The 57,671-nt window shown below is 58.0% G+C and carries 46 protein-coding genes (2 of these 46 running past the window's edge); 32 read left to right on the forward strand and 14 right to left on the reverse strand.

What is annotated here, in order from left to right:
* The 3 genes in view from apbC to ACU0FH_RS22215 are tightly spaced (each overlapping or abutting the next) and all read left to right on the forward strand, a layout consistent with a single transcriptional unit that may run on beyond the window.
* Positions 1 to 71, forward strand: partial view of an iron-sulfur cluster carrier protein ApbC gene (apbC, locus tag ACU0FH_RS22205; protein ID WP_446196853.1) — the final stretch only. 991 nt of this gene lie to the left of the window's left edge; only the last 71 of its 1,062 coding nucleotides appear in the window; its start codon lies off the left edge, out of view; its stop codon occupies positions 69 to 71.
* Positions 68 to 775, forward strand: a complete 708-nt coding sequence (locus tag ACU0FH_RS22210; protein WP_446196854.1) for a DUF4444 domain-containing protein — start codon at positions 68 to 70, stop codon at positions 773 to 775. The genes apbC and ACU0FH_RS22210 overlap by 4 nt, the downstream gene beginning before the upstream one ends.
* Positions 772 to 1,251 (forward strand): DUF6505 family protein, encoded by a 480-nt coding sequence (locus ACU0FH_RS22215; RefSeq protein WP_446196855.1) that lies wholly within the window; start codon positions 772 to 774, stop codon positions 1,249 to 1,251. The genes ACU0FH_RS22210 and ACU0FH_RS22215 overlap by 4 nt, the downstream gene beginning before the upstream one ends.
* Here the strand turns inward: ACU0FH_RS22215 and ACU0FH_RS22220 are convergent.
* Positions 1,248 to 1,748 (reverse strand): flavin reductase family protein, encoded by a 501-nt coding sequence (locus tag ACU0FH_RS22220; RefSeq protein ID WP_446196856.1) that lies wholly within the window; start codon positions 1,746 to 1,748, stop codon positions 1,248 to 1,250. The genes ACU0FH_RS22215 and ACU0FH_RS22220 overlap by 4 nt on opposite strands.
* Before the next feature lie 185 nt (positions 1,749 to 1,933).
* Between ACU0FH_RS22220 and ACU0FH_RS22225 the strand changes: the two genes are divergently transcribed.
* Together ACU0FH_RS22225 and ACU0FH_RS22230 are read left to right on the forward strand one after the other, a co-directional pair.
* A complete protein-coding gene (locus tag ACU0FH_RS22225) occupies positions 1,934 to 2,425 on the forward strand; it encodes a DUF992 domain-containing protein (RefSeq protein ID WP_446196857.1) in 492 nt (163 codons plus the stop codon).
* Positions 2,426 to 2,650: 225 nt separating this feature from the next.
* The gene (locus tag ACU0FH_RS22230) at positions 2,651 to 3,316 is read left to right on the forward strand and encodes a dimethylsulfonioproprionate lyase family protein (protein WP_446196858.1); all 666 of its coding nucleotides are present in this window, start codon (positions 2,651 to 2,653) and stop codon (positions 3,314 to 3,316) included.
* Positions 3,317 to 3,362: 46 nt separating this feature from the next.
* Here ACU0FH_RS22230 and ACU0FH_RS22235 read toward each other — a convergent pair whose 3' ends face one another.
* Together ACU0FH_RS22235 and acs are read right to left on the reverse strand one after the other, a co-directional pair.
* The gene (locus ACU0FH_RS22235; RefSeq protein WP_446196859.1) at positions 3,363 to 4,046 is read right to left on the reverse strand and encodes an adenylate kinase; all 684 of its coding nucleotides are present in this window, start codon (positions 4,044 to 4,046) and stop codon (positions 3,363 to 3,365) included.
* A gap of 5 nt (positions 4,047 to 4,051) precedes the next feature.
* Entirely contained in the window at positions 4,052 to 6,028 is a 1,977-nt protein-coding gene (gene acs / locus ACU0FH_RS22240) for an acetate--CoA ligase (RefSeq protein ID WP_446196860.1), read from the reverse strand.
* Positions 6,029 to 6,540: 512 nt separating this feature from the next.
* Between acs and ACU0FH_RS22245 the strand changes: the two genes are divergently transcribed.
* The 3 genes from ACU0FH_RS22245 (at position 6,541) to ACU0FH_RS22255 (ending at position 9,716) form a co-directional block, all read left to right on the forward strand.
* Positions 6,541 to 7,557, forward strand: coding sequence for a C4-dicarboxylate TRAP transporter substrate-binding protein (locus ACU0FH_RS22245; protein WP_238370320.1), 1,017 nt, complete (start codon positions 6,541 to 6,543; stop codon positions 7,555 to 7,557).
* 129 nt (positions 7,558 to 7,686) lie between these two features.
* On the forward strand, positions 7,687 to 8,316 hold the full coding sequence (locus tag ACU0FH_RS22250) for a TRAP transporter small permease subunit (RefSeq protein WP_446196861.1): 630 nt from the start codon (positions 7,687 to 7,689) through the stop codon (positions 8,314 to 8,316).
* Positions 8,316 to 9,716 carry a TRAP transporter large permease gene (locus ACU0FH_RS22255; RefSeq protein ID WP_446196862.1) on the forward strand — a complete coding sequence of 467 codons (1,401 nt, stop codon included), beginning with the start codon at positions 8,316 to 8,318 and terminating at the stop codon, positions 9,714 to 9,716. The genes ACU0FH_RS22250 and ACU0FH_RS22255 overlap by 1 nt, the downstream gene beginning before the upstream one ends.
* 131 nt (positions 9,717 to 9,847) lie before the next feature.
* Here ACU0FH_RS22255 and ACU0FH_RS22260 read toward each other — a convergent pair whose 3' ends face one another.
* Positions 9,848 to 10,378 carry a hypothetical protein gene (locus ACU0FH_RS22260; RefSeq protein WP_446196863.1) on the reverse strand — a complete coding sequence of 177 codons (531 nt, stop codon included), beginning with the start codon at positions 10,376 to 10,378 and terminating at the stop codon, positions 9,848 to 9,850.
* Positions 10,375 to 10,542, reverse strand: a complete 168-nt coding sequence (hemP, locus tag ACU0FH_RS22265; RefSeq protein ID WP_088632735.1) for a hemin uptake protein HemP — start codon at positions 10,540 to 10,542, stop codon at positions 10,375 to 10,377. Before hemP ends, ACU0FH_RS22260 begins: the two co-directional genes overlap by 4 nt.
* Before the next feature lie 343 nt (positions 10,543 to 10,885).
* On the opposite strand from hemP, the gene ACU0FH_RS22270 reads away from it, so the two are divergent.
* From ACU0FH_RS22270 to ACU0FH_RS22290, 5 genes are all read left to right on the forward strand, one after another.
* Positions 10,886 to 11,773, forward strand: a complete 888-nt coding sequence (locus ACU0FH_RS22270; protein WP_446197010.1) for a class II glutamine amidotransferase — start codon at positions 10,886 to 10,888, stop codon at positions 11,771 to 11,773.
* On the forward strand, positions 11,774 to 12,451 hold the full coding sequence (locus tag ACU0FH_RS22275; protein ID WP_446196864.1) for a GltB/FmdC/FwdC-like GXGXG domain-containing protein: 678 nt from the start codon (positions 11,774 to 11,776) through the stop codon (positions 12,449 to 12,451).
* Positions 12,451 to 13,782 carry an FMN-binding glutamate synthase family protein gene (locus tag ACU0FH_RS22280; RefSeq protein WP_446196865.1) on the forward strand — a complete coding sequence of 444 codons (1,332 nt, stop codon included), beginning with the start codon at positions 12,451 to 12,453 and terminating at the stop codon, positions 13,780 to 13,782. Before ACU0FH_RS22275 ends, ACU0FH_RS22280 begins: the two co-directional genes overlap by 1 nt.
* Before the next feature lie 60 nt (positions 13,783 to 13,842).
* Positions 13,843 to 15,162, forward strand: coding sequence for a type III glutamate--ammonia ligase (gene glnT, locus ACU0FH_RS22285; protein ID WP_446196866.1), 1,320 nt, complete (start codon positions 13,843 to 13,845; stop codon positions 15,160 to 15,162).
* 114 nt (positions 15,163 to 15,276) lie between these two features.
* Positions 15,277 to 15,921: a helix-turn-helix domain-containing protein gene (locus ACU0FH_RS22290; RefSeq protein WP_446196867.1), complete on the forward strand. Its 645-nt coding sequence runs from the start codon at positions 15,277 to 15,279 to the stop codon at positions 15,919 to 15,921.
* 93 nt (positions 15,922 to 16,014) lie between these two features.
* On the opposite strand, the gene ACU0FH_RS22295 is transcribed toward ACU0FH_RS22290, so the two are convergent.
* Positions 16,015 to 16,203 (reverse strand): hypothetical protein, encoded by a 189-nt coding sequence (locus ACU0FH_RS22295; protein WP_446196868.1) that lies wholly within the window; start codon positions 16,201 to 16,203, stop codon positions 16,015 to 16,017.
* A gap of 11 nt (positions 16,204 to 16,214) precedes the next feature.
* Here ACU0FH_RS22295 and purU point away from each other — a divergent pair, with 11 nt between their 5' ends.
* The 5 genes from purU to ACU0FH_RS22320 all read left to right on the forward strand — a co-directional run bounded on the left by purU (position 16,215) and on the right by ACU0FH_RS22320 (position 25,343).
* On the forward strand, positions 16,215 to 17,099 hold the full coding sequence (gene purU / locus ACU0FH_RS22300; RefSeq protein WP_446196869.1) for a formyltetrahydrofolate deformylase: 885 nt from the start codon (positions 16,215 to 16,217) through the stop codon (positions 17,097 to 17,099).
* Positions 17,100 to 17,769: 670 nt separating this feature from the next.
* A complete protein-coding gene (locus ACU0FH_RS22305; RefSeq protein WP_446196870.1) occupies positions 17,770 to 18,615 on the forward strand; it encodes a sulfotransferase family 2 domain-containing protein in 846 nt (281 codons plus the stop codon).
* Between the two features lie 18 nt (positions 18,616 to 18,633).
* Positions 18,634 to 19,626: a glycosyltransferase family 2 protein gene (locus tag ACU0FH_RS22310; RefSeq protein ID WP_446196871.1), complete on the forward strand. Its 993-nt coding sequence runs from the start codon at positions 18,634 to 18,636 to the stop codon at positions 19,624 to 19,626.
* A gap of 55 nt (positions 19,627 to 19,681) precedes the next feature.
* Positions 19,682 to 20,896, forward strand: a complete 1,215-nt coding sequence (locus ACU0FH_RS22315) for a glycosyltransferase (RefSeq protein WP_446196872.1) — start codon at positions 19,682 to 19,684, stop codon at positions 20,894 to 20,896.
* 610 nt (positions 20,897 to 21,506) lie between these two features.
* Positions 21,507 to 25,343 carry a LamG-like jellyroll fold domain-containing protein gene (locus ACU0FH_RS22320; RefSeq protein ID WP_446196873.1) on the forward strand — a complete coding sequence of 1,279 codons (3,837 nt, stop codon included), beginning with the start codon at positions 21,507 to 21,509 and terminating at the stop codon, positions 25,341 to 25,343.
* 110 nt (positions 25,344 to 25,453) lie between these two features.
* Here ACU0FH_RS22320 and ACU0FH_RS22325 read toward each other — a convergent pair whose 3' ends face one another.
* The 3 genes from ACU0FH_RS22325 to ACU0FH_RS22335 all read right to left on the reverse strand — a co-directional run bounded on the left by ACU0FH_RS22325 (position 25,454) and on the right by ACU0FH_RS22335 (position 30,082).
* Positions 25,454 to 26,719 (reverse strand): O-antigen ligase family protein, encoded by a 1,266-nt coding sequence (locus tag ACU0FH_RS22325; RefSeq protein ID WP_446196874.1) that lies wholly within the window; start codon positions 26,717 to 26,719, stop codon positions 25,454 to 25,456.
* 2 nt (positions 26,720 to 26,721) lie between these two features.
* On the reverse strand, positions 26,722 to 28,338 hold the full coding sequence (locus tag ACU0FH_RS22330; RefSeq protein ID WP_446197011.1) for a GMC oxidoreductase: 1,617 nt from the start codon (positions 28,336 to 28,338) through the stop codon (positions 26,722 to 26,724).
* Between the two features lie 148 nt (positions 28,339 to 28,486).
* The gene (locus tag ACU0FH_RS22335) at positions 28,487 to 30,082 is read right to left on the reverse strand and encodes a hypothetical protein (RefSeq protein WP_446196875.1); all 1,596 of its coding nucleotides are present in this window, start codon (positions 30,080 to 30,082) and stop codon (positions 28,487 to 28,489) included.
* 435 nt (positions 30,083 to 30,517) lie between these two features.
* On the opposite strand from ACU0FH_RS22335, the gene ACU0FH_RS22340 reads away from it, so the two are divergent.
* From ACU0FH_RS22340 to ACU0FH_RS22380, 9 genes are all read left to right on the forward strand, one after another.
* Complete coding sequence (locus tag ACU0FH_RS22340; RefSeq protein WP_446196876.1) at positions 30,518 to 35,989, forward strand: PKD domain-containing protein; 5,472 nt, start codon at positions 30,518 to 30,520, stop codon at positions 35,987 to 35,989.
* Positions 35,990 to 36,003: 14 nt separating this feature from the next.
* A complete protein-coding gene (locus ACU0FH_RS22345) occupies positions 36,004 to 37,614 on the forward strand; it encodes a hypothetical protein (RefSeq protein WP_446196877.1) in 1,611 nt (536 codons plus the stop codon).
* A 96-nt stretch (positions 37,615 to 37,710) separates the two neighbouring features.
* Positions 37,711 to 39,759 (forward strand): acyltransferase family protein, encoded by a 2,049-nt coding sequence (locus ACU0FH_RS22350; RefSeq protein ID WP_446196878.1) that lies wholly within the window; start codon positions 37,711 to 37,713, stop codon positions 39,757 to 39,759.
* Positions 39,756 to 40,925: a glycosyltransferase family protein gene (locus tag ACU0FH_RS22355; RefSeq protein ID WP_446196879.1), complete on the forward strand. Its 1,170-nt coding sequence runs from the start codon at positions 39,756 to 39,758 to the stop codon at positions 40,923 to 40,925. The genes ACU0FH_RS22350 and ACU0FH_RS22355 overlap by 4 nt, the downstream gene beginning before the upstream one ends.
* 73 nt (positions 40,926 to 40,998) lie before the next feature.
* Entirely contained in the window at positions 40,999 to 41,925 is a 927-nt protein-coding gene (locus tag ACU0FH_RS22360) for a hypothetical protein (RefSeq protein WP_446196880.1), read from the forward strand.
* A 227-nt stretch (positions 41,926 to 42,152) separates the two neighbouring features.
* Positions 42,153 to 42,851, forward strand: coding sequence for a sugar transferase (locus tag ACU0FH_RS22365; protein WP_446196881.1), 699 nt, complete (start codon positions 42,153 to 42,155; stop codon positions 42,849 to 42,851).
* Positions 42,852 to 43,192: 341 nt separating this feature from the next.
* Positions 43,193 to 44,692 (forward strand): oligosaccharide flippase family protein, encoded by a 1,500-nt coding sequence (locus ACU0FH_RS22370; RefSeq protein ID WP_446196882.1) that lies wholly within the window; start codon positions 43,193 to 43,195, stop codon positions 44,690 to 44,692.
* Between the two features lie 76 nt (positions 44,693 to 44,768).
* Positions 44,769 to 45,386, forward strand: coding sequence for a hypothetical protein (locus ACU0FH_RS22375; protein ID WP_446196883.1), 618 nt, complete (start codon positions 44,769 to 44,771; stop codon positions 45,384 to 45,386).
* Between the two features lie 3 nt (positions 45,387 to 45,389).
* Positions 45,390 to 46,256 carry a family 16 glycosylhydrolase gene (locus ACU0FH_RS22380; protein ID WP_446196884.1) on the forward strand — a complete coding sequence of 289 codons (867 nt, stop codon included), beginning with the start codon at positions 45,390 to 45,392 and terminating at the stop codon, positions 46,254 to 46,256.
* A gap of 8 nt (positions 46,257 to 46,264) precedes the next feature.
* On the opposite strand, the gene ACU0FH_RS22385 is transcribed toward ACU0FH_RS22380, so the two are convergent.
* The 3 genes from ACU0FH_RS22385 to ACU0FH_RS22395 all read right to left on the reverse strand — a co-directional run bounded on the left by ACU0FH_RS22385 (position 46,265) and on the right by ACU0FH_RS22395 (position 50,813).
* Positions 46,265 to 47,482, reverse strand: a complete 1,218-nt coding sequence (locus tag ACU0FH_RS22385; protein ID WP_446196885.1) for a polysaccharide biosynthesis/export family protein — start codon at positions 47,480 to 47,482, stop codon at positions 46,265 to 46,267.
* Positions 47,479 to 49,749, reverse strand: a complete 2,271-nt coding sequence (locus ACU0FH_RS22390) for an exopolysaccharide transport family protein (protein WP_446196886.1) — start codon at positions 49,747 to 49,749, stop codon at positions 47,479 to 47,481. The genes ACU0FH_RS22385 and ACU0FH_RS22390 overlap by 4 nt, the downstream gene beginning before the upstream one ends.
* A 131-nt stretch (positions 49,750 to 49,880) precedes the next feature.
* Entirely contained in the window at positions 49,881 to 50,813 is a 933-nt protein-coding gene (locus tag ACU0FH_RS22395) for a sulfotransferase family protein (RefSeq protein ID WP_446196887.1), read from the reverse strand.
* Between the two features lie 357 nt (positions 50,814 to 51,170).
* Here ACU0FH_RS22395 and ACU0FH_RS22400 point away from each other — a divergent pair, with 357 nt between their 5' ends.
* The 3 genes from ACU0FH_RS22400 to ACU0FH_RS22410 are packed head-to-tail and all read left to right on the forward strand — an operon-like array spanning position 51,171 to position 54,498.
* Positions 51,171 to 52,373: a glycosyltransferase gene (locus ACU0FH_RS22400; protein WP_446196888.1), complete on the forward strand. Its 1,203-nt coding sequence runs from the start codon at positions 51,171 to 51,173 to the stop codon at positions 52,371 to 52,373.
* Positions 52,367 to 53,371 carry a glycosyltransferase family 2 protein gene (locus ACU0FH_RS22405; protein ID WP_446196889.1) on the forward strand — a complete coding sequence of 335 codons (1,005 nt, stop codon included), beginning with the start codon at positions 52,367 to 52,369 and terminating at the stop codon, positions 53,369 to 53,371. Before ACU0FH_RS22400 ends, ACU0FH_RS22405 begins: the two co-directional genes overlap by 7 nt.
* On the forward strand, positions 53,368 to 54,498 hold the full coding sequence (locus ACU0FH_RS22410) for a hypothetical protein (protein WP_446196890.1): 1,131 nt from the start codon (positions 53,368 to 53,370) through the stop codon (positions 54,496 to 54,498). Before ACU0FH_RS22405 ends, ACU0FH_RS22410 begins: the two co-directional genes overlap by 4 nt.
* Here the strand turns inward: ACU0FH_RS22410 and ACU0FH_RS22415 are convergent.
* The gene (locus ACU0FH_RS22415) at positions 54,495 to 55,454 is read right to left on the reverse strand and encodes a glycosyltransferase family 2 protein (protein WP_446196891.1); all 960 of its coding nucleotides are present in this window, start codon (positions 55,452 to 55,454) and stop codon (positions 54,495 to 54,497) included. The two genes, ACU0FH_RS22410 and ACU0FH_RS22415, sit on opposite strands and share 4 nt — an antisense overlap.
* A 328-nt stretch (positions 55,455 to 55,782) precedes the next feature.
* Here ACU0FH_RS22415 and dusA point away from each other — a divergent pair, with 328 nt between their 5' ends.
* Entirely contained in the window at positions 55,783 to 56,790 is a 1,008-nt protein-coding gene (dusA, locus tag ACU0FH_RS22420; protein ID WP_446196892.1) for a tRNA dihydrouridine(20/20a) synthase DusA, read from the forward strand.
* 49 nt (positions 56,791 to 56,839) lie between these two features.
* Positions 56,840 to 57,631, forward strand: a complete 792-nt coding sequence (locus tag ACU0FH_RS22425; RefSeq protein WP_446196893.1) for a hypothetical protein — start codon at positions 56,840 to 56,842, stop codon at positions 57,629 to 57,631.
* On the opposite strand, the gene ACU0FH_RS22430 is transcribed toward ACU0FH_RS22425, so the two are convergent.
* A protein-coding gene (locus ACU0FH_RS22430) for a DUF1289 domain-containing protein (RefSeq protein WP_420485426.1) crosses the window boundary here: on the reverse strand, positions 57,628 to 57,671 show its 3' portion. Its footprint extends 190 nt past the window's final position; the window shows 44 of its 234 coding nt (coding positions 191-234); its start codon lies beyond the right edge, outside the window — the gene reads right to left on this strand; its stop codon occupies positions 57,628 to 57,630. The genes ACU0FH_RS22425 and ACU0FH_RS22430 overlap by 4 nt on opposite strands.

Below are 57,671 nucleotides of genomic sequence, written 5' to 3' on the forward strand. Positions count from 1 at the left end.
GCCCCGACAGTGCGCAGGCCGCAGCATTCCGCGTCGTGGCACGGGATTTGGTGGCGCGGGGCCTCGCGTGAACCAAGGGCTCAGCCTGCCGCCGCTGCTGGTGGGCGAGCCCGCTTCGGGCGCCGACCCGATGGTGCGCGCCCGCGCTTTGGCGGCACAAGGCTGCGATGGCGGCACGCTGGTCCATGACATCCAGCCCGACCGGCTGCGCGCGGCGCTGATCGTCGCGCCAGAGGTGCCGCTTGCCGATGCCATGGCGATGCTGCCGATCTGCGCGGTCGGGTTCCAGAACGCGCTTGGCGCATTGGCCCCGCCCGAAGTGGCGGTGCATCTGACATGGGCGGGTGACATTCTGGTCAATGGCGCGTGTTGCGGCGCGTTCCGGGTCGCGGGGGCGACGCAGGACCCCAATGCCGTGCCCGACTGGCTGATCGTCGGGCTCGATCTGACCATTCAACTGGGTGCCGATGATCCCGGCCTCTCCCCCGACAAGACTTCGCTCTACGAAGAAGGCTGCGCCGATATCGATCCGGTCCTCCTCTGCGAGGCATGGGCCCGTCATACGCTGGTCTGGATCAATCGCTGGACGGAGGAAGGCAACGCGCCGGTTCATGCCGACTGGGTGCCGCTGCTGGAAGGCGTCGGCAAGCCGGTCACGCAGGGCGGCTATCAGGGGGAATTTCTTGGCGTGGACGAAAAATTCGGCATGTTGATCCGCGACGATGAAACCACGCAACTGCTGCCGCTGACGACACTGCTGGAGACAGATACATGAAACTGGCCCGCGCCATTCATTTCGACGAAAGCGACATGAACGTCTTTCACGCCCCGGCCCGGACCGGGGAATGGTGCATCTCGGGCGGGTTCGAGTTTTCCAACTGGGGCGAGGCCGATCTGACCGGCAAGGCGCGTCAGGCCTTTGCAAATGGCTGGCTCGGGCTCGAGACCTTTGGCCGGGTAACCTTTGTCGCCGTCACCCAGATCCAGCCCGAGGAAATGGCGAGGCTCGAAGAGGCGCTAGCCCGGCATTTCGTCGAACTCTATGGCGCGCCGTCAAGGGAAGCTGCCCTGATGGTTGCGCGCGATGAACTGGCACATATGGCCGATCTGTGCTCTGAGCACGATCCGAATACGTTGCTTACTGTCGCGCGTGAGCTGGACGATGACGGCGTGCGCGAAGCCTATCGCACGATCACCGCAAGAGGGGCCGAGATCGACCTGCTCGCGGTGCATGGCTCGCTCGACGATTAATCCTCGCGCAGGAATCCGCCGTATTTGCCGCGCTTGTAAAGCAGACCCAGCCCCGGGCGGTGCCACGCCCGTTCGACCTGACCGACGACAATGGAATGATCGCCCCCGTCATGAACATCGCGCCGAAGACAGTCGAACCGCGCAAGGCAACCTGACAGGATCGGCAGGTCGTTTTCGCCCTGATGCCAGTTGACGCCGGAAAAATCGTCGCCGGTGCGGGCGAAATGCGTCGCGATCTCTTTCTGGTCCTCGGCGATGATATGGATCACGTAATGCTTTGCCGCCGTAAAGACCGCATGGCGCTTGGACGATTTAGCCGGGCACCAGAGTACCAGCGGCGGATCGAGCGATACCGAGGCAAAGGAATTGGCCGTCATCGCGACAGGCCCGGTTTCCGTCATGGTGGTGACAACGGTCACACCCGTGCCAAAGGCGCTTAGCGCCTCGCGATAGGCAGCCTCGGTCTCGGGGCCGGGAACAAAGTCGGGTTGGGCCATGACGGCGGGCTGCCTGCATTACAAAAGTACCGCCCGGAGGTGCCATGCCTACGCGCCATTGTCCACCTCCCCCGTCGCTTTTCATCAACGGTGGAACCTCGCCGCAGGTTCCGAGTTGATTGGGACAGGAAGCAAGCGGGGTGTGTGATCCCGCAGTTTCATCTGAAGAAGTGAAAGGTAAGAATATGTTCAATAAGGTACTTATCCCCGCTATCGGTCTTTCGGCTGCACTGCTCGCAGGCACGTCTGCGCTGGCACAAGACAACGACCACACCGAAATAGGCTCGCTGAGCTGTGATGTGGGCGACGGCACCGGCTATGTGTTCGGGTCCTCGAAGGAGCTCGACTGCACCTTTAACCCGGTTGATGAAGGTGCCGAAGACGAACATTACATCGGCAGGATCAACCGGTATGGCATCGACATCGGTAAGACCCAGAATGGCGTCATGAGCTGGCTGGTGCTCGCCCCGACCGAAGATTACGGCAAAGGTGCCCTGACCGGTTCCTACGGTGGTGTCTCGGCCGAAGCGACGGTCGGTATCGGCGCTGGCGCAAACGTCCTGATTGGCGGTTCGGACGAAACCATCGCTCTGCAGCCGATCAGCGTGAATGCGCAGAACGGTCTGAACCTCGCAGTGGGTATCGCCGATCTGACATTGGAACATCACGAGATGTAAGCCAGGTTCGAATACCTGCACTGACGGATTTTTTCCAACGACCGGTCGCTTGCGGCCGGTCGTTTTCATTGGCGCCCCTAATTTTCATTGGCGCCCCTAATTCTAAATTTTCCCGCGCAAATAGCGCTGATTTTAACACTTTTTGACCTTCAATCTGTCGCGGACGGGCATTGCGTGACGCAACCGGAAAAGAGCCGCTGAACATGTCTTCGAATAGTGCCGGGCATGACAGATCAATTGCACAACGCCCCGAACTGGACCTATCTGCTACGCGAATTCGACGCGCTATACCGTTATGGCTCGGCGGGCGGTAGCCGTCCTGTGCGCAGCCATCGCAAACGGGTGCGGGAGAAGATCGCCGGCCTCCTTGAAAGGGATCCGCCGTTTTGTCATCGCGAACCGGAATCCAAGCCGGTGGTGGAACACCTTGGCCGTGCTTTCGACCTTGGCGAAAACACTGTCATGCGGGGGCTGAGCAGGGCGCTGTCCCGGGTTTCGCACCAGCTGACATGGGAATACGGCTATGAACGTCTGCCCAAAACGCTGGAAAAGAAATACGCCTATTGCGAAGTGGTTGGACCCAAGGGGCCGATCGTCAGCGATACGCTGATCCTCGGCTTTGTTCTCTTTGCGCCGAAAACGACCTATCCACAGCACAGCCACCAGGAGATCGAGGAAAGCTATATTTCGATCGCCGGCGCGTGGTCGGAAAACGACACGGCTGTCTATGCACCGGGGTCGCTGATCCTGAATCGCACGGACGAAAAGCACCGGATCACCACCGGCGAATACGATCCCTGCCTGCTGGCCTATGCCTGGGTCGGTCCGGCAGAACGTCTGTCAGCGCCGGGCATGAAGTTCTCGCCGACGCGCAAGACCGCCGGAAAATAGCTGGCATTAGGGAAAAGGCCGCGCCAGGCAAGGCGCGGCCATCCATTCAGGAAATCACGTCGGCCGTCAGCGACTGCACCGTACCCGCCACGTCCTTGATCGGTTTCATCGCATCGACTTCCTGCAGCACGCCACGGTCGCGGTAATATCCGATCAGCGGTGCGGTCTGGGCGTGGTAGGCCTCAAGCCTGCTTGCCACGGTTTCCGCCTTGTCATCCGCGCGGCGCTTCATCTCGGTGCCGCCGCATTCGTCGCAGACTCCATCGACCTCGGGCGTCTTGAAGCTGTCGTGATAGCCTTCACCGCAGTTCGCGCAGGTGTAACGGCCCGAAATCCGCTCGACCATCGCCGCATCGTCCACCTCAAGGCTGATCGCCGCGTCGATCTTCTGTCCGGTCTCCGCCAGCAGATGATCAAGCGCTTCGGCCTGCATCGTGGTGCGCGGAAACCCGTCAAGGATCACCCCGCGCGACACGTCCGGCGCTTTAAGCCGGTCGCGCAGGATATTGATGACGATCTCATCCGACACAAGCTCCCCGGCTTCCATCACGGCTTTGGCGGCCTTGCCCGCCTCGGTCCCTTGGGCCACGGCTTCGCGCAGCAGGTCGCCGGTCGATAGCTGCACAAGGCCGAAACGGTCTTCCAGCATGCGGGCCTGCGTGCCCTTGCCGGCGCCCGGAGGCCCCAGCAGAATCAGAACGGCGGGGCGGGTCAGGGTTGCTGTATCCATCCGGCCTATCCCTTGTTCGGTCGGTTTTCGATCAGGTCATCGACCACCGCCGGATCGGCCAGTGTCGAGGTATCCCCAAGCGAGCCGAAATCGTTTTCCGCGATCTTGCGAAGGATGCGCCGCATGATCTTGCCCGAGCGCGTCTTGGGCAGGCCCGGCGCCCATTGCAGCACGTCCGGACTCGCAATCGGGCCGATCTCCTGACGGACCCAGTTGCGCAGTTCCACGCGCAGCTCGTCCGAAGGTTCGACCCCGTTCATCAGCGTCACGTAGCAATAGATGCCCTGACCCTTGATGTCATGCGGGTATCCGACCACCGCCGCCTCGGCGACTTTGGAATGGGCGACAAGCGCGGATTCGACCTCGGCCGTGCCCATCCGGTGCCCCGAGACGTTGATCACGTCATCGACCCGGCCGGTGATCCAGTAATCGCCGTCCTCGTCGCGTTTGCAGCCGTCGCCCGAGAAGTAATAGCCTTTGTAATCCGCGAAATAGGTCTTTTCGAACCGCTCATGATCGCCCCAGACCGTGCGCATCTGTCCGGGCCAGCTGTCGCGGATCGCAAGAACGCCCTCGACCCCGTTGCCCTCGACGATTTCGCCACTGGTCGGGTCCAGCACCACGGGCTGCACGCCAAAGAACGGTCGCTGCGCCGCGCCGGGTTTCAGCGCATGGGCGCCGGGCAGGGGGGTCATCATGTGGCCACCGGTTTCGGTCTGCCACCACGTATCGACAATCGGGCAGCGCCCGTCACCGACCACATTGTAATACCAGTTCCATGCCTCGGGGTTGATCGGCTCGCCCACGGTGCCAAGAATGCGCAGCGAGGACCGGTCGCATTTCGTCACATAGTCATTGCCCTGACCCATCAGCGCCCGTAGTGCGGTGGGGGCGGTGTAAAACTGGTTGATCTTGTGCTTTTCGATCACCTGCCAGAACCGTGAGGCATCCGGATAGGTCGGCACGCCTTCGAACATCACCGTGGTCGCTCCATTGGCGAGCGGGCCGTAGACGATATAGGTATGGCCGGTGACCCAGCCCACATCGGCACCGCACCAGTAGATATCACCGTCATGGTAATCGAACGTCGTCTCATGGGTCAGCGCGGCATAAACGAGGTAACCGCCAGTCGTGTGCACCACGCCCTTGGGTTGCCCGGTCGAGCCGGAGGTATAGAGGATGAACAGCGGATCTTCGGCGTTCATCTCTTCTGGCGGGCAGTCGGCCGAGACCTTCTCGACCTCTTCATGGTACCAGAAATCCAGGTCCGAGCGGAAAGCGATCTGCTGCCCGGTGCGGCGGACGACCAGGCATTTCACATCGTCGAAGTCGTTGCGCAGCGCCTGGTTCACGTTGTCCTTGAGGTTGGTCACCCGGCCGCCACGCGGCGCGCCATCAGATGTGATAACCAGCTTGGCGTCGCAGCCATTCACCCGCGCGCCAAGCGCATCCGGCGAAAAACCTGCGAAAACAATGGAATGGATCGCGCCAATCCGTGCGCAGGCCAGCATCGCATAGGCGGCCTCGGGGATCATCGGCAGGTAAAGCACAACCCGGTCGCCCTTGCCGACACCCAGCGATTTCAGCACGTTGGCCATCTTGCCGACATGCTCGTGCAGCTCCCGGTAAGAGATATGCAGCGCCTCGTCCTTGGGATCGTCGGGCTCCCAGATGATCGCGGTCTGATCGCCGCGCGTCTCAAGATGCCGGTCGACGCAGTTGGCCGATACGTTCAGCGCGCCATCGGCGAACCAGTTGATCTTGACCTGACCCAGCGTGAAATCGATGTCTTTGACCGTGCTGAATGGCTTGATCCAGTCGATCCGCTGTGCCTGCTCGCGCCAGAAGACATCCGGATCCTCGACCGAGGCCTTGTACATGGCGTCATATTTGTCCGCATCCACATGAGCTTTGGCGACGATCTCGTCGGACGGTGGATAGGTCGTGGACTTCGTTTGTTCGGCTTGGATTGTATCGCTCATTCAAAGCTCCTCCCTTTGGCTGTCGCGTTTTCCGGCCAGCAATCTTCGTGTGATCCTGCCTTCGTGTGATCCTGCGCGCCCGCGCGGGCTGCGCCGTCTCCCCTCGCGGGGATCATAAGCCTGCTTGGAAAAGAATGGAATAAGCGGCGGTTCTGAAACGATTTGTCAGTAAAGGATTTTTTTCTGCAGTGCAGTATTTGTAAACTTTTTGCTAAAATTTCGTTCAATTCCCAATTTTAACAGGGCAAAGGCTGTAAATGAATTCTCCGTTTGCTACGTAAATCCCTGATGCGACAGGGGGCAGGGTCGATCCGCAGGGGTGCGGCATTTCGTGCCCCAAGGTCGGTTGGCCGGGATTCCGCACGCCGCCACGTCAACTCAGCGTCTTAACGCAAGACATTCATCCAACAAAACCCGGTGCTTCGGGCTTGGCAACCGGAGATGTGCAAGCTAGTTTCGCTCGCAAGCGGCATGTGAGATATCTTAGGACCGCGAAAAAGGGAGAAAAATCAATGAACAAGTTCATGACAAGCGCCGTAATGGCGGCGCTGGGTATGGGAATTGCAACCGAAGCGGCCGCGACCGAATGGAATGTGTCGGTCTGGGGCAAGCGTCGCGCCTTTACCGAGCATATCGAAAAGCTCGCGGAACTGGTCAGCGAAAAGACCGATGGCGAGTTCACCATGAACATCAGCTACGGCGGTCTCTCCAAGAACCGCGAAAACCTCGACGGCATCTCGATCGGTGCCTTCGAGATGGCACAGTTCTGTGCCGGTTATCACCCGGACAAGAACCGCCTGATCACCGTGCTCGAACTGCCCTTCCTCGGGGTCGAGAACCTTGAGCAGGAAGTCGCGGTTTCCAACGCGGTCTACGCCAATCAGGCGGTGCAGGACGAAATGGCCCAGTGGAATGCCAAGCTGCTGATGACCTCGCCCATGCCTCAGTACAACATTGTCGGCACCGGCGAGCCTCGCACCACGCTGTCCGAATTCGAAGGCATGCGTATCCGTGCGACCGGCGGTCTTGGCGAAGCCTTTGAAAAAGTCGGCGCGGTGCCGACCTCGGTGACCTCTTCCGAAGCCTATCAGGCGATGGAATCCGGTGTTGTCGACACGGTCGCTTTCGCTCAGCACGCGCACCTGTCCTTTGGCACGATCAACCAGGCTGACTGGTGGACCGCGAACCTTAACCCCGGCACGGTGAACTGCCCGGTGGTGGTCAACATCGACGCCTATGAAATGCTCTCGGACGAAGAGCGCACCGCGCTGGACGAAAGCGTTCCCGAGGCGATTGATTACTATCTCGAAAACTACGGTGAGCTGCTCAAGCGCTGGGATACCGTGCTCGAGGAAAAAGGCGTTGAAAAGGTCATGATCAGCGAAGACGAGCTTGCCGCCTTCCGCGAACAGGCCGCCGATCCGATTGCAGCCGCTTGGGTCGAGGATATCGAAGCGCAGGGCCTGCCGGGTCAAGAGCTTCTCGATCTGGTCAAGGCCGAACTGGCGAAAGCCAAAGGCACCAACTAAACCTCGTCTCCCCGCTCTTGCGAACGGGGGGCTGTGCCTTTAACAGGGCGTCTCCAAATCCAGTACCCGAGTGGTGATGACCTCTCGGGTACATGGCTTTCAACACAGATAATATAAGGGGGCAGAGATATGGCCGGTGGCGCCGCCGTACTTGAAGACTCCAGCCTTTTGAGCCGTCTGGACAGGGCGTTGCTGCCTGTCGAACGGTTCTGCGCCTTGCTGAGCGGTCTCGCAATCTTTTCGCTGATGTTCCTTGCCGCTTATTCGGTGATCAGCCGCAAATTCTTCGGCGCGCCGATGATGGGCTATATCGACTACATCGAAGCGGCGATGCCGATCATCGCGATCATGGGCATTTCCTACGTTCAGCGCGACGGCACCCATATCCGCATGGACATGCTGGTGGGCAACCTCAGCGGCCGGGTGCTCTGGCTGTTCGAGCTGATCTCGGTGATCCTGATCCTCGTGCTGATCGTCGCGCTGACATGGGGGGCATGGGACCATTTCGCGCGTTCCTTCGATTGCTCGCGCCCGTTCTGCAGCCGGGACAGTTCTATCGACATCGGCCTGCCCACGTGGCCCTCGAAACTGGTCGTGCCAATCGCTTTCGCGGTGCTGGTGCTGCGGCTTTTGTTGCAGATCGTCGGCTATGGCCGGGCGTTTATCTATAACATCGACCGCCCCGTCGCGGTGCCCCTCAACCTCAGCGTGGCGGAACAGGCCATGCACGAAGCGGAACTTATGGAAGGGCACGACTGATGGAGCCTATCGATATCGGTCTCTGGACCACCGGCGGGCTGCTGGTCATGGTCCTTCTGGGTATGCGCGTGGCCTTTGCCGCCGGTATGGCCGGATTCGTCGGCCTTGTCTGGCTGCGCTGGAACGGGATGGATTACGACCCCGCACGGTTCGGCAAGGCGCTTGAAATCTCTGTCCGCATCGCCGGTCTGACGCCGCATTCCAAGGTCTCGGCACAGGTGCTCAGCCTGATCCCGGTCTTTATCCTTATCGGCTACCTCGCCTATTACGCGCGTCTTACGACCGCGCTGTTCGAGGCTGCCAAGCGCTGGATCGCATGGGTGCCGGGCGGGCTGGCGGTGTCGACCGTCTTTGCCACGGCCGGTTTTGCCGCCGTTTCGGGCGCCTCCGTCGCCACGGCAGCGGTCTTTGCCCGTATCGCCATCCCGGAAATGCTCAAGGTCGGGTATGACAAGAAATTCGCCGCCGGCGTCGTCGCGGCAGGGGGCACGCTTGCCTCGCTGATCCCACCTTCGGCGATCCTCGTGATCTACGCGATCATCGTGGAACAGGACGTGGGCAAGCTGCTGCTTGCAGGCTTTCTGCCCGGCGTCTTCTCGGCTATCGTCTATGCCGTCCTGATCATCGGCATCGCCGTCACTTTCAAGTCCGTCGGCCCGCCGGTGCGCGGCTTTACTTGGGGGCAGAGGTTCGCCTCACTGCCACCGGCTCTGCCGATCCTTGCCGTGGTCGTGATCATTATCTTCTTTGTCTACAACCCGTTCGGCGATGCCTGGGGCACACCGACCGAGGGCGGGGCCATCGGCGCGTTCATCGTCTTCCTGATGGCGCTCTATCGCGGCATGCGCTGGGGTGAATTGAAGGCGGCGCTGCTGGAAACGGCCAAGCTCACGGTGATGATCTTTACGATCATCTGGGGCGTGCTGATTTATGTGCGCTTCCTTGGCTTTGCCGAATTGCCTGCCGCCTTTGCCGACTGGATCACCTCTCTGCAAATGTCACCGATGCTGATCCTGATCTGCATCCTGCTGGCCTATGCGGTGCTGGGCATGTTCATGGACGCCATCGGAATGCTGCTGCTGACCCTGCCGGTGGTCTATCCGGCGGTCATGGCCCTGAACGGTGGCGAGATGGTTTCGGCGTCTGACAGTGCCTTTGGCATGAACGGCACCATGTGCGCGATCTGGTTCGGGATCCTCGTGGTGAAAATGGCCGAATTCTGCCTGATCACACCGCCCATTGGTCTCAACTGCTTTGTTGTGGCCGGGGTACGCGACGACTTGAGCGTTCAGGATGTTTTCAAGGGTGTGATGCCCTTCTTCCTCGCGGATGCGGTGACAATCGGCTTGCTCGTGGCTTTCCCGGCCATCGTTCTCTATCTGCCAAGTCTCGCCGGTTAATCCGGCGGGGCCGCACCGGAAAAGGGGCAGGGGCCGCGGAACCTTGGTGTTTCGGTAGTGAGCGCCAGACATGAAAAAGGCGTGGAGTGCGATTCAGCCCACGCCTTTTTCAATTCAAAAGTCTGTTCAATTCAATGGATGCGCGCGCCCGCAGCCATCTCCATCGAATGGAACGGGTCGTCCGGTTCCGCCGTCAGCCCTTCAAAGGCGGCGATCCGCATCAGCGCAAGGCCCAGCGATTCCGCCAGCCCGGTCAGCGACGGTGCCATGTCGGCCCGCACGATCAGAGTTGCGATCAGCATCGCATCTTCGCGATCGCCGCGCCCGGCCGCCGCGATGAAATTGGCAAAACAGGCTTCATCCGCGCCAAGGCAGGCGCATTTCAGATCGTGCCGGACAATCGGGCGTCGCGCATGGTGGGCGCAAAGCCGCATGATGTTCTCAAGCGCCTTGAGGGCCTGCCGCCCCTGAACAGCACCCAGCGTCCGGGCGAATTCATTCCAGACCCGGGCCTGCGCATCGGGGCCGCTGTTCCACAGCCGCAGGTAAAGCACCGCCCCGGCTTCGACCGGATCGAGGTCGCCGACATGTCCTACCGCCACGCCGCCCCGGTTACGGGCGCGAGTTTCGGCGGCGCTGCCGCTCAGGTTTTCAGATGTCATTTCGTGAGGATCAGCTTGCCCGCGCGGGTGATCCGCAGCGTGTAAAGCTGGTCGTCCAGCCGGATATGGGCCAGCGATCCGCCATCGGTCAGCTCTGCCGCATCATGAACGGGAAGAGGGGCAACACCGTATTGCGTGTCGCGCGTCTGGGTTTGCGTATGCATCGTTTCATGCTCCTGCTTTTGCGGTATCGGGCTGACCCAGGAGCAAGCCCGGGATGGCTGGACATGTTTAAAATCTGACTTTTTTAGTCGGGTTAGTCAAGCCACTCTTTTCGCAGAGAATCGAGAAATCCCGTGAAATGCGAAACCTTGCCGAAACCGGGCTTACTGCCGCGGCAATTGGCCTCGCCAAACCCAACCGGTAGAGCGCTTTGCACAAAGCTCGGGCGAATTACGCAATTGGCCGCCTCTGCGCTGGCACCCGACGGGGATATTCTTGCAGGTAAAATTATTTTCCCATATGTCCGGATTGACCGCGCTGCTGCGCGACAGAATGGAGAACACCATGTGTGGTATTGTCGGGCTCTTCCTGAAACAGGAAAATCTGCGCCCCCGGCTTGGCGACATGCTGACGGATATGCTGATAACGATGACCGATCGCGGCCCCGACTCTGCCGGAATCGCGATCTATGGCGATGAAACCGACGGTCTCAAGGTGACCGTGCAATCGGATGACGCGGCCTCCGCCTTTGACGGGTTGCAGGACGACCTGACCAACCGGCTTGGCACGTCGGTCCCGGTCAAGGTGCTCGATACTCATGCGATCATCACCCTGCCGCGCGACAAGCGGGACGAAGGGCTTGCCTGTCTCGAAGAGCGCAGCCTGCGGATCATGGGCGTCGGCGATGCGATGGAGATTTTCAAGGAAGTCGGTCTGCCCAAAGACGTGGCCGATCGTTTCGGCATCCGTGCGATGCAGGGCAGCCACGGCATCGGCCATACCCGAATGGCGACCGAATCCGCCGTCACCACGCTTGGTGCGCACCCGTTTTCCACGGCAGATGACCAGTGCCTTGTGCATAACGGCTCGCTGTCCAACCACAACCAGATGCGCCGCCAACTGGCCCGAGACGGGTTCGTCACCAAGACCGAGAACGACACCGAGGTCGGCGCCGCCTATATCTCCTCGCGCATTGCCAAGGGCGACACGCTGGGCGAGGCTCTGGAAGGCACGCTGAAAGATCTCGACGGGTTCTTTACCTTTGTGATGGGCACCAAGAACGGGTTCGGCGTGGTCCGCGACCCGATTGCCTGCAAACCCGCCGTGATGGCGGAAACCGATGATTACGTGGCCTTTGCCAGCGAATACCGTGCTTTCGCCGATCTGCCCGGGATCGACTCCGCCCGCATCTGGGAACCCGAGCCCGCCACTGTCTATTTCTGGGAGCGTTGAATGCAGACCCTCGACATGAACGACATCGACCTGCGCGCGGTCAACGCCACCCTTCAGGGCGCGGCCGGAAACGATACGGAATTCGAGGTGCTGAACCTGCGCGGCTCTCACGCCGTTGCCGTTGGCCTTGATGCGCCCATCGACGTCACGCTGCACGGCTCTGCCGGCTATTACTGTGCCGGTATGAACAAGCAGGCAAAGATCACGGTCAAAGGCTCGGTCGGGCCGGGGGCCGCCGAAAACATGATGTCGGGCGAGGTCATCGTCGATGGCGACGCCTCGCAATACGCCGGGGCCACCGGACATGGCGGCCTGCTCGTGATCAAAGGCAATGCCTCGTCGCGCTGCGGCATCTCCATGAAGGGCATCGACATCGTCGTCGGCGGCAACATCGGTCATATGAGCGCTTTCATGGCGCAAAAGGGTAACCTTGTGGTGCTGGGCGACGCGGGCGATGCGCTGGGCGACAGCCTTTACGAGGCGCGGCTTTTCGTGCGCGGTTCCGTCAAATCGCTTGGCGCGGATTGCGTCGAAAAGGAAATGCGCCCCGAACATCTCGACCTGCTGGTCGATCTGCTGAGCCGCGCCGGGATGGACGCCAAACCCGAAGAGTTCCGCCGCTATGGCTCAGCCCGCGAACTCTATCATTTCAAAGTCGACAATGCGGGGGCCTATTGATGAGCGACCAGCACACACCCCGGACCATGCCCCGGCAGTCCTGGACCTTTTCGAACGAGATCAACTCGGAAATCCGCCGTGCGGCGGCGACGGGCATCTATGACATTCGCGGTGGCGGGGCCAAGCGTCGCGTGCCGCATTTCGACGACCTGCTGTTCCTTGGTGCCTCGGTCTCGCGCTACCCGCTCGAAGGTTACCGCGAGAAATGCGAAACCTCGGTCACGCTGGGCACGCGCTTTGCCAAGAAACCCATCGAGCTGAAAATCCCGATCACCATCGCGGGCATGTCCTTTGGCGCACTATCGGCCAATGCCAAAGAGGCGCTGGGCCGGGGCGCGACGCTTGCGGGTACCTCGACCACCACGGGCGATGGCGGCATGACCGATGAGGAACGCGGCCATTCCGAGATGTTGGTCTATCAATACCTGCCGAGCCGCTACGGGATGAACCCCGATGACCTGCGCCGCGCCGATGCGATTGAAATCGTCGTCGGGCAGGGCGCCAAGCCCGGCGGCGGCGGCATGCTGCTCGGCCAGAAAATCACCGAGAGGGTGGCCGGAATGCGCGATCTGCCGGTCGGAATCGACCAGCGTTCTTCCTGCCGCCATCCGGACTGGACCGGGCCGGACGATCTCGAAATCAAGATACTCGAGCTGCGTGAAATCACCGGCTGGGAAAAACCGATCTATATCAAGGTCGGCGGCTCGCGCCCCTATTACGACACCGCGCTGGCGGTAAAGGCGGGCGCAGATGTGGTGGTTCTCGACGGGATGCAGGGCGGCACCGCCGCGACGCAGGACGTGTTCATCGAACATGTCGGCCAGCCGATCCTCGCTTGTATCCGGCCCGCTGTGCAGGCGCTTCAGGATCTCGGGATGCACCGCAAGGTGCAACTTGTCGTCTCCGGCGGTATACGATCCGGCGCCGATGTGGCCAAGGCGCTCGCGCTTGGGGCGGATGCGGTTTCCATCGGCACCGCCGCGCTGGTCGCGATTGGCGACAACGATCCGAAATGGGAGGCCGAGTACCAGAAACTCGGTTCGACCACCGGCGCTTATGACGACTGGCACGAAGGCCGCGACCCGGCAGGCATCACCACGCAGGACCCGGAGCTGATGGCCCGGCTCGACCCCATCGAGGCGGGTCGCCGTCTGCGCAACTACCTCAATGTGATGACGCTGGAATGCCAGACCATCGCGCGCGCCTGTGGCAAGAACCACGTGCACAATCTCGAACCCGAGGATCTTTGCGCCCTCACCATGGAGGCCGCCGCCATGGCACAGATCCCGCTCGCCGGGACGGACTGGTATCCGGGTAAAAAGGGTTTCTGAAACATCATGACGGGTGGCGTCAGACCGCCCGCAGCCTCCAACAGGGAAAAAGGACCGCAAATGAAGGATCTCGCCAAATTCGCCAAGGACAAGGGCGTCAAGTATTTCATGATCTCCTATACCGACCTGTTCGGGGGGCAGCGGGCCAAGCTGGTACCGGCACAGGCCATCAAGGAGATGCAGAGCGAAGGCGCGGGGTTTGCGGGCTTTGCCACATGGCTCGACATGACCCCGGCCTATCCCGACATGCTGGCGGTGCCCGATCCTGAAACCGTGATCCAGCTGCCGTGGAAACCCGAGGTTGCATGGGTGGCGGCGAATTGCGTGATGGAGGGCGAAGAGGTCGCGCAGGCCCCACGCAACGTGTTGCGCAAACTGGTGGTCGAGGCCGCCTCCGAAGGACTGCATGTCAAGACGGGCATCGAGGCCGAATTCTTTCTGCTCACACCCGAGGGCACCGAAATCTCCGACCCTGCCGATACGGCGGAAAAGCCCTGCTACGACCAGCAGGCGGTGATGCGGCGCTATGACGTGATCTCGGAAATCTGCGACTACATGCTCGATCTCGGCTGGGGTCCGTATCAGAACGACCACGAGGACGCGAACGGCCAGTTCGAGATGAACTGGGAGTTTGCCGACGCGCTGGTGACGGCGGACCGGCACTCCTTTTTCAAGTTCATGGTGAAATCCGTGGCCGAGAAACACGGGCTGCGCGCCACCTTCATGCCCAAACCCATCGAAGGGCTGACCGGCAATGGCTGCCACGCCCATATCTCGGTCTGGGATGCCAAGGGCAAAAAGAACGTCTTTGCCACCGAAAAGGGCAGCGGCTCGACGGGCGAACTTGGCCTGTCCGAGCAGGGCGCCCAGTTCCTTGGCGGGATCATGAAACACGCAATCGCCATGGCCGCGATCACCAATCCGACGGTCAACAGCTATAAACGCATCAACGCGCCGCGCACCGCCTCCGGCGCGACATGGGCGCCCAACAGCGTGACATGGACAGGCAACAACCGGACCCACATGGTGCGCGTCCCTGGCCCGGGCCGGTTCGAGCTGCGCCTGCCCGATGGGGCGACCAACCCCTACCTGCTGCAAGCGGTCATCATCGCGGCCGGTCTGTCCGGCATCCGGACCAAAGCCGATCCCGGCATGCGGCACGACATCGACATGTATGCCGAGGGCCACACCGTGACCGACGCGCCGAAACTGCCGCTGAACCTGCTGGATGCGATCCGCGCATTCGATGGGGACGCGGGCCTGAAGGAGATGCTCGGAGCAGAATTCTCGGCCTCCTTCATCAAGATGAAACATCAGGAATGGCATTCCTATGTCTCGCACTTCTCGAGCTGGGAGAGGGACAATACGCTTGATATCTGACCCTCTGGCAGAGCCGCCGGTGTACGCGGGGGGTGTACAGGGGGTGTACAGCTTGTGCATCGATATCACCCCCATTTTTTCGACCTCTCGCGACTGCCAACGTGGCGTGGAAAAATGAGCGAAGTGGACGAGAGGCAGGGTCCGAAACCGCTGCGTCAGGACCCCCACGCGGTCGGAGAGACGCGCGAGAAGAACCTCGAACTGGCCATCGGGCGCCAGATCCGCGAATTGCGCAAACGCCAGCGCATGACCGGCACGGATCTTGCCGCCAAAACCGGTATTTCCGTCGGCGCGCTTTCCAAGATCGAAAACGGGCTGATCTCGCCTTCGCTGAATACGCTGCAGGCATTTTCGCATGCGCTGGGCGTGCCCATCGTGAACCTGTTCTCGGGATACGACCAGCCGCGTGGCGCGATGCATGTCAAGGCCGGGCAGGGGGTCGAGATCGAACGGCAGGGCAGCCGGGCGGGCCACCAGTACAACCTGCTGGGACATATCGGCGCGACAGATTCTGGCGTGGTGGTCGAACCCTACCTGCTGACCCTCACCAGCAAGAGCGACGTCTTCCCGGTGTTCCAGCACGAGGGCATCGAATTCATCTACATGCTCGAAGGCCAGCTTGACTACCGGCACGGGGATCAGCTCTACCGGCTTGAGCCGGGAGATACGCTGCTTTTCGACGCCGACGCGCCGCATGGGCCGGAAATGCTGCTGGAATTTCCCATCCGCTATCTGTCGGTCATATGCTATCCGCAGTGACCGCCCCCCGCGCGAGTCACCTGGCGGTCTGAAAGCCGCTCCCGAAAACGCCTCAAAGCCCGCTCGATGAGCCTCTTAGCGATGCTTTTTCGGTCAAGCCCGCTTGGCTTTCGCGTCGTTCTCGCGCGATAGGGTGACGCTTTTGCCGAAGCGTGTAAAATAAGCGCTAAACGGGTGTTTTTTGGCGTTTTCTTTTCCTTGACCGATGCCTTTCTTCGCGCCAACACATGCGCCAGCCATCGGTTTGAACCCTCCCGCAAAGCCCGTCAGGGCCGGATCCAAGGAATACCAGAATGAACGACTACATCCTGACCGTCCACTGCCCCACCCGACGCGGCATCGTTGCCGAGATCTCGACCTATCTTGCGGATAAGGGATGCAACATCCGGGACCTGCATCAGTTCGATGACACCGAGACCGGGCATTTCTTTTCGCGCATCAGTTTTGACAGCGAAACCGGCACCACGATCGACGCGTTGCGCGAAGGGTTCGGCCCGATTGCCGAGACATTCGGGATGACCTGGGATTTCCACGACCCTTCCAAGAAGATGAAGGTCGTGCTGATGGTCTCGCGTTTCGGACACTGTCTGAACGATCTGCTCTACCGTTGGCGGATCGGCGCGCTGCCGGTCGAGATTGTCGCGGTGATTTCGAACCACCTCGATTACCAGAAGGTCGTGGTAAACCACGATATCCCTTTCCACCACATCAAGGTGACCAAGGAGAACAAGGCCGAGGCCGAAGCGCGACTGCTGGGCGTGGTCGAAGATACCGACGCCGATCTCGTAGTGCTTGCCCGTTACATGCAGATCCTGTCGGATTCCCTGTGCCAGAAGATGTCGGGACGGATCATCAACATTCACCACTCCTTCCTGCCCAGCTTCAAGGGCGCGAACCCCTACAAGCAGGCCTTCGAACGCGGCGTTAAGCTTATCGGCGCAACCTCGCATTATGTTACGGCGGACCTCGACGAAGGCCCGATCATCGAACAGGATACCGTGCGCGTCACCCACGCCCAGTCTGCCGATGATTACGTCAGCCTTGGGCGCGATGTGGAAAGCCAGGTGCTGGCGCGCGCGATCCACGCCCATATCCACCATCGCGTCTTCCTGAACGGCACCAAGACGATTGTCTTCCCGGCAAGCCCCGGTTCCTACGCGTCCGAACGGATGGGCTGATCACGACGTTTGACAGCGATCACAGTTAATTATCTGTGGTCGTTGGGGCATGCCCTCCCGAATGGTTTCCGGCGCCAGTGATCTGGCGCCGCACTCATTTGCCCATCTCAGATCTCAGGCAGGGGATGATTTGTACCGCAAATACGACCTGAGGTGCGCCCCTATGCTGGGCGAAGAAGGTTAAGGCCCTGATATTGTTTGAACTAACTAGGAAAGATCTCTTGCTTGATCGGATACGGCTCTTCTGCGGCCAAGTTGCGGTCATCTCCGCCAATTCTTCCAACGACAAATGAATTGATTTTACGGGCAAGTTTTATTAACAAAGAAAGACTTACTTTGTATCAATAGATTTTCTGACCACTTTTGACTTCTTGAACACTTTTACCGAATAGCATTTCGCTGACTTCATTAAATTACCGAGATGTGGCTCTAACAGACAGGCCTCACTCTCATTTTCTGACCCCAGGATGACGACATAGGCTGCCGGACTCAGCGGGAAGATTCGTTCTCAGACGCGCTAAAACATGTTAGATTGCATAATAAATAGACAGACACGCCAGGTTTCTTCGAATTTTGGGGACACATGGGGCCTGTATATGCTGCATGTCGCAATTCTGACGATAAGAGAACGGATAAGGTCAGTTGAGGGGCTTCAATTGTGAGGCAAGTAATGATCGACATTACCGCAGACCCGGCCAGTCTTGACGCAAACCGCGTCCTCGATACGCGCACCTCGCTGAACCGCAATGGCCTCTCCCGTTTGCAGAACGGCCTCGACAAGTTCATGGGGCTCGGGCGCAATCATTTCTGCCTTGTCGTGAACGGCAAGAAAATCGGGTATTGCTACATCCGGAAAAACGGCTGTTCGAGCTTCAAGAAGATGTTTCTGGACCAGTCGCCGCATGGCTATGACCCGGCAAGCCAGACGCGCCCGATCGATTTCATCCGTATGAACCATGTGATGAAGGACAATGACTTCGCGGCTTGCGATCATGTGGTTCTGGTCTATCGCGACCCGGTCAAGCGGATGCTCTCTCTGTTCCGCAACAAATTCATCCTGTGCAGCGGTGCCGATGATCTCCTTGCCAATTACGAACAGGTGACCGGGACTGCGCCTCTCGATGCAAGTTTCCGCAGCTTTGTCACGGATTACCTGCATCAGCCATGGGCGGCGCTGGACCGGCATACGCTACCGCAGCGCTACCATCTGAGACGGGCGGTCTATACCGATGTCATGCCCGTTGAAAAGATTTACGACCGGATGATCGGAGTGGTTGGTCAGTCGATGGCCGACAGGTACTTTCGCAGACCGGTGAACCGTACATCTGATGTCGAGCACGTGGAAATGGAGGGGGCTGACGTCATGCTGGTAGAGGCGTTGCGCGAGCATTATGCGCAAAGGCGTGTCTTACCGGATGATGCCAGCCTGCTGGGTGAGAATCTTGGTGAAGTTCTGAAGGATCGGTACCAGATGGATTTCGAGTTTATCGCCCGGTTTGAAACGCAATCGGTATAGTAGGGATGGGCACGCGCGGTGACTGATACAGGGAACAGTGTCGGGCAGACCAGTGGTGAGAAGTCCGGCCTCCCGACCGTTTCGGTTGTCATCGCTGCGTATAATGCCTCTGCGTGGCTCAAACACTCGGTCGACAGTGCATTGTCGCAAGAAGGTGTCGAGGTTGACGTCCTGATCGCGGACGATCAATCGACGGACGATACATTCGACGTGGCCAAGAAGCTTGCCGAAGGCGACCCGCGGGTGACTGCCATTAGATGCGCGCTAAATGGCGGACCCGGGGCGGCGCGTAATACCGCTTTGAACTTGGCCAAGGGGCAATGGGTCGCCGTACTGGATTCAGATGACCGGTATGCGCCGGGCCGGCTGGCCATGCTTTGTGACGAGGCGGAAAAGCAGGCCGTCGATATCATACTGGATGATTTCATCGCGCAGGATGAAAACGGTGTGCCGCTGGATGAGCGCAGCCTGAGCGATATTCGGGGCCCCGGTACGCTGACCATCACGGACTGGATCGGATTGAACCGGGTCGCTCATGGAGAAGTCAGCTTTGGCTATGCCAAACCGGTTATAAGACGAGACTTCATCGAGGCGCATTCACTGCGGTACGATGAGAGCCTGAGAAACGGAGAGGATTTCCACCTTGTCCTCGCCGCCATGAACGCGGGCGCAAGGGTGTGGTTTTCGGCGACACCCGGCTATTACTATACGCGGCGCTTGGGGTCGGTATCTCGCCGCGCGCAGGACGATCATTTGTGCGCGCTTCTGGTCGCGGACCGGGCAGCGGAGGTCCGGCTGAATGCCATGGGTGAAAGCGAAGCCCTTGCATTCATGCGTGACCGGCGCCGCAATCTTGAAAGCCTGATGACAAGCGAGCGGGTCTTTGGCGCGATCAAGGCGGCAAATGCGGCCACGGTGTTCAGCGAATTGATGCGAAACCCGCGCGCCACGCCCCGGATTTTCAGTCACGCACGAGAGGCAGTTACCAAACGTTTGCCGCGATGGCTGTAAAGCGAGGGATGGCACCATTCAGAACCTAGCGAGAGAAGGTCGTGGCGCGCTTATCGTGGCGCGTCGTCTGGATACGATGCAATCGGGAAGCAGCCAGTATATCTATGGCTATCTGAAGCTTTGTCGCGATGCCGGCTTGTCGACAACGCTGGTATTTACCCCAAGGCGCTCTTTTGGAAACCTTGCATGGGCGCGGGTCCACCCCGATTTCGCAGACGTCGTGGACGATATCGTCTGGCCACAAGCCGCGCGGTTTGGCGATCTGTTCATTTCGACTTCGCCCAAGGTATGGGGAAGGTTTCTGCGTCGCGCCCTTTTTGAAATGCGCCGCCGGATGTCCTCGGGTGAGAGTGAAAGGGTGCCGAGCCTGTTGGGGAAAGAACTGAGCGAGGACGAAGCGCAAGAGGTCATGGATCTGCTTGCGCCGTTGCGGGCGAATATCGTGACTGCGGAATACAGTAGTCTCGGCCCGCTATTGTCCGGCGCAGGAGATGCCTTTCGCGTCGTCTTTCTGCACGACCTGTTTTCCCTGAGAGCTGAAAGTTTCCTGTCGAGCGGCGGTCAGCCCGATCATCACGTGATTACGATGGAAGAAGAGGTTAACCGCTGCCGCGCGGCCGATCTTCTGATCCACGCGAGTTGCAGTGAATATACCGCGATGAAGGCCGTGTTTCCGCAGGTCGAGCATGTATGGATGCGGCCCACCGTGAATGTCCGGGACTTTGACGTCAGCGGCGGCGGGAAGCCACACGCGGTATTCATGGGATCGCTTCATCAGGGTAATATCGCGGCGCTAGATTTCTTGCGCCGGAAAGTCTGGCCACTGGTGCGTGCAGAGAAACCAGAAGCCAGAATGCACATCGTCGGTACGATTGCCTCGCTCGTTGATCGCGAAGAGGCGGAGCGCGAAGGTCTGGTGTTGATTGGGCCGGTTGATGATCTGTCGGAAATTGGCGGAGAGAATGCCATCGGTCTGGCGCCCATGGATCTCGGTAGTGGCATACCGATCAAGATCGTCGACTACCTTGCGCTCAGGATGCCAGTGGTTGCCACGTCAGGCGCATTGGCGTCCTTTGGCGGCGCGCTGGATGGATTGCTGCTTGAGCCCAAAGATCTACAGGGATGCGCGGCGGCAATCCTGGAACTGCTTGACGACGAAGACCTTCGCACAAGGCTGTCGGAAGGCGCCTCGGCGGTACGTGCACGTCTGTCGAACGACTCGCTGATCGAGTCGCTTGACCCGGCTCTGACGCTAGTCAGCGACAGATAAATCCCGGTTTCCCAGGCTTGAACCTCCCTAAAAACGAGTTGATTCGGCAATTCACGCCCGACGAGGTCTGAGTCCCGCAGGTTACCGCTGGGGCACCTAACGAATTCTCAGCAGAAGCTTGCGATTTTGGATTCAATTTGAGTCAAATTTCCGCCGATTACGAAGGGTCAGTTTTTAAAGTTTAGGCAATCAAGCGGATTGTTGCTCGTAAGACAGCATCTAATTCCGCTGTGTTTTTTTACATGTCGAAAAATCGCCGATCCAGGCGTGAGCGAAATTCCGTTGACGTGAATTTTTCAATTCGAAAAATTTCAGAGCGATGTGTATAATTGTATGAAAGTTAATAGAAAATTTGGCAAGATTATTTTTGGTTGATCGGCATTGAGCCGCCACTTTCAAATAGAAAATTAATAGACCATTAATTGCCAGAATTGCAGCTACTTTTGATCCGAAATTTGCCCATTTTTTGCCCTGTTTCACTAATAGGCACAAAGATGGTTAACGGTAGCATTAGTAACTTATTCATCAGTCGAACCCAGTTTCAGCGCGAGTCGAGGCAAATGACCTACGGCCAATTGGGTACGTCATCGGGACAGAGAAAGAGAGATAGATGAACACGGATGAGACTATGGATTCCGGCGGTGCTATGGACGCGAGCATGACATCGCATATGGGTCATGGCGAGAGCATGACGCTATTCCTATTCGATCCTGCGGAGGCCACACATGTAGCGGTTTCGTCGGGCAGCTGGACAGATCCGTCGACATGGAAAAACGGCAGGGTCCCCGGAGACGATGCCAAGGTTTATGTCCCGGAAGGGATCGAGGTGAAATACAATTCCACCTCCAATGCACGGCTCGAGATGGTGCGTGTTGACGGTGCTCTGGATTTCGCGACGTCCATCGACACGCACATGCGCGTCGAGACCCTGCTAACAGGTGTGAATTCCCGACTGACGATTGGCACCAACGACAATCCGGTCGATGCCAATGTCACGACCAAAATCGTATTCGCGGACGGGCCGATCGATCTTAACATCGACCCGGGACAATTGAGCCACGGGCTTATTGCCGAAGGGCATGTGGAAATCGTCGGCGCTGAAAAAGCACCTTATTCCGCAATGATCGGCGAAGCGCAGGCAGGCGCCAAATCCATCGTGGTTGCGGATGGCAACGGCTGGGCCGTTGGTGACGATGTCGTCGTGATGGGCACGACGCTGGGCAAGTTCCAGGATGAAGAGCGCAAGGTCGTCGCGGTCGAGCAGACCTCGGCCGGTCTCAAGCTGACCTTCGACAAGGCGCTGACTTACGATCACACCGTGCCGGAGGGGCACGATCTTTCCGTCTATGTCGGCAACTCGAGCCGCAATGTCGTGCTGACCTCGGAAAATCCCGAAGGTGTGCGCGGCCACGTGATGATGATGCACACTCCGGATGTCGAGGTCCGTTACGCGGAATTTGATGAACTTGGCCGTACGGACAAGTCTCTTCCCCTGGACGAAAACGGTAACGTCGCATCGCGCTATTCGCTGCACCTGCATGAGACAGGAACCGAAGCCGGCGCCGACATGGCCGTACTCTATGGTAACTCTGTCCATGGCTCGCCGGGCTGGGGCATCGTTCAGCACTCGAGCGCCGCAGCGGTGGATTTCAATTTTGTCTACGACATCAAGGGCGCGGGTATCGTGTCTGAGGACGGGAACGAGACCGGTCAGTGGATCGGCAACTTTGTCACCGGTGTTTATGGCGACGGGACCAAGTTCTCGATCCAGCGTGACGAGTTGAACGCCGATTTCGGCCATGCCGGGGTTGCCTATGAAAACCAGGCTCGCCAGATCACGCAGCAGGACAATATCGCGGCGAACTCGAACTTTGGCTGGACCTTCCGGGGCGCGGAGACAAGTGTCGACAACCCTGACCGGGATGCGCTGGCCTATGATCCGGCGCCGCTCAAGGGGGTTCTTAATAACGAAGAACCCGCGATCATCGATTTCAACGACAACACGGCAATTGCCGTCGGCACGGTCATCGATACCGGACACCGGCAGGAAATCTCGATCACGACGGATTTACGGAGCAACATCGACGGTCTCACGGCTTGGGAAGTTGACCGTGTTTTCGATATCTTCAGCTACACCGGTGAATACGTCATCAAGGATGGCCTGTTCATCGGCGCGGCGGCAGGCGCGGGCCGTGCGATCCGAATGCCGACCAAGCACGAATCCACGTCGATCATCGACACGCATTTCGAGAACTTCCGTGTCGCGATCTCGGATGTCGGCCTGAACCACGAAGGCGTCTATGTCGGCAATACGTTCACCAATGTCGGCGACAAGGTAGAGTCGACCTTTTATGGCGAAGAACGCCTGTGGGCGCACAGCGATATCAATCCGGTCAGCCGGGTGAAGCTTGAAATCGACGCGAGCTCGGACCTGACGATGGGCCCCCGTGATCACGAAGTGACCATTACTGGGACGATCACGGACAGCGCGGGTCAGTTGCGTCTCGGGTCGAACAAATGGGGTGACAAGGACGCGCATGAACGCGAGGGGATCACCACCGACGACAACATGATGGGGCACCCGACACCGGAGGATCTGCTGGCCATTCACGGCGCGCTGCAGGTTGACGGCGGCTGGGTGATGCCGATTGCGATCTGGATCACCGACCGGGTAACCGGCGAGCATTTTGCTTTCCGGATCGACATCGATCTAGTCGGGTACACGAACGAGTTCCTGTCGCAGTACGAAATCTCCGAATTCGTGATGCCCGACGGCGATCTGAACATCATTGATTCATCGGTCAGTTCGGGTAACGGCGGCATGGGCGGTGGTCACCATGGCGGTGGCACCGACCCGGATATGGGCGGTGAAGACCCTGACATGGGCGGCGAAGATCCCGATACCGGCGGAGAAAACCCCGACACGGGGGGCGAGATTCCTGACACCGGCGGTGAAAATCCCGACACCGGCGGTGAGGAACCCGGAGAGGGCGGCACCGATCCCGAAGAGGGCAACGGCGGGTCTGAGCCTGTCGATCCTCCGGTAACGCCTCCGAGCGGCTCGGAATACGGCTCTTCGCTGTTCTTCGACAGCAAGGGCGTGGATGTGGGCCCGGTCAAACTCGACGGCGATTTTACCATCGAATCCTGGGTCAAACTGGCCGAAGGCAAGAATATCAACGCAGCGGATGCAATCGTAGGCGGGCCGAACTTCGACATCAGCTTCCATAACGGCATCCTGTCGGTGATGTCCGGTTCGATTGAAATCGCCTCGGCCAGTGTTCCGGCGGTCGATGGGGTCTGGGCCCATTACGCCGTGGTGCGCGAAGCGGGCGATGTCAAAATCTACGTGGACGGCAAGTTGTCCGGCCAATCGAGCGGCCCGTGGAACGATTCAATCTCTATCGACACGCTTGGTGACGGTCTTACCATGTCCCGTGGCTTGATGGGCGCGCTGGACGAGGTGCGGATGTGGGATGAGGCGCGCAGCCCGGCCGAAATCACCAGCAGCATGTATTACAGCATGGACGCGAGCGAGATTGATGGCCTGTCAACGGCGTTCAGTTTTGATGATGGTCAGAGCATGGGCAACGATACCACGTCGGTCAGCGACAGTATCGTGTTTGTCGGAGAGCCCGCCGAAGAGACTGGCCCTTTCCTTGAAGTCGGTTCGGTCACAACGGCGCAAACGACGGCAGACGGCTGGATGCATGTCTCGTTCAGTTCGCAGATCGAAAATGCGACCGTGGTCATGGGGCCTGTCTCATTCGGGTTTGAAAAGCCGGCCTTCGCAGCGGTTCGCAACGTGACCTCAGAGGGCTTTGAATTCCAGATCGAGGAATGGGCTTATCAGGATGGTACTCACGGTGAGGAAACCATCTCGTGGATGGCGATGAGCGAAGGTACCTACACACTTGGCGATGGGCGTCAGATCACCGCAGGCACCATGGATACGGGTCTTCAGGGGCAAACGAGCCTCAACCTCAGCGGCATGGGTAGCGATGTTTCGGTCTTCTCGCAGGTGCTGACACAGAATTCCGGCACGCCTGTGGTGGCCCGGATGGACGACAAGGGCAACGGAACTTACGATATTGCCCTGCAGTCCGAGGAAGCCGTGTCGGCCAACTGGTCACCTGAACAGCTTTCGTACATCGCGATCCAGGAAGGCGGGGATGCCGCGTCTGGTCTGATCGCCGGTTCGACGAGCGGTATCGGTAGCAAGGTCACCTCCGTCTACGGCGACACCGAGCTGGATGCCGAGGCATTTTTCGCCACCATGGCGTCGACCAATGGCAACGACACCTCGACGATGCGCCTGAGCAGCCTGGGCAATGGCGTTGCTGACATCTTTGTTCAGGAAGAACAGTCGAAGGATTCAGAAGTCCGCCATGTCGGCGAGGATGTCGACTGGATGTTCGCAGACACCGGGACTTTCGATCTTTTCTAAGGTCTGTAGCGGCTCGCTCCCTTCCCCTTCTTAGGAAGGGGAGTGCAAAACGAAAGACCGCGACGGGTTGCCCTGTCGCGGTTTTTCAATTTGATGAAATGCTAAAAAGTTCATCGCGCGCCGTGTCTTACCCTGTGGCGGCCCGGATATTTCGAAGCGTAGATCGCGCCGATCCAGATCAGAATGTTGGCGAGCAGCAGAGGTTTCATCATTTCGCTTTCGACCATCGCGCGAATGGTCTCGACCACAACCACGGTCAGGAAAAAGATAAAGGGCATTCCACCGTGCCTGAAGACCAGCGTAATGATCCGGACGATCGACCAGAGTGCCACGGGTAGGGCGATCGCCAGCCCGATCAGCCCTTGGTGCACCGCGATTTCATAGAAAGAATTGTGAAACGAAAAAATCTGGTTCGGGTTCTTGTGAAATTCAGCAAAAATTTCGCGCACCAGATCGTTATCGGAATAGCGCCAGAAGCCCCGTTCGCCAAAGCCGATGTAGGGGCGTTGCCGAATGACGTCCTCGGCGTAGCTCCACAGCTGCGTTCGACCTGTCAGGGTGCTGCTCTTTCCGAGGCTTTCCAGCAATAGGGCGAAGGGCGAGCCGGGCAAACTGCTCAGGATCACCGGTGCCGCAGCACCCAGCACCCCGGCAAGTAGAAAGACAAAGACAATACGATCCGGGGGCGTGCGTGCACCCTGACCGGCTACGAAATGGGCGCCCAGCGTGACACAGAAGATCCCGAGTGCAAGGACAAGTGCGGTTGCCGAGTGACTGGCGAGGATCAGCAAGAAGGCCAATCCCAATAGGGCGGCCGCGAAGATCCTTAATCCCCGTCGAATGTGCCTGTCGAGCATCGTGCAGACCGATGCGCTGACCAGCAAAAGCATTTTCGCGCCCAGCATGTTTTTATGAGCGAATATCCCTGTCATTGCGCCATCATGATAGGACGTGATGAAGAGGCTGAGGATGGCGCATAGGCCTGACGCGGCCAGAACGGCGAGCACGATCTGGCGCGGCGTGAACCTCGCCGCAAGGAGGACGGCCAGCGTGACCGTCAAGAACAGCAAGATCGCGCTGCGTAGCGCCTCGGCCGGGACTTCCACGAATGGAACGGTGACGATCTGCCAGAGAGGAAACAAGAGCAGGGGCCAGCACTTGGCCATCAAGGGAAAGGTGACCTGCCGATCAAGCAGAAAGGACAGAAAGAAGTACCCGGCGAGAGGGTAGAGCAAAAGTTCATCGCGCGGAAATGTCGTGAAGGTCACCAGAAACCAAAGAACGATCAGCAGGTTTTGTATAGCGTTTGCACGTTTGAGCGTGTGCGGCGGCCGACCGATGGGTTGGCTGAATGTTTCTGTGCTCGCGTAGGCCATGGTCAACCTTTTCCGCGCACAGTTTTCAGATGATTTGCGAGCCTCAGGGCAAAAGCGACGATCGACAACGTCGGAGGCACGGCAGCAGAGCTACGGAATATGCTCGAGCTTGCGATATAGAGGCCCTGCAGGCCATGAACACGGCAGTTGGGATCAACGACACTGTCCGAGGCGCATCTGCCCATGCGTGTTGTCCCGATTTGGTGGTAGCCATCCATGGCGCTGCGGCGGATCTCACGAGCCATATTGCTTTGATCGGTAGTGTACGCGATCTTTGCTATCTTTGAAGCCTCAAGATCACTTGCAAGCTGGCGGTGGCCTTCGAGGACGGATTCGATATCGGCATCGGAGAAATTAAAATCGATGTGGATCGCGGGCAGCCTGTCGGGCTGAACACATTCCGAAAGCGATATCCGGTTGCTGCGGATGAGGGCATGTTCGGAATGGTAGCAGAGCCGATAGGTGTTTGTGCGGTTCGGCACTAGGTAGTCCATACGCGGGCGGTTGGTTGCGCGGCGTGCTTTCAGCATCTTGTTCGTCACGCCAATCGCCGAAGGGCCGTCGAGCAGGATGTTCATTACATGGCCTGGCACCGGGGTCGCCTTGCGCTTGTTCACGATGCGCGGGGCATCTGGATCGTCGGTCTTATTTCTGTAAGTGCGCAGTTTCGAAACGATATGCTTGGCAGAGAGAATTGCCGATCCGTGCGATGCGTCCCCCAGCGGCTTGTTCTTTGCCCAGAAGATCATGCCCGCCCCACAATTCCTCGCCCGGGAATAATGAAAAACCCTGCGGCGGAAAGATCCGTCCGGTCGGACGCTCCAGCCGAACTCACCAATGTCGCATGTCCGAGGAAATTCGATGGACGCGATGCTGCCTGTCAGATGGCCGGAATAATATGCGCCAAGTTCGCTTAGATGACCAAAATGCTCCGGGGCTCGTGCTTGCGCTGCCAGCATTAACCTCGTGGTGGAAATGCCGCCCGCTGACAGAACGATGGTTTGCGCCTGAATTGTAATCGGTTTGTCTTCTCCAACCACGCGCGCTTTTACCCCAACACATCGCGGCTTACCGGTTTGGTCGTCGTTCTTTACTTCAAGGCCGGTCACCTCGATGGACAGGGCGATGTCCGGGCCGGTTTCGTCCTTGAGCTCGTCCTGATAGGCCTGCGATACCGATGTGAACGCAGTCATTTTCTCGACGGCATCAAGGTCGGCAGGCACATCTTTGAAATAGGATTCTACTTTTGCATGGTCTTTTGGCCCTTTGAGGAAACAGGCAGCTTCCTCAAGGAAATCGGTGTATTCCTCGTAGGCTAGCGGCCATTCGTAATCCTTGAAATCCGCCGAGGCGATCGGCATGATGCGGCCGCCCCATTTCCAAGACGTTCCACCGAGTGCATTGGCCGAAACTTCCTTGAGGGGCGCATGTGTCTGGCCGAAAGGGCCCGTCGCGTCAAAGCTGCAACTGGCGGGGTTCTCCGTGCCACATTCCAAGACAAGCACCGAAATGCCGCTCTTGTTCAGGGAGAATGCGACTGCCAGCCCTGCGGGACCGGCTCCGACGACGCAAACTTCATAGTGCTTTTGCGAAGCTTTATCGCAGCTTACGAAGGGCATCAAAAATTTACCTTCTACAATAGTCTAAAAAGCTCGCGTCAATGCGTTGAAACTAAATATTCAGATACCGATCGGACAAATTCTTAGAATGGATTTATGCGGTTGGCGCAGAAAAATGACTTAATCGATTTGGTAGGTGGAGTCGTCTTTAATAGGAGTGCAATACCAGCGCGGACCAAGGGACACGTTCGATACGGCTGTCGCTGAGTATGGCAAGCCATTCCCGTTTTGCAAAGCCATTCCAACAGTTTTCGTCATCTGCCCATAGCCGAACTGGCGAAAAGCTTTTTTGGAAGTCAGTATCCGCTATCAAACCTTTGAGAGGGCCCTCTGCCGCGTTCGGTTCGATCCAGTCCGTTTTCTGGCAGATCCCACTGGTAAAGTTCGCGATCAGGTCCGGCGTCTCATCCCAGAAGACGCCCTTGTCGAAACTCGCGTGGTTCCTGTAGCCAACTTTGACGGGATTGGCATGGGCCATTCTTGTCCAGTTCAGGCCCATCAGGTCGAGAAGCCAACCTTTGTAGCTTAGGGCGATGCCGCCTGCGGCAACGACGCCCAGACGCGGAAGAGGCGTTACCGTGTTCAGGTATTCTCCGAATTCTTCGCCGCGATATGTCAGAATGTATTCTACCTGAACTTCGAAGCGCGCCTGATAGAAGGGGAGCCAGCTGCATCCAAGCAGCATAAGAAACGAGGCGGAGAGAGCGGCAAAGGTTGCTAAGGAACTGGCCAAGTAGGGACGGATCAGATCGAAACCCAATAGAACCAGCAGAGCCGGTCCGATTGCAAAGAGCGGAAGCAAGGGTTGGTAGAAACGCCATTGTGCGAAATGGTCGCCGCCAAGAACAGCATAAATCGACAGCATGCCAAAGACCGTGGCGGCAACAACTAGGAGGCCAGCGGTGTTGGTTCTGCTTTTGCGGATGAGATTGGCAATGGCGAGCACGGTAAGGCCGGCCCAGCAGAGTAAGAAAAAATCCGCGAAGGGTTGCTGGTTGAGAAACCGAACCAAGTACTTGAGACCATCGACGATATCCTGAACCCGGTCCGAGGACACCTTGGCGTAATAGGTGTTCGGAAACGGATACCCAAAGTAGCTGAGCCGGAACAGGACAAGCGCCGCGAGCGAAGCCAGGGCTGCGCCGATTGCGATCAGAGGCGGCAGGGAGCGCCGCGGCGCAATGATAAGTGCAAGAGTAAGTAAGCCGACCGCAATCGCGACACCCTCTGGACGGATCAGTGGAAGGACCATGGCCCCGAATAAAAGCCCGCCGTCGAGCCATCGGGCAGGGGGCGTTGCGTCGAGATGCCGTACGATCCGCCATACAAGAAAGGAGATGGCGGCTGACCAGATCGCTATTTCCATCATGGATACGACCGACCACATGAAATAGCCCGGCATGGATATGTAGATGGCGATAAGTAGTCCCATTAAGCCTTTGCGGGAAATGGAAAAATGCCGCGCAATGCTCGCGGCGGTCCAGAGCGAGAAAGTGACTCCGCAAACCGTTACGACGTAGTTTATCGCGATAATCGTGAATTCGACCTTGAAGGGCAGGAGATAGGCGAGACTCACGATCAGGGTCCAAAGAAACGAGGTCGCTCCTTCGACCCTTTCACCGCCTATATTATAAACGAACCCATGCCCGTTCGCGATATTTTCGGAATAGGATCGCGTTATTGCAGCATCATCGATTCCGACAAGGGGCGGCTGCCCGGAAAGAAACCAAGCAATGACTGACATAACTGCGGTCAGAATTATTGATACGGGAAAAATAGTTAAACGGAATCGGGACATAAAATGGATGGTCCTTGAATGATCACGGCTTTAAATATGGGAAGCGTACTGTTGGTGACCTGCAAGGCGCAAGCCTTCTGAGTGCGTTAAAGGTGTCCTTCAAAATCGACTTTTCATTTTGGAAACGCCCCGCTTTCAAGGACTTGCACACGTATAAGTTGATCAAGGTTTCGTTGACTCGGTTGCTGGTGTTGTATAGCCTGACACCACGTAAATTGGCTGTATTGTTAGCCGTGGTGGGACTACGCTCATCTTTGCTCCGTTTTAAGGGAGCGCTTGGGTGAGCCGAATTGAAGAAAAATTTCGATATTGGCGTTGAGCGGCTTTCGTGCGCATGTTCAGCGTATAATTTCTTGCGACATTTTTGGTGGCGGATGTTAAATGAATTATGTTTTGGAAACCGATAATGTCGGTGTAAATATTGAAGATATCGCGCTTAGCGGCGACTTCACAATCGAATTCAACGTGTACTTCGAGCCGGGCTCGGAGATTGCCAAAAACGACGGTATCGTTTCATCGAACATCGATGGTGGCAATGACATCAACTTTTTCGGCGGCATTCCACGGCTTTATGACGCCAATTGGGGGGATGTCGTTGTTGGTACAAGCGCGCTGAACACGGGCGAGTGGAACCACGTTGCCTTTGTTCGCGAAGGCGGTGTCGTCCGTCTTTACGTCAATGGCGTGAACGACGCGAATTCGACCACCACGAATTATACGGACGTCTTCAATATCTCGACTTTGGCCACCAGCGTGGCCGGAGCGCTTGAAGGTCGGCTGGACGAGGTCCGGATATGGTCGCTGGCCCGGCCCGGTGCCGAAGTTCTGGCCAATGCCGACGGGGCGCTGAACCTCTCTGGCGGGGTGCCGGTCGGCCTTGAACGATATTATCGCTTTGACGATGATATCGGGCATATTGTCGACGCGACCGGCAACGCCGAAACGGGTCATGATCTGCATCCGCCGACCGGCACGTCGATCGTTCAGGACGATACGGTTTTTGACACACCCGTCGGCGATGTCGGTGGCTTCATAGACACCAAGGTCGTGACCGGGCTAGTACTGCCGACTGACCTTGCCTTCCTGCCGGATGGGCGCGCCCTTGTCATCCAGAAGAGCGGGGAAGTGCTTTTGATCGAGGACCCGAGCGTCGCGAACAGCACCAAGACGCTTTACATGGACCTCAGCGCACAGGTCGAAAACTCGCGCGAGGCAGGTCTGCTGAACGTCGTGGTCGATCCGAACTTTGACGACAACGGCTATTTCTACCTGCTTTACACAAACCTCGATGAACAGCGGACAACGGTTTCGCGGTTTCAGCATCAGGAAAACGCGGGAGGATCGACAAGCACCGGCGATATCTCCTCGGAAACCGTGCTTTGGCGGGAATTCGATACCTATTCTGAAAAGGACCATCAGGGCGGTGGCCTTGCCGTGGCCTATGAACCCATCGATGCGAACGATCCCAGCCCGTACAAGCTCTACATCACTGTTGGCGAGGAATTCGAGGGCGAGAACGCGGCCGACCTGACCCATGATGACGGCAAGGTTCACAGGATCAACCTGACGGACGGGTCGATCCCGACCGATAACCCGTATTACGATCCGGCCGTCGCGGCGACCTATACGCCCTGGATCAATACACAGACCGCTATTTCGACCAGTGCGGCAAACACGGCGATCGACCCCGAAGGCGTTCTGACAACCGTATACAGCTATGGTTTGCGAAACCCGTTCCGAGCGGAATACGATCAGGACAGCGGCACGCTCTGGATCGGCGAGGTTGGGGGCAACGGCCGCTATGCCAGCGAAGATGTGCATATCGCTTATCCCGGTGCAAATATGGGATGGCCGAGCGAGGAAGGTTATCTGTCCGATCCCGATGATCCGGGCAACCCGGTCCACAGTTACATTCATGCCTCCGCTCCGGGGCAGGATCAGTTGCCCAGCTACGGTGACTCTGGCTCGTCCATCTCGGGTGGTGTCGTCTATCGCGGCTCGGACTTTCCCGAAGAATTCCAAGGCGCTTATTTTTATGGCGACTGGGTACGGAACTGGATCCGTTATCTCGAGGTTGATTATTCCTCTGGCGAACCGGTTGTCGTGTCGGACAATCACTTCAAGAACGCGACCGGTCAGGTCCTGACGTTTGCCGAAGCGCCGGACGGGACGCTGTATTACATCACCACGTTCCAGACCGGTAACATCTTTAACTTTGAAGGTGCCGTGAACCGGCTTGAGTACAGTTCGACCAATACCGCGCCGGGGGGAACCGGGATCATTCTCGATCCGGGCGAGGAAGCCAGTCTGACCGCCCCGCATACAGTTACCTTCGAAACTGATGCTTTCGATCCAGATGGCGATGCGATCACCTATGAATGGTCGTTTGGCGACGGGCCGGATATTGACGGGGACGGGATCGGAGACGGGGCGACTTCAACCGATATGAACCCCACCTATACCTACACCTCCGAAGGCCAGTACACTGTTGAACTCATCGTAACGGATGCCAATGGCGCGCAGACGGTCTACAATCCCAAGGTCATCACGGTTGGCGAAGCGCCGGTTGTGACCATCAACGCGCCCACCCAGGGACAGACGTTCCGGGCTGGCGAAACAATTACCTTCACCGGGTCAGCCTTTGATGCCAACGATGGCGTGCTGACCGGTGAGGATGTTTTCTGGTCGGTGAACCTCGCCCATAACGAGCATTTCCACCCCGAAGTTTCAGCTGTTGAAAATACGCCGGGCGGCTTCAGCTTCGTGGTCCCTACCGACGGGCATGACTATTATGAAAACGTCGGTTATCAGGTTTCCCTGACCGCTATTGACAGCAGTGGCCTGCGTACCACGAAATCCGTGACGATCTTCCCGGAAGAATCGAACACGACCTACGACATGCCCGATGTCTCTGGCTTCAACTTCTTTATCGACGGTATCGGGTATTCGGGCGATCAGGTTCGCGACAACATCATTGGATTTGAACATACGGTTTCGGTTCAGGCGTCCTATATAGATGCGGGTTTTCTTTGGGAATTCTCCCATTGGGAGGATGACCCGTCGCTGACCAGCACATCACGTCAATTCATCGTACCCGAGACGGATAGCGTTCTGCGGCCCGTTTACGCACAGACGGATGTGGTTGGGCCGGTCAATGCCGAAGACGATACGTTCGCGCGGGATCTCGCATCGCTAAACGGTAACCAGATCCAGACCATCGGCAATGTACTGCTGAATGACGACAACCCGACCGGTGATCCGTTCAGCGTTGTTGGCCTGAACGGATACAAAATCACCGGTGATCCGAAAACCGACGACACTATCGATTCAAGCAACAAGTTCGGGTGGATCTGGGGCGATCAGGGTGGACAGTTCCGCGTCAATGCCGATGGTACCGTCGAATTCCGCGACCGTGATCTGCAATTTGCTGGTCTGACCGCCGGTCAGAGCATCACGACAAGCATCAGCTATTTGATCGCCGATGGCGATGACATGGATGAGGCTTCTCTTTCTCTGACAATCACCGGGGAAGGGACGGGGAACACCGCGCCGACCGGCGCGGGCATCCTGCTCGATCCGGGCGAGGACAGTTCGGCCAGCGCGCCTCATACGGTGACCTTCGACTCGGACGTGACCGATGCCGAGGGCCATACACTCAGCTATTTCTGGGACTTCGGCGACGGGACGACCTCGACGCTCGCGTCCCCCGAGCACACCTATGGCTCGATTGGTTTCTACAACGTGTCGCTCACCGTGACCGATGAGCTGGGCGCCGAGACGGTGTTTAACGAGGTCTCCATCGAGGTGGGCAATGCGCCGCCGGTGGCGGTCGCCGATAGCTTTGTTCTGCCAATCGGCTTTGATCCGATGGCGAACCAGTTGAACATCCTCGACAACGATTACGATCCGGATGGATCGCTGAACATGCAGGTCGTCGAGATCGTCAGCGGTCCGAGTTTCGGCACGGTCGAGATTTTGGATACCGCGCAGGAACTGTCTGACCGTGGACTGCCCGCCGGGCAGTATGGTCAGGCCGAATACACCGCTTTCGATCCGAATTTCGAGGGAACAGACAGCTTTACCTATCGCGTTCAGGACAATGAAGGCACGTGGTCGAACATCGTGACCGCAGAGATCTTTGTTCAGAACGAGCCTGTTCTGACGCTGGACGCGGTTGATGACGGCTATTCGGCTTTGGTGGCGGATATCGCCAGCGGCAGCTGGGTTCAAATATCGGGCAATGTATTTGACAACGATACGAGCGACGGTGCCCTGAACCTCTTGCAACTGGACGGCTTCAAACCTTTCGACGTACCGGATAGCACCACGAGTTTCGACTCTCAGGGGCGGCTCAAGATACGGGCCGACAATGGTGGTTTCTTTCGCATCGGATCGGATGGCAGTATCGAATTCAAGGACCGGGATTTCGACTTTACGGGCCTTGGTTCCAGCGAGAGTGCAACAACGACCATCGGTTACACCATCGGAGATGGAACCGATACGGATGCGGCCTTTATCTCATTGACGATCAATGGATCGGGCAATGTGAACACCGCGCCGACCGGCGCGGGCATCCTGCTCGATCCGGGCGAGGACAGTTCGGCCAGCGCGCCTCATACGGTGACCTTCGAGTCGGACGTGACCGATGCCGAGGGTCATACGCTCAGCTATCTCTGGGACTTCGGGGACGGGACGACCTCGACGCTCGCGGCCCCCGAGCACACCTATGGCTCGATTGGTTTCTACAACGTGTCGCTCACCGTGACCGATGAGCTGGGCGCCGAGACGGTGTTCAACGAAGTCTCCATCGACGTGGGCAATGCGCCGCCGGTCGCCGTTGCTGATAGCTTTACGCTGCCGGTCGGCTTTGATCCGGTGGCGAACCATCTGCATATTCTCGACAACGACTATGATCCGGACGGATCGTTGAACATGCAGGTCGTCGAGATTGTCAGCGGGCCGAGTTTCGGTACGGTCGAGATTATGGATACGGCGCAGGAACTGGCGGACCGTGGCCTGCCTGCCGGTCATTATGGCCATGCCGAGTACGCGACGTTCGATCCAAATTTCGAAGGCACGGACAGCTTTACCTATCGCGTTCAGGACAATGAAGGCACGTGGTCGAACATCGTGACCGCAGAGATCAACGTGCAGACTGCGCCGTCAAACCCGGGCGGTGCGTTGGCATCGGTCAACAGCGGATCAGGTCTGGATATTCAGGATATCTCGGTCGCAGGCGATTTCACGGTCGAATTCTGGATCGCCTTCAATCCGGGCACCAACACCAACAAGTATGATTCAGCCTTTGCCGGCGGAGTCTATGACGACACGCCGGGCGATGATCCGTCGACGGACGGTGTCTTTGGCAACGACTTCAACTTCCATGCCGGTCTCGCGCGTCTGTATTCGACCGAGATCGTCAATGGCGGTGATGCCATCGTGGCCAACACGGCGCTCACCTCGAATGGAGTCGCAAACCATGTGGCGCTTGTTCGAGAGGGCAACGATTTCAGCATCTACATGAACGGCGTTCTGGACAGTACCTCCACCCTTGCGCTGGACGGAGATCTGGTGATCGAGCAACTGGCGACGAACGTGCGCGCGACAAGAGCTCTCTCCGGCACGCTGGACGAATTCCGGGTCTGGGATGATGCGCGAAGCGCCTCAGAAATCGCGACCTACATGAACCAGGAAGTCGCCTCGAATGCCGAAGACCTGCTTCGTTATTACCAGTTTGATGACGATACGTTCGTCATCGACTCGACTGGCAATGCGGAAACAGCGGGTGATTTGTCCTATGCTTCGGTCGCCGGAGCAGACTGGATCGAGTTCTCGGATTGGTTTGGGGCGTGACAAAGCCGCATGACATGTCTTCTGGTCTCGTGAACGATAGCGCGCGAGACCGTATGATACCGTCTTTCCTCAGGTTGAGCGAAGAGACTGCGGCCTATGTGATTGCCGGGTTCGGCACCTTGATTGCGGCGGTCAATATCTGGCGCAATCACCTGTTTGTTCACGATGACGCCTTCATCTCGCTGCGATATGCGAAGCATTTTGTCGAGCATGGGGATCTGTCGTGGAACCTTGGCGACCGCGTCGAAGGGTATACGAATTTCCTCTACGTGATCATGACCTCTTTCATGATGGAAATGGGCATCACACCCATACTGGCGATCCAGCTGATCAACATCCTGTCCGCTATCGCTTTGGTCGCCGCCGTGGTCTTTGCCGCGCGGCGGATCATGCCCGAGGCACCGCATCTACAGGCCTTGGCCTATGCGGCCGTCGTCTGCAATGTCTCCCTGTCCGTCTGGGTTTTCGGAGGGCTCGAGGCACCTGTCGTTGCAGCATTCCTGGCTTGGGGCATGGCCCTGTCAGTTTGCTATTTTCAGCGCCAGAACCGTCCGCAGACAAATGGCCTGGCGGCTCTTACCGGGGTCTTCTTCGCAGCCGCGGCCCTTGTGCGGCCGGACGCAGTGATCGTCATAGCGGCTTTTTCGCTGGCGCTTTTCTTCTTTGGGGCCGGGCGGGCGTCGAAACGTTTTGCCCGGATGATCGTTGCGGGCGGCATTCCCCTGCTGGCCGTGCTTGTCCACATGATCTGGCGTTTGGACTATTATGGCGATTTCCTGCCAAACACGTTCCACGCCAAGGTCGGGCTTGAGCTGGGCCACCGGCTTCAGAAGGTGAGCGAGTATCTAGTGGTTACTGGTGCGTTGTATCTGCCTGTGCTCAGCCTCGCAGGTCTGGCGTTCTTTGCCGCCGCGTTTCACCGGCAAACCTCAAGGCTTGCCTCCGGGCTTGTTTTCACAATTCTCGGGTTCCTACTTTACGTCACATGGTCGGGCGGGGATCACATGGCGGCGTCTCGGGTCATCCTGCCGATTGTCGGGTTCGCGGCAATCTTGCTGGTCGTTTCGATCCGGGCATTGCCCGAGAGACTGCGGACCTATGCCATCCTCGGCAGCCTGTGCCTGTTCGCCCTGTCAGCAATTAACGCGAGATCCTTCAAAATGGACTGGGCCGCGTTCAATGGTGCCATCGTCGGCAGGTACATCGCGACAGCGTGGCCTGCCGGATCGCTCGTTGGATTGAACACCGCCGGTTCGACGCCTTTTTACGCCGACAATCACGTCTACATCGATATGCTTGGCCTCAACGACCGGACGATCGCCAAGCGCGAGGATGTGCCTGTTCTGGCACGACGCCAACGGATGCCCGGCCATGCCAAGGGGGACGGCGCATATGTGCTGTCCCGCAAACCCGATTACATCATCTTCGGTGGGTCCGAAGGCATCGACATCGTCGATGCGGAAAAGTGGTTCCTGACTGGGGTCGAGCTTCGCGGCGATCCCGAGTTTCAGACCTGCTACGAGAAAGCGACCCAGCAACTGCCGGTCCCCGAGGATATGCGTAGTTCAGGACGTCCAGGAGATCCGATTGTTTTTACCTATTATCGCCGCACTTGCCCAACCTGATCCCGGGCAGTCGGTTTTCCAAAGTCACAAGGAACATCAGGCTTGTCGACAAATGCCGATCATGGATCACAGCCAGCTTGAAGGAAGAGACCGGTCTTGAAAGCCTACCGACCTGATATTGACGGGTTGCGTACCATCGCGGTGATGCCCGTCGTGCTGTTCCACGCTGATGTCTCGGGCGTGTCGGGTGGCTATGTCGGTGTCGACGTGTTCTTTGTCATTTCCGGATTTCTGATCACGTCCATCATCCATCGCGAGGTCGAACGAGGCGAGTTCTCGATCCTCCGGTTTTACGAGCGGCGCGCCCGGCGTATTCTTCCCGCCCTCATCGCAGTTGTCGTTGCGACCTTGATCGCGGCGTTCTTCCTGTTCATGCCGCGCGAGTTCGAGCAAACCGCAAAGTCGGCCGCGGCCGCGATGCTCTTTGTTTCGAACCTGCTGTTTTATTCAGACACCGGCTATTTCAGCCCGGGCATTTACGAAAGGCCGCTTCTTCATACATGGTCGCTGGCAATCGAGGAGCAGTTTTACATCTTTTTCCCGCCGCTGATGATGCTGCTGGCTGCGTTGGGTCGACGCCCCGGCGTCATTATCGCGGTTCTGACGCTGATATCCATGGCGCTGAGCGCTTTTACCACCGCCAGCAAACCGGACATGGCTTATTACCTCCTGCCATGGCGTGCGTGGGAACTGGGTATCGGCGCGCTGATCGCGCTCTGGATGCCGCGAGTGTCCGCCAGCCGACCGTTGAGAGAGGTGCTTGGTCTTGCCGGTCTGGCCATGATCCTGTTGGCCGTCGTGACCTTCGATGAAGCGACCGTGTTCCCGGGCTACGCCGCCCTGCTGCCCTGTCTTGGGGCAGGGCTGGTGATTGCCTTTGGCGGGCATGGCGACACCATGTTCGAGAAGTTCCTGTCGCTGCCAGTCATGGTGTTTATCGGTCTCATTTCCTATTCTTTGTACCTTTGGCATTGGCCGGTTATCGTTTTTTACCAACAGTTTACGCTGGACCGCCCCGATGCGCTCGGCTGTGTGCTCGTCGTTGGGCTGTCGATCTTTCTCGCCTGGCTTTCCTGGGCATATATTGAGGCGCCATTCCGGGGCAGCCGTGTTCCGGGCGCCCGCAAACACAGGCATGTCTCCCGTCGCGCCATTTTTGCGGGATCGGCTACGGGTATGGTCGCGGTCTCATTTGTTGCTTCGATGATTGTCGTCGGACACGGGTGGGAATGGCGCTTGCCGAAGGAAACTGTCCGCCTTGCAGCTTTCGAACTCGATAAACACCCCAAGCTGCGTGAATGTACGGGGCGGTTTGAGGAATGGCGTGCGCCCGACGACCCTTGTGTCTTCGGAACACCGGGGCAAATCCCGACGGTCATGATCTGGGGCGACAGCCACGCAGCGGCGCTCATGCCGGAAATTGAAGCCGCAGCAAGGCGCACGGGCAGCACTATCGGCTATCTTTCGCGAGCGGGCTGTCTGCCCGTGACCGATACGGAACGGGCGGATGGGGGCAATGGCGGCTGTGAGGAGTATGGCGATGGCGCGATGGCGTTTTTGTTGAACACGCCGGAGGTCGATACGGTTTTCATCGTCGCCCGCTATGCTCTCGCCACAACAGGGTATCTATCGGATTACGGACTGGCAGAGCGGGACTGGCCGCCAACCAGGTATTCCGACGCGCTAACAGGTGCTTGGCCGGAAGCGGACCGTCTTTCAAAACTGTTGTACAAGATCGAGGAGACGGTATCAGCCCTGCGTTCCAACGGTAAGCGAGTCGCGCTGATTTATCCGATTCCCGAAATGGGCTATCGCGTGCCGGAAACGCTGGCAAAACTGGCGTTACAGCATCGGGAGCTCAAGGATTTTGGCGTGGACCGGGCGCTCTATGACGCCCGCAACGAAAAGATCATCAAGGGGCTTGATGATATCGCCGAGCGTCACGGTGTCATTCCAATCCGCTCAGACGAAATCCTTTGCGATGCGGTGCTTTGCCGGGCCAGCCGGAACGGCGAGCCGCTTTATCATGACGACGATCACCTGAGCTCGGTCGGGGCTAGGCTGTTCGGCGAAAGCATCGACAAGATCATCGAAACCGGAAAGACTGCGTCAGCCGCTCCGGCAACGAGGAATGCAATGCCATGATGCTTGATGTTCTTTGTCTCATGGACCCAAGGTTTGCGGGCGGCACCGCATCGGCCGTGGCAACGGATATCGGTGCCATGCTTGATGCCGGGCTGTCGGTCGGCCTGTGCGAAGTTCAAAGCCCCTATCTCGCCAAGGACCCGGGCCCGCGCAGCAAGGTGATGGAAAAACTGGTTCAGGACCGGCGCCTGCACGTCTTTCCGGCGGGTTCACAGCAGGAAATAGAGGCGAATACTGTCTTTCTGCATCATCCGATGACGTTTTTTTACGGGCTTGAAACCAAGGTTCGCATCAAATCGGACCGCGCGTTTCTCGTTGCGCACCATATGCCGTTCCGGGGTGACGGATCGCTGCAATATGAACCGGTAACAACGTCACATCGTGTACAGCGTGACACCGGCCTAGCCCCGGTTTGGCTACCGGTCTCCGGCCTGTGCCGAAAGCATCTTCAGTCTTTTCATCCTTTGATACGACTGTCGCCGACCGACTGGCCGAACCTTTTCGACGTCACCGAGTGGGGGTCGGAACGTGAAGTTTTTGAAAGCAAAAATATAACGATAGGTCGCCACGGGCGGGCTGATCCACTGAAATGGCCGGACAGCGCCGCGAAAATCCGCGCGAGCCTGCCCGTCCTGCAGGACACTCAGATCGCCGTGATGGGATGCCCCAAGGATAGATTGCTTGCCATGGGCGTCGAGCTTTCCGACTGGACGCTCCTCGATTTCGATCAGGAACCGGTGCCCGCGTTCCTCAACCGTCTCGATGTTTTTGTCTATCATTTCCACCCGGACTGGAGCGAAACGTTTGGCAGGACGGTTGCCGAAGCCATGCTGTCCGGGTGTGTCTGCGTACTTGATCCGCGTATCAAGGCCACTTTCGGTGATCTGGCCATCTATTGTGAGCCGGAGGAAACGGCCGCTGTCATCGAAAATCTGCGTCGCAATCCCCAAGAGGCTCGGGCGCTCGCCCGGCGTGCCCGCGAGGCTATCGCGAAACGCCATGACATTCGTTCGGTCACGGATCGTTTGGCCGCTTTGACCTCCGGCAGAGGGGAGATAGCCCCCGCCTCCAAGGCCTTTGCCTCACCTGTGACTGTCGTGCGTAAAACCATCGGTATGATGCGCCGACGAGAGTACCTGCGGTCGGATCTTGGAGTAGGGCGGTGAGGATTGAATTGAACGATCTTTGCAAAACGCCTTGGCGCGTTGATTTCTGGCATTTCCGGAGCCTGGAGCGGTCATGAAACACGTCATTCGCTCTGCACTGATATCGTCCAGCTTTAAAATGCGGGGTTTCAGACCGGAAGACGCCATCGTGCTGTCCTGCGACCCGCGCAGCGGCTCGACATGGTTAAGCGAGTTGCTCGTCTCGACCACGCCAAGTGCCGTGATCTGGGAGCCGTTCCACCTCGACAAGGTGCCCCGTGCAAGAGAAGTCGGACTTTCGTGGCGTCAGTATATCCCGGTGGATGCCGACTGGCCCGAGGCCGAGCGGTTCATCCGCGATGTTCTTACGGGGCAGGTGATCAATGAATGGACGGGCTGGGCCAACCCGGTCCGCGAGTTCATTTCTGCGCAGCAGTTGATTGTCAAATGCTGCCGCGCGAATGCGTTCCTGCCGTGGATGGTGCGAAAGATACAATTTCGTCGCCCGCCAATTCATTTTCTTCGCCACCCCTTCGCAATTGCGGCCTCGCAATTAAGGATGGGGAACTTTGGGACTGAGAAGATGTTGGAGACATTGAATTCAGACAGGTATTCTCGGGAACTTTCCGAAAGTACGAATTACATAAAAGGGCTGGAAAACGACGAAGAGCGTATTGTCGCGATGTGGTGTAGAACGCAAAAGCCTTGTCTCGACGATCCCGACTATGACGCAAACTACGTTCGAATGCATTATGAGACTTTATCGCTGGACCCTGCCACGGAAGTTGCGCGACTGTTCGGTTCATGGGGTGAAGCCGTTCCTGGCATCGCCAAAGAACAGGTTCAGAAAGCCAGCCGCATGACGCAGGGCGAAAGCCTCAGCCACAGTCCGGAGCGTCAGGTTCGCAAGTGGCAGGAAGTTTTCACTGACAAGCAGGTTCAACGCATGTCACGAATCATTTCGGACTTCGGGATAACAATTTATGATGAGCATCCAATGCCGCATGCGCAAAAAAAGTGATCGAACCGCTGTTTATCCAGCATAATTCTTACTGACATTTCCTTAAAATATGGAAATGTGGCAAAATTGGGCTTGGTCGGAGGTATCTGCTGGCGTAAGTTAATAAAAGATTAAGAGATTCTAGTAGGCGTCTGTATTTCAGGACGCATCGTCGTTAATGAATATGTTGCCTACCGTGTGCGGGAGGCGGCAAGCTGATTTTTTATAATGTTGTTGGGGGTATTGCAATGAAGGACGAGTTCGCACGCGTGCCAGATGGAGAGTATTTCTTCTCCGAAGCTTCCCAGGATTTTAGCAATTGGACGACCGGCGCATTTCACAAGCGTCTTTTTGATTTGCTTTTTTCTATTTCCATGATGGTTGCTTTTGCACCTTTATTTTTCACTATCGTTATCTTGCTGAAAATCATGGACAACGGGCCGGTCATTTTTGCGCATAAGCGAATTGGCAAGAACGGGCGCGAGTTCAAGTGCTACAAATTCCGTACCATGATAATGGATGCGGACAAGGTTCTTGAGGCCGTCCTAAGGGACTCCCCGGAAATGCGCCTTGAATGGCTGGCCACGCGCAAATTGAAGGATGACCCGCGAATTGTCCCCGGCATTGGACACATTCTGCGCTCGAGCAGCCTTGATGAGTTGCCGCAGATTTTCAATGTGATGTTCGGAGATATGAGCGTCGTCGGACCCAGACCCATCGTGAAGGACGAGCTGAAGTACTATGGCGCTCAGCGCGTCGCTTATCTGTCTGTGCGTCCGGGGCTGACGGGTCCTTGGCAAGCGGGAGCGCGATCAGACACCTCGTATGACGAACGTGTCGCGCTGGATCTTGACTATATCCGCACCGGCTCGCTTCGGCGGGATCTGTCAATAGTCGCGAAAACAGTCTGGAAACTTCTGAGCTTTAACCAGCGTGGCGCTTACTGACGGTCTCGGCAGCATTTTCCTCGAGGTCGTCTTCGCCTTTTTGCGTTTTGAATTTCCTGCGGAGTACAGCGTCGATCAAAACGACAGGTCCGGATGCAATCCAGCCCGCAAGGGTCCACAGAATGACGTGATCGGACTCCACGGCGTAGGCCGTGACTGCCGCCACCGCCACAAACAGAAGTACTATCGCAAATGGGCGTAAAATCCACATTGTTCGTATCTGCCCGTCGGCCTCCCGGAGATCAACGTAGCGCAAGCACCATGTCGTCTGCTGTTGTCATGTTGGGCGATAAGATAGGCGCGAAACTGCATATTTCCACCGGGGAAGGCGGAAATCTGTCATGAGATCTGTTCGGGTGTGGTATTCCAACCGCAAGTCAAAGGCGTCCAGGGACGAGACTTCGGGCTTTTTCGCGAGCACCCGTTTTCTTGTGGCGGCGCGCGGTGCTTCTGTCTTGCTTCAATTCCTGAGCCTGCCCGTTCTTGCCCGGCTGCTTAGCTTTGATGATTTCGCCATCATGGCGCTGGGCATGGTGGTTGTGGTTTTTGCAAATATCGTCAGCGATGCGGGTATCGGGAGATCGCTTGTACGGGTTGGCAAAATCGACCCGGATGAATGGAGCACCGTGTTCTGGTTTCTCACCTTTGTCGGGATCCTGATTTCAGGCTGCCTCGCTTTTGTCGCGCCGCTCTATGCCGGTTTCATGGATGAGCCACGGCTTACCGGTGTCATCGTCTGCCTGGCGCTTCTGCCGTTCCTGCAAGCGCTGACATCTGTGCCGCAGGCTTCGATCGAATGGGGCAACCGCTTTGGTCTGATATCCATACTGATCGTACTCTCTGGTCTGGTCAGCGCGATTGTGGCGGTCGTCATGGCATTCATGGGGGCCGGTTACTGGGCGCTGGTGGCGCAACAGGTCACCTTGCTTGGTACAAAGGCCATCGGAAGCTGGTACCTGTCGGGCTTTATGCCCCGAATGGTTTTCAGGACTTCGCTTCTTAAGCCTCATGTCCGGTTCGGCCGTGATACGCTGCTTTTCTCGTTCGTGATGACGTTGGACAAACAAATCCCCGTAGTCGCTTTTGGGCAGACGTTCGGCAATACGGCCGTGTCGTTATGGGCGATGACCGAAAGGGTGGCGCGGTTGCCACGGCTGGCCATCGCTGGCCCCTTGTCGCAAGTCGTAATGGTTCTGATGTCAAGACAGTATCACAATGGCGCAGGCGACACGGATGTCGGACGGTCCTATATCGCGTCGACCCGGCTGCTCGCGACCTTGATCATACCGCCCTTTGCGATATTGGCTGCCGCCGGTCTTCCGGTGTTTGTCGTGCTTCTGTCCAAAGACTGGGCGTCGGTTTCTGTCATTTTCGGACTGGCGGTTCCTGCTCTGATTGTCGAAGCGCTGATCTCGCCGGGAGGGCGGGTTTTTATGGTCACGAACCGGACTGGCATGCGTCTTCGCATGTCTGTCGAGCGCTTCGCGATCGGGACCGTGCTGTTTCTCGCCGCGCTGCCATTTGGTCTCGAGGCCGCGATTATTGTCAGAAGCCTTTTCGCGGTTGCCTATCTTCTCCGCTACTGGACCTTCATCAACCGCTGCGTTCCCGTCCGCCTGATGCAGGAAGTGCGCACGCTGATCATCCCGACTCTCGTCGGGGTTGCCGTATGCCTGACACACCTCATCTGGATCGCTCCTGAAATCCAAAGCCAGGTTCTGCTGGCCGCAATTGTCATCGCCGAAATGCTCGCCGCTGTGCTGATCACCGCAGCGCTGACCAGTCGCGCGCTGAAATTCGATGTCGCCTGGTTGCAACGCCCGGTGCCGACTGTCGCCTGAAAACATGATCGTATCGCATGAACATAAGCTGATTTTCATCAAGACGCTCAAGACAGCGGGCACCAGTGTCGAAGCGATGCTGGCCAAGTCGTGTGGCCCCAACGCCATCGTGACACCGATCTTTCCAGAAGTGCATGGACATCAACCCCGGAACTTTCGGGGATGGTTCCCGCCGTGGCGCGAGGTTCGCTCGCGAGAGGACTTGCGGAAAAACCTCGTCGAGTTCCGGCGCCGTGAGAAATTTTACAATCACATTCCCGCCCGTTTTGCCCGGGCCCGGCTGCCAAGGGAAATCTGGGACAGCTATCTGAAAATCTGTGTCGAGAGAAATCCGTGGGATAAGACGCTTTCGCATTTCCACATGTTCAGGCATGCAGACTGGCATCAACGCTATGACCCGACGCTGACACTGGACAAATACCTCGAACGCGGAATTTTCTGTCACAACGCCCGGTTCTATTGCGACGCCCACGGCAGGGTGATAGTCGATCGCGTCTTGCGCTACGACCAACTGGACGCTGATCTTAGCGCCTTGTACGATGAACTCGGGATGAAATACGAAGGACTACCCAACGCAAAGGCAGGCATCCGCACCGACAAGCGGTCCTACCGGGAGGTCTTCACCGACGCTCAGCGCGAAAGAATTCAAAAGGAATTTTCGCACGAAATTGCTCTGTTCAATTGGAAGTTCTGACCAATGACGTTTCAAGTACCCTTCTTCCGTGCGCTCGTAGTGACCACCGCGATTGTCGCGAACGCCCAGATGACATCTGCGCAGAAACGCATGGGAGAGCCTTTCCTTAGCGTGTTTCCCGTGGTCGGCCTGAATGAAGATTGGTGGGTCGCCGAATACGACCATCCCGCGGATCTTTTCCAGACGGGCTGGCGCAAAGAAGGAACTGTTGTTGGGCCGGACGGCGTCAAGCTTCAACTCAAGCCCACGGCCAGTGAAAATATCGTCAGCCGGGAAGAGATGGACGCGGATGACGGGACGCTTCTGAAGGCGGGTAAGACCTTTAAACCCTATGTCAGCGGACAGATGCAGCGGCGCGGGTGGTTTGGATACGGCAGGTATGAGGTCGTCATGCGGGCAGGCGCGGGGTACGGAATGATTTCGTCATTCTACGTCTACACCGGCCCCTACTTTGGCCACACGCATGAAGAAATCGATTTCGAGTTTCTGGGGCGTGATACCGAAAAAGTCTTCCTGAACCGGTTTGTCGAAGGTGAACCTTTTGAAGATCTCGTCTGGGCCGACCTTGGATTCGATGCGGCAAAAGAAGCTCACCTTTATGCCTTCGAGTGGACGCCAGATGCCGTCGTCTGGTATGTCGACGGTAAGGAAATTTACCGCGCGGATGGTGCAGAGAATGTGCCGAGCCCGCCCGCGAAAATCTATTTCGATCTATGGGCTGGTGGTCCCCGTCAGGCGGATTGGTCTGGCGCAGTTTCCGAAGAAAAAGATGAGAGCGATGCGCTTTACCAGTGTGTCTCTTACGCGGAACTTGGCGCCGATACGCCGCAATGCAGTGATCTGGCTGGCTGGAATGTCAGTGTGCGGTAGCGTTCCGGCTATTGGCTTATCGGAGCCAGATCCATGCTGAATTCGATCATGTCTCCAGGATAGATCGCGTCATCCGGACCCACCTCCAGCACAACGACCTCGCCATCCTTTTCGCGGCGCACTCTCGATGTGACACCTACACGAAGTTCGGGCGACATCGCCCCGCTGGTCGCCGCGAGCGTCATCAACATGGACTCTCGTTTGGTCGATAGCTCGATGGATCTGCGGGTTTCCTGTAGCTGGTTCACGATGTCCCGCTGTCGGTTATCGGCAAGCTGCAACTGTGCTCTTTCGGTTTCTCCGATCCTTTGGCGCGCTCGGTAGATCGCTGTGTTCAGATCCAACTCTTCGGCGCTTTGCGACAACAGGCTGCTTTCGATGCTGTCCAACCGGGTGAGGGGAACAGTGCCGCGCTCGGCCAGTTGCCTGATCCGGTCAGCCTGTTCCTGCAAAAGTGCCATTTGCGTCTTATGTCCCTCTTGCTTCGCTTCAAGCCCTTCAAGCTCGGTGTGATAGAGCGCCAGCAACGATTTGTTGGATTCCGTCTCACGCTCAAAGGATTCAGCGCGGATTTCCAGGATCGCGCGCTCTTCGTCGAATATCCTCTCAAGGGACGCATTCCCGTCCGGGTGCGACACATCCGTCCTGAATTCGATCGAATTCAGGCCCGCAAGCTCGGCTTCCAGCCGTGCTTCTCTTGCGAGAAAGCGGGCAAGTTCGACCTGCACGCTGCGCAGCGAGGCGATGTCGCGCACCGTGTCCATGTCCGATCCGTTGCTCAGCCGCATCGTACCGCCAGCCAGCGCAAGCGCCTTGCTTGACGTCAGACCGGGGCGCCAGATGAACTCGCCGGGACGCACCACGTCGCCGCCCACGTAGAACGGACGATATTGCGATATCTGCAGCGACACCGTCGGCGGCTGGTACAGACCTGCCGTTTCCTTGAGTGACGTTGCCAATTCGGCGCTCAGCTCATCCGGAGAGCGATCTTCAACCGGAACGATACCCAGAACGGGAACAGAAATGGTGCCCTCCGGGGAAACCCGGTACTCGCCGTTCAAGGCCTCCATGGGCATGTAGGTCGACGCGTTTTCGTCCCAGAGCACGACCCGTAGCGACAGCACGTCCAGCGGCCCCAGAAGGTATTCTTCTGCCGTGACCGATGTTGCGGCCAGCAGGGCGAGAGCCCATGCCTTGACGGAATTTTTCAGCCCAGGTCTGATCATGTACGTGCTACTTGTGTGTTCTTGAAACCGCGGTACTCATACTGGGCTTCCTTGCGGCGGTTAACCATCGTCAGAACCATGTACATGTTCTTGGTTCCCAGATCGCGCAGCCGCTCGACGCAGGACTCGACCGTCTGTTCGGCCGTTGCATTCCATTTCGTGGCCAGTACGACAGCATCGGATTCCTTGACGAAACCCAGTCCGCCACCCGATGACAGCACCGGTGGCGCCGCGATGATGATGTAATTGTAAGTCGACGAAAGGTCTTCGAGAAACTCGTTGATTTTGCGCCGCAGATGGCCGCCCTCTGACGAATTCAATTGGTCGGGAAATTGAAGATAATCATATCCCGTTTTGCTGGTAACCGGCATGCTGAATGCGGTGGGTTCCCCGTCAGATGTGCCACCACGGCCAAAGGTTGCCTCATCGGAGCCGGACTTGACGAGGAGGACACTCTCTCCGTCCAGAGCGAGCGCGGTCGCAATGGCGATGGAAACGGCGGTGCGGCCTTCGCCTTCGACGGCGGAGGTCACCAATATGGTCCCTGAATCGCGGTCCAGCGAACTTGTCAGGAACAAGGCGGTCTTTCGCGCCTCGCTAAGCAGGTGACGACCGCCCGCCGCGTGATACACGTCCGATTTCTTGTGACGCGCGAATGGGTTGAAAGCGCGAATGCGGGAGAAACTGCCGATGACCGGCAGACCCGAAACCCGGCGCAACTGCCCGACGGTCTGGACGCGATTGTTCAGGATCTCCAAAAGGATCGCGACGCTGACGCCGATAATCAAGCCGGCCAGTCCAGCGACCGCGATGGTCATGAGCGAGCGGGGCGAGCTGGGGCTTTCAGGAACTTCCGCATAGGATAGGACCCGGATGGTCGGCTGCTGAAGGGCCCGGTACTGCGCGGATTCCGTCGCGAGGTTTAGAAACTGTTCATAAGCAATGCGGTTCGCGTCAGCGATCCGTCGCAGGTTGCCCAACTCGACCATGCTCCGCGATCGGCTGATGACTGTCTCTTCCAGAGCGTCGATTTCGCGCTCGATCAGGCGCGCGGTCGCGTGACCGACTTCGGCCTCGGTGGCAAGTTCCGCCACAATCCGCTGGGTCTCGATCTCGATTTCTTCTTCGATGCGTTCACTGTTGGCCAGAATGGCAGAGACCTGACCGCTATTCGGTCCGAACTGCTCGCTTGCACGGCTCAACTCGATGCGTCGGCTGGACAGTTGTGAGCGAAGCTGGATGAGGATCGGCGAATTCTGGAATTCCGAAGCCTTCAGCGCCCCTGACTCCTGGATGATTTCCTCGATCAGGTCGTGGCGGGCTTCGGCGCGCAGAATTTCCGAGCGTACTTCGACCAGACGGCGGAACAGGTCCTGCAATTGCTGGTTCAACAGGTTAACGCTGTCGTTATCCGCGCCCACGGACTGTTCCTGGAAGTCGACAACCGAATTTTCGGCACGGGCGAGATCACGCCCAAGGTCTTCGACCCTCGCGCTCAGTAGTTGAACCTGATCCTCGATGGACTGCCCCCGGATATCGAGGCTGAAGCGGGCGTATTCGGTGGCCGTGACGTTGGCGATCTGCGCGGCGGTATTCGGATCGTCCGAGGTCGAAGAAACCTCGATCACGTAACCATTACCGCGCTGGGCGATGTTGAGATTGCTGGCAAGCTTGTCTGCGGCCGGACCGTAGAGCCGGATGTCCTCGGCGAGGCCCCGAAAAGCCTCGGCCTGCGACGGAGTCATCTCCTCGGCACCGACGACAGTGTCATCCTCGGCAGTCTGCTCTTCATTCTCGACAGCCGGTTCGGGCCGGGAAGGTGCGAGGATCGACCCGACAAAGCCTTTGATGCTTGAAATCACCCGGCGGGGCAGGGACGGTGCCGCCTCGGAATTTATAATGGGCGAGCTTTCGTCGATCCCCAACGTTTTGACGACGTTGATCATGAAAGCCTTGGAATTCATCGTGGTGATTTCCTGCTCTACAAGTTGTCGGCTTAGCGGCACACCGGACAGGAGATCGGTAATCGGGGTCGTCTGTTGACGCTGGTCGATCAGGGTAAGTTCGGCGGTAGCGGTGTAGCGGGGCGTCACGCTCGACAGCAACATCGCGGCCAGAATGACGGTCATGGTCGCGATCAAGCAGATCAACAACCAGCGACGCCGGAAGAAGCGGTAGAGTTCGTTGAATCCGAGGGGGGCGGCGACCGGCGTTGCGTCGATCGGGTCGTCGATCATCAGGGAAAATGCATTAGACTGGCGGTTCAAACTCGTCCTGCTCCCATTCGTTCTCTCTCACCCCTTCCTATGATTAAGGCACGAGCCGGTTTTCTAAGCAATTCACACTACGGTAACAAAAAACAACCTCAGGGTGTATATTCTTGTCGCAGGCATTAAACTCAGCATGTCATATCTTTCCACACGTTCGAGAGGTCACGGCCCAGCAGCTCTGATAGCCCGGCGTTCCTTGTCGACAAATGCTGGACGAGAAAGGCGCGCGTGTCCTCTTTCATCGGGAGCGGTCTTTCAGCCCTGAGCAGTCGCGGATTGACATGGGCAAACCACCAGTAGTGCAGCTTGTCCTCAACGCGTCGCTGTAATCCCCGTTCGCCGCCCATGTGCCGGTGATAGCGGCCTTTCACCAGATGTCGGCCAATACGGTTCGCCTGACGCTGAAGACCGATATTCGACGGGTACCTCGTGCGATTGAACCATGATCGCTCGGGATCCACTTTCATTCTGGGGGCACCGATGAAATCGGTCACGGAATCCACGCAACCTTGCATATCGGCCCGAAAGTCTTCGAACAGGCACACCTTGACCCGCTCTTCTCCCAGAACCTGCTGGAACCGCCGGATACCCGAGCAAAAGCTGGAACCGAGCAAAATATTCGGGTGTTTCGTCAGGGCCGTCTCGAATGAATCCGTCGCCCGCGAAGTCTTCATCAGATGCCAGTACTGGGAATAGGCACGTTCTACCGGATGCCGCAGCATGAAAATGACCTTGGCTTCGGGCAACAAAGCGTTGATCCGGGCAGCTGCCACTTCGGACATCAGGTAGGTTGTTGAATCCTCACCCAGAAATTGCGGATTTCCCAATGCGGAAAACCGGTCTGCATACCATTTGAGATTGTCCAGAGCAGGCGGCCTTGGATCCCACCATTTCAGCGACCCCTTTTCCTCGTAAAGGAAATCCGGGTGGGTGATTGGATCGTCCGCATCGAAATAATGCACCTCTTCGTCGGGAATACCGATATCCGGATGCTGATCCAGAATAAAGTGAAGTGAGGTCGTTCCGCATTTAGGCGCACCGCCAATAATGAAGTCGGGCAACCTTTGCTGCGACGCAGTATTGCGCAGTTCGGATTCAGGGTGAAGCGCAGCCAATTGAGCCAAAGAATTATACTCTACAGGGTCCGGAAGCTGAAAATCGCTGGATCCGGACTAAGTTTTTAATCAATAACAAATTTTCATTATGATAGGCGCTGATGGCTTTTCAGGCAACGAACAATTCGCACGCGGCCGGTTGACAGCGCATAGACAGGCCAGAAACGCCCCAAATCGCTCATCTGTGGCTTTGTTGCCCGAATTTCTTGCCATCGTGCGGCTGATTGACTTCTAACATCATGGTCTGTTGTCAAAATTCGCGAATCGTCAGATTCTGTTAAGATATTATTTTTGAATTTTAAGGTGGGGTTAGTTTTGTCGACCATTGCCGCTATTGTTCCAACGTATAACAGGAAAGATTATCTTGTTGATACGTTGCAGTCGCTGTTCGGTCAGACTCGACCCGTGGAACAGATCATCGTTTGGGATGACGGTTCCGTCGATGGCACCGAAGATGCTGTAAAATCTCTCCGGCGCGACAATCTCACGTACCATCGTGCGCCGAATGCCGGGAAATCCTCGGCGCTCAATCAGGCAATGAAATTCGTCCAAGGGGATTACGTCTGGATTTGTGACGATGACGATCTGCTTTTGCCCCATGCAGCCGAAACGCTGGCCGGTATCCTCGATGCCGACCCTTCCATTGGTGTCGCCGGCGGCTGCTATGCGCGGTTTTCGGAAGGTCCGTCGGGCCGTGTTGTGACCGATGCGGGTTACTGGCCGGACTTGGCGCAGGGCACGCCTGCAAGAAGCCTTCTCGAGGATATCTTCCTTTTCCAGCCCGCTATGATGGTGCGCCGGGAATGTTATGAAAAGGTGGGGCCCTTCAATGAAAACCTGCACCGGTCGATCGACTACGACATGATCGCCCGGCTGGTCGTCAGCACGCCCATCCGCATGACCGAAGACATCCTGTTTCAGCAGAGAAAGCACGACGGCGACAGGGGATCTTCGAAACATCGCCACTCTGCCAGCGACTCCGAAAAGGTCTGGAGCGCGCAGGACAGGAAGGTATTCCGAAACCTGCGCGAAAAAATCCCGCTGTCCTTCTATGTTGCGATGTATTGCGATGAACGGCCGGAACTGGCCGAACGGGCGGGTTTGATGCAGCGCGGCTGTGTCTATGGGCGGCGCAATGACTGGAATAACGCGCTGGACGATTTCGAAGTCGCGGCCACCATCGCGACAGACATGCCACTGGGCGCGACCGAGATGACGATTTGCCGCCGCGCGATGTCGGGCAAACATGGGGTATGGCCCGAACCCGAAGAAATCCTGCGTCTTGGCAGGCTTAAGGAACGCTCGGATATCGGGCGGCAAATATCGCAATCTCTCGGGCGGGGTCTGACGTGGCGCATGCGCGTCGCGGCAACCGAGGCGCAGCCGGCAGAGATCTTGCGGTTGATCGGTCTGCTCAAGAAAACCGGCCTGTCGCTCAAGCCCGACCCCGAAGGTTCAAAGGTGCAGGAAAGGCGGGAACTGCCAGCCGAGGCCTACCTGTGCTAGATACCACTGTTGCCCAAGGTACAAAGGTTCTGGTTCTCATCCCCGCCCTGAACGAAGAAGCGCATATCGAGCTTTGCCTGCGGTCTATCCTCACGCATGACGAACTGGCCAGAACGGCAGCCGTTTGTGTCGCCGACGGCGGCAGCACGGATGCGACGCGGGGTATCGTCACCAAATTGAGTGCCGAGTTCCCGAATATCCAGCTGCTGGACAATCCCAAACGTCTTCAGTCGGCCGCCATGAACCTGGCCCTCGATCCCATGTGGGACGATCGCGACATACTGGTCCGCTGTGATTGCCACGCCGTGTATCCTGCGGGCTACGTCTCGCGGTTGATTGCCGTTCTTCATGCCAAGGATGCCGCCTCGGTCGTCGTGCCGCTGGATTCCGAACCGGCAAGCCCGGCGGCATTTGCCACCGCGGTCGCTTGGGTTTCCAACACGCCGTTCGGCACCGGAGGTTCCGCGCACCGGGCCGGGCGAGTTTCAGGATATGTCGATCACGGCCACCACGCCGCCTTCCGGCTTGATGATTTTCGCGCTGTTGGCGGCTACGACGAAACCATGGTCGCCAACGAAGATGCCGAGCTGGATCGACGGATTACCGGCAAAGGCGGGCGGATCTGGCTCGATTGCGATAACCGCGTCACGTATTTTCCGCGCGACAAACCGCACCGTCTCTGGCAGCAGTATTTTCGCTATGGCTACGGGCGTGCGACGACCTGTTTGCGTCACGGTCAAAGGCCAAAGCTACGACAACTCGCGCCAGTTCTGATCGTGCTGGCCCTTCTGATCGGTCTGCTGGGGGCGATACTCGGTCAGCCGTGGTTGCTGCTGCCCTCTGTCATCTATCTGCTCGGCCTGATGTTCGTAAGCGCCCGCGTCGCTTATTCTCATGACTCCTCCAAGGGTCTGCTGGCCGGTGTCGCCGCCGGCATCATGCATGTTTCCTGGGGAATGGGCTTTCTCTCGCGATTTGTTCGGGGCAGGGAGCGATGACACGGATCGCCTTCTTCGGCCACAACCTGAATGAACCTGCCGTTCGAAAACGGGCATCGGCCTTTATGCAGGCCGGATGCGAGGTTATCGGAATCATGCCTCATCGCGGAGCCGCAAAAGAAGCGGAATTTCAATGGATTTCGCTCGGTGAAACACGCGACAATGACTATGCGGGTCGCCTTCGGCTATTGCTGAAAAGCTTTGCCCTGTCGCACCAAAGCCATCCCGAATTGGGTGCGGTCGACCTGATCTATGCCCGCAATCTCGATATGCTCGCCTGCGCCCATGCCTTTGCCAGCCGCAACCGGCTTGAGGTGCCGATCATCTACGAATGCCTCGACATTCACACCAAGCTGATCGGCGATGGCAAAGCCTCGCGCCTTTTGCGCCGCGTTGAGGGCGCGCTGATCAAGCGCAGCGATATGCTCGTCTATTCATCGCCGCGTTTTGAAAGCGCTTATTTTGGCCAGCGTCATCCGGGCCTCTATCGCGGCCGTCTGCTGGAAAACCGATTGCTGGCAGAGGATGCTGGGCCGCGCCCCGCCAGTGCCAAGCAGCCGCATAAGCCCTTGCGTATCGGCTGGGTGGGTAATCTGCGCTGCCGCCGCTCTTTTGATTTGCTGGCCATGGTCGGCAAAACCTTCCGGGATCGTGTCGATATCCGGCTCCATGGCTATCCGGCCTCCGGTGTCTTTCCAAATTTCGAGGCCGACGTCGCCGGTGCGGAACGCATGACTTATTTCGGGCGCTACAACGGAGCGCAGGACCTGCCGCAGATCTACGAAAAGCTCGACGTCGTCTGGGCCGCCGACTGGTACGAAGCGGGGCATAACTCGGTCTGGCTGCTGCCGAACCGGATCTACGAAGGCGGATATTACGCAACCCCGGCGCTGGCACCCTCGGGAACCGAAACCGGGGCATGGATCAAAAGAAACCAGGCAGGGTGGTGTTTTGACGACCCGCCCGAAGCAACGGTGCCAGAGCTTGTCCAGCACCTTCTCGACCATCCCGAAGCGATCACGCGGAAAAGCGAAGCGCTGCTTGCGCTGCCCAATTCAATCTACCTGGAGACTGTCGCCGACACGCGGGCTTTCGTTGCTGAGATGCTGACGGCCGGCAACCCCTAGGTCTCGCCCGTCAATCGCCGCCGCCCGCGCAACCAGACCTGTTCAAGCAGCTTTCCCATGACTGAAAGCGAAACCGCCGGTGGTTCGACGGCAAGAGAGGCAATATCGGAAAGGTCCCGCGCCTTGACCGCGTCAATCGTCCTGCGCCATGCCCATTCCTTGCGTATATCTGTCAGGTGTCGCCGCAGCGCTGCCTTATCCCGTTGCGAAAGGTCGGGGCGGGTCAAAAGCGCGCGGTCGACCGCGACAATGGCGCCAAGGTCTGCCGTCGTATGGTTTGAACTCAGTGAATCGTCGCGATGCACGGCAAAGTACCCCTTTGGCCCAACAAGCTGAAAGTTGCAGCCCGCCGCCAGCGCTTCGGCGTACAACAGGTAATCCTCTGCAAGCCGCATGCCCTCTGCATAGCGCAATCCGTTGCGTTCTAAAAAACTCCTGTTCATGAGCGGTTTGACGAACCCAAGCTCGCCCCTGTTCCCGCGGCGATTGCGGCGGTTTCCGTCGACGAATATCTCAAATGTGATCCGCTCGGGGACCGTGCTGTTTACCTGCCACAACGGGCTTTGCGTCGAGTTCAGATCGCTGTTGGTGACTCGATAGATATCATCGGCCAGAAAATCCGCGCCGCAAGCCGTCGCTTCAGCCAAGAGCCGTTCCAGACGGTCCGGCGCCATGAAGTCATCGGAATCGAGCACCGCCAACCAAGGCGCCGTACTGGTCTCGATACCATTGTTGCGGGTCGATGCTGCGCCCATATTCTTTGACTGGGAAATGACCTTCAACCGTGGATCTTGGACAGATTTCGCAATCGCCACCGTATCGTCCTGCGAGCAATCGTCGACGACGATCACTTCAACCTCTGCCGTCTGCGCCAGTGCCGAATGTATCGCACGAAGAATAGTATCGCTTGCGTTATAAGCCGCGATAATAACGGCGATTTCCGCATTTGGGGCCACGTCTGCCTCCCCTTAGAAATGTAAGCCGATCTGGCGGCTTCGTAAAAATCAAGTAAGTAAAAAATGCCTCGATTGATGTGATCGTAAGGCACTTGTCAGCTAGCACAAAGTCAAAACCACCGTCTCTGCTCGTTTCCCAATGCGGATGCCTCAGGGCCGGCATTTTCACCAACGCTGGCTGCCAGCGGTCGCCGCTCACTGGCCTTCGGTTGCAAACCGGTTGCCTTTTGGCCGTATTTTTGAGAGATGATCCCGCTTCAAACGCCAGTATCCGTCGCCTTGACGCCATGGGCAAACGGGGCAGGAAAAACCGGAGTCCGATGCCGAAATGAGTAAAGACGCCAGATCAGCTTCCCGCCTCTCCGTCGCCCCGATGATGGACTGGACCGATCGGCATTGCCGGTTTCTTCATCGCCAGTATAGCCAGCATACCCTGCTTTATACTGAAATGGTGACGTCACCGGCGCTGGTCCGGGGACAGGCGCTGCACCTGCTGACACATCACGACTCCGAACATCCCGTGGCGCTGCAGCTTGGTGGCTCCGATCCGGCCGAACTGGCCGAGGCGGCCGTGATGGGGGCGGAGGCAGGCTATGACGAGATCAACCTGAACTGCGGCTGCCCGTCGGATCGCGTCCAGTCGGGCAGTTTCGGCGCGGTTCTGATGGAAAGCCCCGATCTGGTCGCCAGTTGCGTGACAGCCATGAAAGATGCGGTGGATGTCGATGTGACGGTCAAATGCCGCATTGGTGTTGACGATCAGGACCCGGAAAAAGTCCTCCCCGACTTCCTGTCCCGGATAGAGGCGGCTGGCTGCTCAAGGGTCACCATCCACGCCCGCAAGGCCTGGCTTCAGGGGCTGAGCCCAAAAGAAAACCGCGATATTCCGCCTTTGGATTATCCGCTTGTCCTGCGCATGGCCGAACAGTTTCCCGACCTGCACATTTCGGTCAACGGCGGCATCAAGACACTGAAAGAGGCGATCTCTTTCCTCGACGCGGGCCTTGACGGCGTGATGATCGGGCGCGCGGCCTATCACGACCCGACCACGGTGCTAAGCACGGCCGACGCTGAAATCTACGGGGACGGGCCCGCGCGTTCACCCGAAGAGGTCGTGAGTGCCATGCTTCCCTACATCGCCTCCCACCTTGCCGACGGGGGCAAGCTCCATCAGGTTACGCGCCACATGCTCGGCATGTTCGCGGGGCGACCCGGTGCGCGGGCATGGCGGAGGACGCTCTCCGAAGGCGCGCATAAGCCCGGAGCGAATGGCGATCTGGTCATTGCAGCGCTTGCGCAGGTCGAAGAAGCCGTCGAACTCGCAAATGCAGGATGACGCGGCCGGTTACCTGTCCGATCTGCGTATCTTTACGGGAACATAATCTTTGACGACGTCGCAAGAGCTCGCAGATCTGGGGTGGTGCCTGTTTGACCATGATCCCAAGTTGGTCGACTGGGCTTTGGCTGCTCTGCCTTCAGCTCGACTTGCCATAAGCGATCCGGCCCTTGCTCATCAGTTTCAGTGCGAAGGTACATGGTTCGTTGGCTTGGATGCCTTGCCGAATGATCCCGAGGGGCGCATCGACGGTTCAGGTCCGCTGCAGGGCACTGCCGTAGACTTCCTGCGCAGCGCCGAGGGCTGGTCAGACCTTCACCCTGCGCAAATCTCGGTGACCTATCCCGGCTATCCGAAGCCGCGAGATGGCGAAACGCCAGCTGCCTTCCGTTATCGCCTCAAGCGGGATGCGGCGCATATCGACGGGATCATTGCCTCGGGGCCTCAACGCCGTCGCTTTATCAGCGAACCTCACGCGTGGATCTTGGGCATTGCGCTGACCGAGGCCGATGCGACTGCCGCGCCGCTCGTGGTCTGGTCGGGCAGTCCCGCGATTATTAGGCGTGGATTGCTTGAGGCGCTCTCGCCTTATCCGCCAACCCAATGGGAGAGCATCGACGTGACCGAAGCCTACCAATCTGCCCGGCGCGAGGTTTTCGAGACTTGTCCGCGAGTCGAACTGCCCATGAAACCGGGGCAGGCGGTTTTGTTGCACCGTCTGGCGCTGCACGGCGTGACGCCGTGGCAGCAGGGCGCCAAAGCGTCGGCAGACGGCCGTATGATCGCCTACTTCCGCCCGCCGATGCCGGGCGGTGTCTCCGCGTGGCTCGAACCGAACTAGCGTTTCAGCCGGGCAGCCCGCCCGCCGCGCCGTTTTGCAA

This window comes from Heliomarina sp. (assembly GCF_052826185.1).

What these genes read in the sequence shown, in the direction of transcription:
- ACU0FH_RS22215 (WP_446196855.1), top strand. Translation starts at nt 772, where the DNA reads ATGAAACTGGCCCGCGCCATTCATTTCGACGAAAGCGACATGAACGTC.
- ACU0FH_RS22220 (WP_446196856.1), bottom strand. Translation starts at nt 1,748, where the DNA reads ATGGCCCAACCCGACTTTGTTCCCGGCCCCGAGACCGAGGCTGCCTAT.
- ACU0FH_RS22225 (WP_446196857.1), top strand. Translation starts at nt 1,934, where the DNA reads ATGTTCAATAAGGTACTTATCCCCGCTATCGGTCTTTCGGCTGCACTG.
- ACU0FH_RS22230 (WP_446196858.1), top strand. Translation starts at nt 2,651, where the DNA reads ATGACAGATCAATTGCACAACGCCCCGAACTGGACCTATCTGCTACGC.
- ACU0FH_RS22235 (WP_446196859.1), bottom strand. Translation starts at nt 4,046, where the DNA reads ATGGATACAGCAACCCTGACCCGCCCCGCCGTTCTGATTCTGCTGGGG.
- acs (WP_446196860.1), bottom strand. Translation starts at nt 6,028, where the DNA reads ATGAGCGATACAATCCAAGCCGAACAAACGAAGTCCACGACCTATCCA.
- ACU0FH_RS22245 (WP_238370320.1), top strand. Translation starts at nt 6,541, where the DNA reads ATGAACAAGTTCATGACAAGCGCCGTAATGGCGGCGCTGGGTATGGGA.
- ACU0FH_RS22250 (WP_446196861.1), top strand. Translation starts at nt 7,687, where the DNA reads ATGGCCGGTGGCGCCGCCGTACTTGAAGACTCCAGCCTTTTGAGCCGT.
- ACU0FH_RS22255 (WP_446196862.1), top strand. Translation starts at nt 8,316, where the DNA reads ATGGAGCCTATCGATATCGGTCTCTGGACCACCGGCGGGCTGCTGGTC.
- ACU0FH_RS22260 (WP_446196863.1), bottom strand. Translation starts at nt 10,378, where the DNA reads ATGACATCTGAAAACCTGAGCGGCAGCGCCGCCGAAACTCGCGCCCGT.
- hemP (WP_088632735.1), bottom strand. Translation starts at nt 10,542, where the DNA reads ATGCATACGCAAACCCAGACGCGCGACACGCAATACGGTGTTGCCCCT.
- ACU0FH_RS22270 (WP_446197010.1), top strand. Translation starts at nt 10,886, where the DNA reads ATGTGTGGTATTGTCGGGCTCTTCCTGAAACAGGAAAATCTGCGCCCC.
- ACU0FH_RS22275 (WP_446196864.1), top strand. Translation starts at nt 11,774, where the DNA reads ATGCAGACCCTCGACATGAACGACATCGACCTGCGCGCGGTCAACGCC.
- ACU0FH_RS22280 (WP_446196865.1), top strand. Translation starts at nt 12,451, where the DNA reads ATGAGCGACCAGCACACACCCCGGACCATGCCCCGGCAGTCCTGGACC.
- glnT (WP_446196866.1), top strand. Translation starts at nt 13,843, where the DNA reads ATGAAGGATCTCGCCAAATTCGCCAAGGACAAGGGCGTCAAGTATTTC.
- ACU0FH_RS22290 (WP_446196867.1), top strand. Translation starts at nt 15,277, where the DNA reads ATGAGCGAAGTGGACGAGAGGCAGGGTCCGAAACCGCTGCGTCAGGAC.
- purU (WP_446196869.1), top strand. Translation starts at nt 16,215, where the DNA reads ATGAACGACTACATCCTGACCGTCCACTGCCCCACCCGACGCGGCATC.
- ACU0FH_RS22305 (WP_446196870.1), top strand. Translation starts at nt 17,770, where the DNA reads ATGATCGACATTACCGCAGACCCGGCCAGTCTTGACGCAAACCGCGTC.
- ACU0FH_RS22320 (WP_446196873.1), top strand. Translation starts at nt 21,507, where the DNA reads ATGAACACGGATGAGACTATGGATTCCGGCGGTGCTATGGACGCGAGC.
- ACU0FH_RS22325 (WP_446196874.1), bottom strand. Translation starts at nt 26,719, where the DNA reads ATGGCCTACGCGAGCACAGAAACATTCAGCCAACCCATCGGTCGGCCG.
- ACU0FH_RS22330 (WP_446197011.1), bottom strand. Translation starts at nt 28,338, where the DNA reads ATGCCCTTCGTAAGCTGCGATAAAGCTTCGCAAAAGCACTATGAAGTT.
- ACU0FH_RS22335 (WP_446196875.1), bottom strand. Translation starts at nt 30,082, where the DNA reads ATGTCAGTCATTGCTTGGTTTCTTTCCGGGCAGCCGCCCCTTGTCGGA.
- ACU0FH_RS22340 (WP_446196876.1), top strand. Translation starts at nt 30,518, where the DNA reads ATGAATTATGTTTTGGAAACCGATAATGTCGGTGTAAATATTGAAGAT.
- ACU0FH_RS22345 (WP_446196877.1), top strand. Translation starts at nt 36,004, where the DNA reads ATGTCTTCTGGTCTCGTGAACGATAGCGCGCGAGACCGTATGATACCG.
- ACU0FH_RS22355 (WP_446196879.1), top strand. Translation starts at nt 39,756, where the DNA reads ATGATGCTTGATGTTCTTTGTCTCATGGACCCAAGGTTTGCGGGCGGC.
- ACU0FH_RS22360 (WP_446196880.1), top strand. Translation starts at nt 40,999, where the DNA reads ATGAAACACGTCATTCGCTCTGCACTGATATCGTCCAGCTTTAAAATG.
- ACU0FH_RS22365 (WP_446196881.1), top strand. Translation starts at nt 42,153, where the DNA reads ATGAAGGACGAGTTCGCACGCGTGCCAGATGGAGAGTATTTCTTCTCC.
- ACU0FH_RS22370 (WP_446196882.1), top strand. Translation starts at nt 43,193, where the DNA reads ATGAGATCTGTTCGGGTGTGGTATTCCAACCGCAAGTCAAAGGCGTCC.
- ACU0FH_RS22375 (WP_446196883.1), top strand. Translation starts at nt 44,769, where the DNA reads ATGCTGGCCAAGTCGTGTGGCCCCAACGCCATCGTGACACCGATCTTT.
- ACU0FH_RS22380 (WP_446196884.1), top strand. Translation starts at nt 45,390, where the DNA reads ATGACGTTTCAAGTACCCTTCTTCCGTGCGCTCGTAGTGACCACCGCG.
- ACU0FH_RS22385 (WP_446196885.1), bottom strand. Translation starts at nt 47,482, where the DNA reads ATGATCAGACCTGGGCTGAAAAATTCCGTCAAGGCATGGGCTCTCGCC.
- ACU0FH_RS22410 (WP_446196890.1), top strand. Translation starts at nt 53,368, where the DNA reads ATGACACGGATCGCCTTCTTCGGCCACAACCTGAATGAACCTGCCGTT.
- dusA (WP_446196892.1), top strand. Translation starts at nt 55,783, where the DNA reads ATGAGTAAAGACGCCAGATCAGCTTCCCGCCTCTCCGTCGCCCCGATG.